Raw genomic sequence first — 57,671 nt, forward strand, 5'->3', positions numbered from 1 at the left:
AACGATCATCTCTATGCAACCACGAGATGGGTGTTTTGTCACCATGTTTTTCTATCAACTCAATGGCAGTCCTGGATAATGGTGCTAGCGGATCATCATGAATCTCACTATCTGTCACATAAGGAATATACTCGTCCAGTAAACCAGTCATCAATCGTGCGAGTCGAGTTTTTGCCTGACCACGCAATCCTAACAAGTTGATATTATGCCTGGAGAGAATAGCTCTTTCCAGTTCTGGAATCACTGTGTTTTCATACCCATGAATTCCCGTAAAAGAATCTACTCCAGTTTTAATATTTGCAATTAAATTATCTCTTAGCTCGTCCTTAATAGACTTGGATTTCCATCCTGCTTTAATAAGTTGGCCTAAGGTGTTTGTTTGTTTTATGTTCATATTTCAAAGTTACATATATGTAAAATACAAGATGAGTAGATAGCAGGATTTTTGTGAGTTAAAATATCACAATTTTTGTTAATTTATTTGTTTATGTTTATGATTATATTAAAATTTAAACGAACCTTAAATCTAATACTTATGAAAAATCTTTTATTTTTACTTGGAATAATCCTTCTATCCTCAGCCACAGCTGTTCAATTTGAAGGTTGTGAATGTGGAGATCACGAAACTGGAATTACGACTTATAATGTTGGAGAAGGTGAAGGCTGTTGCTCTGGCGAGGCTGGAGTTGTTGGTTTTATTACTTCTTATGAGTATTCAGAAGGAGTTTGGCGAGTAAGTGGGCAATCTAAAATCACTGGCTCCGCAGCACAATCTGCTTGCTGTCCAGATGCTTAAAATTAACATTAAATCTTAAAATCTTAAAATCTTAAATTATGAAAAAAATTATATTTGTAGTTATATGCGCGTCCTTGGTCCTATCATGTCAAAATGATAATTTTAAAGATCAAAATCAAGGGTCTAATGAAATATCAAATTTAGAAAAATCAAAAAATCTTAAAGGTCAAGTACCAAGAGAACATGAAATCTGGGATCATTTACTTTATCCTGAAAACACTGATTTAGATAAATTAACAGAATTATATACGTCTAGAATTAGCTTTGAAAAAACAGACTACTCTGATAATCTCAAGCAAATGACAATTCATGCCATTTACGAAAATGGATTAATTGAATCAAAGGATAAAAAATTAAATGATTATTTTATCAAAGAGCAACTTAAATTAACAAGTAATTTCCTTTCCATACCTCAGTTTTATCAATCTTTAAAATTAGTAGAGGATAATTACACTGAGGAGGAATTAACCAAGTTTGCGCTTACTTTTGATAAAATTAACTCAAATGCAATTGAAAAAACAAATTGGAGAGATACTAAAAGAAAGGAAGAGCTAACTAAATCTTTAATTCTACAAAGACTTACTTATTACAGACATGGATTCTGGAAAAAATGATATTCAAATGACTAGTCCTAAATAATCGATACATATTATTTAGGACTAGTAAAACTGCCTTTTATAAATCACTTCAACCGTTTCTTCCTATTAGCCTCATAATCTGTAAAAATCATTTCACCTAGACCTTGCAGTCCGGTAAAAAAGGCTTTTCCTTGATTAGCTTCGGTGAATTCGTCTACAAATCGTTGTAGATATGGATCGTTGGCTATCATAAATGTGGTTATAGGAATATGTAATCTACGTGCTTGTGCCGCCATGGTATAACATTTCTCAACGATGTACTCATCGAGTCCATTACTGTTTTTATAATATCGACCATCTTTTAATCGCAAGCAACTAGGTTTCCCATCTGTGATCATAAAGATTTGCTTATTGGTATTACGCTTGCGACGCAGTATATCCATGGCAAGTTGTAAACCAGCGACCGTATTAGTATGATAAGGTCCTACTTTGAGGTAAGGCAAATCGGCAATTTTTATAGGCCAGGCATCGTTACCGAAAACGATAATATCTAAAGTGTCTTTAGGATAACGAGTCGTTATTAACTCTGCCAGTGCCATCGCTACTTTTTTAGCAGGTGTTATACGATCTTCTCCATACAAAATCATGGAGTGTGAGATGTCAATCATCAACACGGTAGACATTTGCGCTTTAAACTGCGTGTCTTCTACTACCAGATCATCTTCAGTCAGGTTAAAGTTTCCCATACCATGATTGATATGCGCATTGCGCAAACTCTCTGTCATAGAAATTCGGTCCAATCCATCACCAAAACGATAAGCTCTATAATCTCCACTGTGTTCATCACCTTGGCCAAGTTTACCTGTTTTATGGTTCCCGCTATTTCCTTTACGCATGTTGCCAAAGATTTGTTCTAGGGCATGCTTACGTAATAGCTGTTCTGTCTTTGCAGTAATCGTAAAACCAGCTGGGTTTTCATCATCACCACTTCCATCACCGCCTGCATTGGGATCTATTTCTTGCTTTATAAAACCGCGTTCTAGTAAATCATTGATAAAATCTTCAATCGTATAGTCTGGTGTGGTAAGTTGATATTCTTTATCAAGTTCACGAAGCCAATCGATGGCCTCATCAAAATCACCTGAAGTGTGTGTAATGAGTTCTTTAAAAATCCCAAATAGTTTATCAAATGGATCAACATCTTTAGGGTTAAAAAGTTCAAATTTATAACCTGCTCTTTCTTGCATCATAGGTTAAAGATAGTCGTGAAAAATGGCATTTCCTTCCTTAAGGATTCAATTTAACATGGGTTTAAAGTTTAGAAAAGGGTAAAAAAATCTGTTTTAGGTGTAAACTGACCACTTTTACCGATAAGTTAATCAGAAAATGCTTTCGCGAAAGCGTAAACCATACTACTTTTGCTGCCTTGAAAAACAGAGAACTATGAGACAACATCCATGGCATGATGTAAGTTATGGCGAAGATGCGCCAGAAAAAGTAATGGGAATTATTGAAATCCCTAAGAATACAAGAGCAAAATATGAATTAGATAAAGATTCTGGTATGTTGATACTGGATAGAGTTATCTATTCTTCTATGTATTATCCAACCAACTATGGTTTCATCCCACAAACCTATTGTGATGATGAAGATCCACTAGATATTCTAGTACTTTCTCAAATAGAGATTGTACCTATGTGTCTGGTAGAGGCTAAAGTAATAGGTGTCATGCAAATGTTAGATGGTGGCGAGATGGACGATAAAATTATCGCTGTTGCTGCAAACGATATGTCTGTTGCTCACTTTAATGATGTACGTGAATTACCAGAATTCTGGAAAAAAGAAATGCGTAATTTCTTCCAAGATTATAAAAAATTAGAAAATAAAACTGTAGAGGTTGAAGAGTTTCAAGGTCGTGATAAGGCGATGGAAATCGTTAAACAATCTATTGAAGATTATAAAAAGAAGTTTCCTAACAATCAATAGGCCTTCTACTTACCTACTTTAAGTAGTGATGTAAAAAAAATCCAGCTCTTAGAGCTGGATTTTTTTTGAAAATATTTTACCGCAGTATTCATCAGCTCAAAGTTGAAGATGCTATTCCATAAACTATTTACCACTACCTTTAAACTGCTGTTCTTTACTAGCAAATAATACGTTAAAAGTCGTTAAGCTACCATATATCCTTGTAATGTACTGTTGTAAATCAACTTTAGCCTGATCATCTAGATCTGAGCTATTGATCTTTTGTTCCATAACACGTAGTCTATCTCGCAGCATGACAATTTTATGCCAGAAAGTGTTAATAGGTATTTCTTTTACAGACAGGTTAGAATCTGCTGGTTTGAGCACCATAGTACCATTCTTATACTTATCTGCAAGAGGAACGATTTGCGTCACGTCAGAGAATCGTTCTAATATCTCTCTTAAGCTTTTCTCTACGTCATAAAAACTTACCGTATCCACGTCATCCTCACAGGCCTCAATAACCTCAAATTCTTCATCAAGATCTAATGTTTCTAATCCATCTTTTTGAAAAGTAACCCAATAATGTTTTGCAGTAACATTAGTTACTACACCAAAACCATATGATGCATGATTAATTCTTGAGCCTATTCCTAGTATTTTCATTTGTTATATTGTTATGTCGATTATCTTTGACCCGAAATTGCACAAAAACATTCAGCTTTGAAAAAAATCGGGAAAATTTTATTGAAAATCGTTCTAGGGATACTTGGGTTACTTTTAGTCGTTTTTATCGTTTTGAAATTAGTTTTTAATGAAGATGTGCCGCAAGGACAAAAAGGTACTGTTGCAGATGAGTTGGGATATGCTATACTTGAGTCTATAAACCATAAAGAATTTACAGAGGTAAAAGAAATTCATTGGACTTTCAGAGGTGTAAATAAGTATGTATGGAAAGTACAACAAAATGCAGTTGATGTTTACTGGGATGATTATAAAGTTGCATATGCCACTCCATATCCACAAATAAGTTTTGCGTGGAAAGGTGATCAAAAATTAAGCGGTAAAGAGCTTGAAGATGCCATTGCGTATGCTGCAACGAACTTTAATAATGATAGCTTTTGGGTGGTAGCGCCACATAAAATATTTGATATAGGGACAGAACGCGAGCTCATTGAAGAAGATGGTAAAAGAAAACTACTCGTCCGTTATAAATCTGGTGGAACAACTCCTGGAGACGTTTATTTATGGGAAGTTGATGAAAACAACATCCCTATTGCTTTTAAAATGTGGGTGAGTATTATTCCTTTAGATGGTATCGAGGCAAAATGGAACGACTGGAAAATGACTGATGGTGGATTTCCTTTACCAACTACACGTAGTCTATATGGTATAGAAATACCTGTTACTGATGTAAAAGTGATAAGGTAATCACTCATCACTTTCTTCAAGAATAAAAATATCTTCAACGGGTACTTTAAAAAGTCTTGACATTTTAAGAGCAAGTACGGTTGATGGAACATATCTGTTTTTTTCAATAGAACTTATGGTTTGTCTAGACACACCTATGGCTTGAGCTAATTCTGTTTGATTCATATGATGAATCGCACGTTGTACGTGAACCGTATTCTTCATTACAACTGCTTTTTAAAAATCTGAAAATACATAAGATAATAAAACAGATATGACGAAATGATAAAGAAAAAACTCTGATCATATTCCCAATCCTGTGGCAATTCATCTTTGATACTGTTAACGGTAACGACTACTATCCTCATCATCAATAGCGTAAATGTACCTAGTACAAATGCAAAAGCAAACGCTCGATACCTTAAACCTTTAATACGTTCATCTTCATTTTTATCTTTGGCTAGCGTTATTATAAAAAGACCAACTAATATAAAATGCATACATAACTCCTTAAAAAATAGCGCATGATCAACTGCCTGTAAGGCTATTATTGTCATGGCGATTATAGAAAGGATACACACTCCTATACCTATCCATAAAAAAGAAGCTGGTAATAACGGAAATGCACCGCCTTTTTTTTCTAACTCGCAAAATCTTTTTAAAATAGAACCCTTCATAATGTAAAGTTATTTTATTATTATGACAAATATACTTTACATTATGGAAAGAATACCATATTTCTCAAATTTTATTTTTTAATTATTCAATGGCCTCATATTCTATATAATCTTGTGATTCTATTAAATCTGACTCATTATATACCTGCCACAATTGATAATAGTCTACAGATAATCTATTGTAATATAGATTACTGATTAAAATAACTTTAGCGACAATCAAGTAAGTATGCCACAAAGCTCCATGATAATCATCGTTAAAGTGTAGAAACACCGTTACTAGTATCCCTAAAGCAATGGACCAACGTAAACAAACAGACGTATATAGACCAGTTAAAATAAGTACACCTATAAATAGTTCAACAAATGGTAAGAATGGAGTAATCATTGACAACAAATTTTGAAAATTTAATGTACTAGAATAGTTGATACTATCCATATAATAACTATCAAAATCAAATAGGTTGGAACCAGCATGATAGATTAAATAAGCACCTAATAGAACTCTTAAAAATAAATAAGCAATAGAATATTGATCGTTTTTTGTTTGGTATAAATGTTTCATATAACCTTATTGAGAATTTAACATATAGTATAGACGATTTTTTAATTCTCACGGTTTTAAAAATTCATTTATTAGATATATTTCAAATTTTTCTGTTCAACTCACTAATATATTTATCTAAGAGACGTTCAACAACAGGTTTATCGGATTAAAATCTCTTAAAGATTGCAAACAATGACACAGAACTTTAAGTAGACTTTAAACTCTAATTTGAAGCGCTTTAAGTAACTTCGCAAGATTGCAAAAAACTATGGCGAGACCTCAAGAATTTATTGAAGTAAAAGGTGCAAGAGCACATAATCTTAAGAATATCGATATTGACATACCACGTGAGCAGTTAGTTGTGATCACTGGTCTATCTGGTTCAGGAAAATCATCGCTAGCGTTTGATACTATATATGCTGAAGGTCAGCGCCGTTATATAGAAACATTCAGTGCTTATGCACGCCAGTTTTTAGGTGGATTAGAACGTCCAGATGTAGATAAAATAGATGGCCTTTCTCCAGTAATCGCTATCGAACAAAAAACAACTAGTAAAAGTCCACGCAGTACGGTAGGTACTATTACAGAGATTTATGACTTTTTAAGACTGCTTTTTGCAAGAGCCAGTGATGCTTATTCTTACAACACAGGTAAGAAGATGGTAAGCTATAGCGACGAGCAAATAAGGGACCTTATTATTGATGAATATAAAGGAGACCGCATCAACATTCTTGCGCCAGTCGTTAACTCAAGAAAAGGACATTATCGCGAGCTGTTTGAATCTATTGCAAAACAAGGTTTTGTAAAAGTACGTGTAGATGGTGTCATTCTAGACATTCAAAAAGGAATGAAACTAGACCGCTATAAAACACACGATATTGAAATAGTTATAGATCGTATTGTACCTGGCGATAGTGAAGAAGATATTAAAAGATTAGATGCTTCCATAAATACAGCAATGTATCACGGGAACGATATTCTTATGCTGGTTAAAGCTGGCGATAAAGAAGGACGTTATTTCTCTAGAACATTAATGTGTCCAGAAACAGGCATCTCTTATCCAGAACCTGAGCCAAACAACTTTTCATTCAACTCTCCTAAAGGTGCCTGCCCAAAATGTAATGGTATTGGGAAATTATATCAGGTAAACCCTAATAAAATATTGCCCGACCATAGCATATCTATTGCTAAAGGTGGACTCGCGCCCTATCCTACTATGAAAAAGGATTGGATTTTTAAGCAGCTAGATTTAATTGCTCAAAAGTTCAATTTTAAACTTACTGATCCTGTAAATCAATTGCCAGAAGAGGCTATCCAGATGATTCTCTACGGTGGTAATGAGTCTTTAGAAGTAAATTCTAAAGACCTAGGTGTAAAGCGCAAGTATAAAATAGATTTTGAAGGTATAGCAAACTTCATTGATCAAACCTATAGTAATAACGACAGCACATCTTTACAGCGCTGGGCAAAAGAGTTTATGGATCACATAGACTGTCCATCTTGTGAAGGAGCACGACTGCGCAAAGAATCGCTTTACTTTAAAGTTAATGAAATGAACATCGCGCAGTTAGCAAATATGGACATTGCAGAGCTGGTAGAATGGTTTGATGGTTTGGGAACCACGCTTTCGCGAAAGCAAGAACAAATAGCCACAGAGCTCTTAAAAGAAATACGTGTTAGATTACAGTTTCTGCTAGATGTTGGACTAGACTATTTATCTTTAAATCGTAGTGCAAAATCACTTTCTGGTGGTGAGGCACAACGTATAAGACTTGCCACTCAAATAGGTTCTCAACTAGTAGGTGTTTTATATATACTAGATGAACCTAGTATAGGACTACATCAACGAGATAATGAGAAATTGATTAATTCTCTAGAGTCTTTAAGAGACACCGGTAACAGCGTGGTGGTGGTAGAACATGATAAAGATATGATTGAGCGTGCAGACTATGTCATAGACATAGGACCACGCGCAGGAAAATATGGTGGCGAGATCATCTCAAAAGGAACACCTGCCGAAATCTTGAAACACGATACACTTACCGCTCAATATATGAATGGTAAACTAGAAATTGAAGTCCCTAAAGCAAGACGCAAAGGTAACGGTGAGAAAATATCGCTTAAAGGTTGTACCGGTAATAACCTTAAGAATGTATCGATAGATTTACCACTAGGAAAAATGATTGTAGTAACTGGTGTATCAGGTAGCGGTAAATCCACATTAATTAATGAGACGCTCTACCCTATTATGAATGCTCATTTTTTTAATGGAGTAAAAATACCTAAACCTTATAAAAGCATTAAAAATCTTGATGCAGTAGATAAAGTAATTGACATTAACCAAAGTCCTATAGGGAGAACACCACGTTCTAATCCTGCCACCTATACTAAAACCTTTGATGAAATAAGAAGCCTATTTGCAAAAACTCCAGAAGCATTAATACGAGGTTATAAGCCAGGTCGTTTCAGCTTTAACGTGGTAGGCGGACGTTGCGAAACCTGTAAAGGTGGTGGACTACGTGTGATAGAGATGAATTTTTTACCTGATGTTTATGTCACTTGTGAGACCTGTCAGGGAAAAAGATTTAATAGAGAAACACTTGAGATACGATATAAAGGAAAATCAATAAGTGATGTTCTTAATATGACTATTAATGAAGCAACAGATTTCTTTGAACCTATTCCTAAAATATATCGCAAGCTTAAGACCATTAAAGATGTCGGACTAGGTTATATTACTTTAGGACAACAGTCTACTACTCTATCTGGTGGAGAAGCGCAACGTATTAAACTTGCTAGTGAATTATCAAAAAGAGATACCGGTAATACTTTTTATATACTAGATGAACCTACTACAGGATTGCATTTTGAAGATATTAGAGTATTATTGCTGGTTCTTAATAAATTAGTCGATAAAGGAAATACCGTTCTAATTATTGAGCACAACATGGATGTAATTAAAATTGCAGATCATATTATAGATGTAGGTCCAGAAGGTGGACGTGGTGGTGGAGAAATTCTCGCTACCGGAACACCAGAAAAGGTCGCAAAACATAAAACAAGTCACACTGCACGATTCTTGAAGAAAGAATTAGGCATGTGATGCACTTTCAATAAAACAATTTTTGCTATTAATCATTAATAGCAATAAAATAAAAAACAACGTTAAGGTGGTAAAGCGCCAGTTTAATTAAGAAATTAAAAATATTATGAGAAAAGAAGCTAGAGAAAAAGGATGGAATGAAAAGAAGACTAACGACAGTTGGGCTACTTTTAAAATATTATCTGAATTTGTAATGGGATTTGAGCGCATGAGTCGTATCGGTCCATGTGTATCTATTTTTGGTAGTGCGAGATTAAAACCAGATAATAAATACTATCAACTAGCCACAGAAATTGCTGGTAAAATTGTAGATAATGGCTATGGTGTTATCACCGGTGGTGGACCTGGTATTATGGAAGCAGGTAATAAAGGTGCGCATCTTAATGGTGGTACATCTGTAGGTTTAAATATAGCATTGCCTTTTGAACAGCATGATAACCCATATATCGATCACGATAAGAGTCTAGATTTTGACTACTTTTTTGCAAGAAAAGTAATGTTTGTAAAATATTCTCAAGGTTTTGTAGTAATGCCAGGAGGATTCGGTACGTTAGATGAGTTGTTTGAAGCAATAACCTTAATTCAAACTAATAAGATTGGTAAGTTTCCTATCATTTTAGTAGGAACTGAATTCTGGAGTGGATTACTAGATTGGATTAAAGGTACACTAGATAAGAAGTTCTTTACTATTAGTCCTGAAGACATCGACTTACTACATGTTGTGGACACATCTGATGAGGCAGTTGCCATTATCAATGAATTCTACCAGAAGTATGATTTAAGTCCTAACTTCTAAAACTTAAAACTAATCTCGTATTTTATTCGTTAATATTCTGTACACTGCTAACCTACCAAAGCAAATACCATAACGATTTGAGAAAACTTACGTTTATTTTGCTTTTGATGTTGTCTTGTATTTCACAAGCACAGCACTCACACCATATGATCGCTACCTTAGAATCAGAGTCTGATGTTTTACATATCAAAGACTCTATGATTGTAAAAAACGACAGCGATGTGAGTTGGGATAAAATAGTGATGCTGGATTGGGCACACGCTTTTAGTTCAAAAGATACTCCACTAGCCAATCGATTTGCTGAGGACTTTAAAAATAAATTTCAATTTGCCCCAGAAGATGATCGTGGTAAAACGGTCTTTAAATCTTCCACAGCAAATTTAGATTTTACAATAAAAAGACTACCTCATCAAGTAGACATCATCGAGCTACATCTTACAGAACCTTTATTACCAGGAGCCTCAAAAACGATAGCTTGGGAATATGATATTGTGATACCAGAAGATGACTTTACAGGCTATGGTAAAAGTAGTACAGGCAATTATGCTTTGCGTTATTGGTATATCACGCCAGCAGTATTTGATCAAGGTGAATGGCAATATTTCTCGCATAAAGGAATTAACGACTACTATCCAGCTTTAGCAAATTACTCAATATCCATACACCTGCCTACTTCTCATCAAGTAGTGACTAATGCACCTATTATAACTTCTGGATTAACAGATTACAAAAACAGCTACTTATTAAAAGGCAACTACCTATCCCATGTAGAGCTTTATCTTGAACAAAATCTTCAACGTTATAAAAACTTTGGTGTTCCTGATTTAAATGTTACCACAGATATTGAAGACGGCGATGTACCACCAGAGCTAAAAGCCCTATTTATAGATCGTATTTCTGGATTTTTAAATGAAAATTTAGGAGCATATGCATATTCTAACATGCTTATAACAGATCGATATTATAGAGAAGATCCTGTTTATGGTTTGAGTTCCTTACCTGATTTTATCAATCCATTTCCAGCAGGTTTTACCTATGAAATAAAAATGATCAAAGCCATGACTAGAAGATGGCTAGAAAGCGGTGCCAGATTACATCCCAGAAATGAAAACTGGTTGCAAGACGGTATGATGGTTTATCTATTGCATAAATATAACGAGACCTATTATCCAGATCTCAAAATAGCTGGTAAGCTTAGTGATATTTGGGGAATTAGAGGATTTAATATCACACAATTAGATTTTAATGACCAATACGCATTTCTATATTTAAATAGTGCGAGATTAAATCTAGATCAAAGTATAACTACACCATCTGATTCTTTAGTAAAATATAATCAACAATTAGGCATCATTAATAAGGCTGCTATAGGCTTAAGATATTTACAAGATTATTCTGGCAACAACTCTGTAGACCAGACGATTAAAGAGTTTTATCAAAATAATAAGTTGAAATTATCTCACGTCAGTGATTTTAAAACTATTCTAGAAAGTAAAAATTCTAAAAGCATCGACTGGTTTTTTGAAGATTATATTGCTAAGTATACTCGTATGGACTGGAAAATCAAACGTGTAAAAAATGTAGGCGATTCAGTAAAAGTATATCTTAAAAATAAATCAGATAGAGACCTTCCTATAGCTCTCTACAGTCTCGATAAAGATAGTATCATTGAAAAATTATGGATTGATCATGTTGTAGAAGATACTGTAATTACGCTTTCGCGAAAGCGTGCTAACAGAATTTCTCTCAATTATGAAAAACTCATCCCAGAGTTTACCATGCATGATAACTATAAAACTTTAAAAGGATTTGCTCAAAATAGACCTATTGAATTCAGACTCTTTAAAGACATTGAAGATCCAGAAAGAGCACAAGTATTTTTAATGCCTGACTTAGGGTTTAACGTATATGATGGCGTTACTGTAGGAGCACGATTTTCAAATGGGACATTATTACCTAAACCATTTAGATATACAATAAAACCTATTTATGGTCTGAACTCTAACAAAGTAATTGGATCTATCGGTTTATCTTATACACATAATTTAGAAAAACATGATGAGAGCATTTATTTTGTGCGCTATGGCGTGTCTGCAAATCGTTTTTCTTATGCAGATGATTTACTGTACCGTCGTGCGAGTGCCTGGCTTAATTTAGGTTTCAGACCAAAAGATTTGCGTAGCAATAAAAGATCATTTCTTACCTTCAGGAACGTATTAGTAGATAGAGATAGAGATCCTGCAAATCCAGTAAATGAGCCCGATTATAATGTTTTCTCCATCAACTATAATAATCAAGATCGTAACTTCAAGAGGTATTTTAGCTATAACGCAGGCGTTGAAGTCTCTAGCAGATTTAGTAAGGCGACTTTTAGAACACAGTGGAGAAAACTGTTTAAAGACAATAGACAATTAAACATCAGATTTTTTACCGGTGCATTTTTACATAACGAGACTCAAAATGATGGGAACTTTTTCTCATTTGCACTAGATAGACCTACAGATTATCTCTTTGATTATAATTATTATGGTCGCTCAGATGAAAGTGGTTTCTTCTCACAACAACTTATCATTGCCGAAGGTGGTTTTAAATCACAACTAGAAACACCATACGCAAACCAATTTATAAGCACGGTTAATACATCATACAGTATCTGGAAATATGTATTTGCATATGCAGATGTAGGTGTTGTCAAAAACAGAAATACACCACTTGCTGGCGTTTATGATTCTGGATTAAGGTTAAATTTATTACAAGATTATTTTGAAGTCTACTTACCTATTTATAGTAGTAATGGCTGGGAAGTAGGTCAAGGCGATTATGACCAGCGAGTAAGATTTATACTTACACTCGATTTGAATACTCTTACTGGTTTGTTTACTCGCAGATGGTATTAGAAAGACTATTGCATCTACACCACGTAATCATTACCTTTGCAAGACTATAAAAAAGGCTATGCAAACAGAAAATATCCAAGAACAAAAACTAGTAAAATCAGACTTCAAACAAGAAGTAATTAAAGATTACAAGATTGCGGTAACTAGCCGTGAATGTAGCCTTTTAGGACGTCGTGAAGTTCTTACCGGTAAAGCAAAATTTGGAATTTTTGGTGACGGAAAAGAAATTCCTCAATTAGCATGGGCACGTGCTTTTGAAAATGGTGATTTCCGTAGTGGATATTATCGTGATCAAACTTTTATGATGGCAATAGGCGAATTAACTATAGAACAGTTTTTTGCCGGTCTTTATGCAAATACAGATATTAAAGAAGAACCTATGAGCGCTGGTCGTCAAATGGGTGGACACTTTGCGACACATAGCTTAAATGAAGATGGAAGTTGGAAAAGGTTGATCGATCAGAAAAATTCTAGTGCTGACATCTCACCGACTGCAGGACAAATGCCTAGACTACTAGGTCTTGCTCAAGCATCTAAGGTTTACAGACATAATGACTTAATTCCTGAAGATAACGGCTTTTCAAATAAAGGTAATGAAGTAGCTTGGGGAACGATAGGTAACGCTAGTACAAGTGAAGGTCACTTCTGGGAAAGCTTTAATGCCGCAGGTGTGTTACAAGTACCTATGGTTATAAGTGTATGGGATGATGATTATGGTATCTCGGTACACGCAAGACACCAGACAACAAAAGAAAGTATTTCTAAAATACAAGCTGGTTTCCAGCGTGATCATGAAGATGCTGGTTTTGAAATCATGACTGTTAAAGGTTGGGATTATGTAGAACTGGTAGAAACCTATGAAAAGGCAAGTAAAATTGCTCGCGAAGAGCATGTACCAGTACTAATACATGTTCAAGAATTAACTCAGCCACAAGGGCATAGTACCAGTGGTTCTCACGAACGTTATAAGAACGAAGAACGTCTTGAATGGGAACGTGCTTATGATTGTAATGTACAATTCCGTAAATGGTTAATAGATAATGAATTTGCGACTGATGATGAGTTATCAGAAATCGAAAAGGATATTAAAAAGCAAGTACGCGATGGAAAGAAAGCAGCTTGGTCAGCTTTTATTAACCCTATCGTACAAGAGCGTGATGCCGTACTACCATTATTAGAAAATGTAGCGAGCCAGTCTGCAGATGGTGTTTTTATCAAACCGATGATAGAAAACCTTAAATCTACCAAAGAACCTATCCGCAAAGAAATTCTTGAAACAGTTCGTAAAACATTACGTTATACCTTAAAAGAAAATAACGATGCAATCACTGCTCTCAACCAATGGTTAAATAGTTATAGTAAAGAAATTCAATACAAGTATAGCAGCCACTTATTCAGTGAATCTGCTCAAGCAGCTACTAAGATAGAAGCCGTAGCACCGCAATATAATGAGACTTCAGAGGAAGTAGACGCTCGTTTAATAATGAGAGATAACTTTGATGCTATTTTTGCATCTCGACCTGATACCTTGATTTTTGGTGAAGATGCTGGAGAGATAGGAGATGTAAACCAAGGTCTGGAAGGTATGCAGGAAAAGTATGGTGAGTTGCGTGTATCTGACACAGGTATACGTGAGGCGACCATTCTAGGACAAGGAATAGGTCTTGCGATGCGTGGATTGCGTCCTATTGCAGAGATTCAATACCTAGACTACCTACTCTACTGTTTACAAATAATGAGTGATGATCTCGCTACCGTTCAATATAGAACAGCTGGAAGACAAAAAGCTCCACTTATTATAAGAACACGTGGTCACCGGCTAGAAGGTATATGGCACAGTGGTTCACCTATGGGAGGAATCATTAATTCGGTAAGAGGTATTCACGTTTTAGTACCTCGTAATATGACTCAAGCAGCTGGTTTCTATAACACGATGTTAGAAAGCGATGAACCTGCACTTATTGTAGAATGTTTAAACGGCTATAGACTTAAAGAAAAACTACCGGTTAACTTAGGAGAATTTAAAACACCTATAGGAAAAATTGAAGTTCTTAAAGAAGGTAAAGATATTACCGTTGTATCTTACGGTTCTACCTTAAGACTTATAGAAGAAGCAGCAGTAGAATTAGAAAGAGCTGGAATTGATATAGAAATTATTGACGTACAATCCTTACTACCTTTTGACCTAGATCAAGAAATTAGAGACAGTGTAAGAAAAACAAATCGCTTGTTAGTTGTTGATGAAGATGTACCTGGCGGCGCTAGTGCCTTTATTTTACAACAAATTGTTGATGATCAAAATGCATGGAGATACCTAGACAGTAAACCACAAGCTCTTGCAGCAAAAGCGCATAGACCAGCTTACAGTACAGACGGTGATTACTTTTCCAAACCTAGTGCAGATGACATTTTTGATAAAGTCTATGCGATTATGAACGAAGCAAATCCTTTAAAATATCCTAAAAATTATTAATGGATAACAAAACTTCTTCTACTGTTTGGAAACGTAAAATTCATGAAATAATTTATGAAGCAGACACTCCTGCAGGTAAGTGGTTTGACGTCATTTTACTAGTTCTTATTGTTATAAGCCTAATATTGGTAATGCTAGAAAGCATTCCAGGATTAGGTGAGAAATATGCTTTTGAATTTATTACTGCAGAGTGGATAGTTACTATATTTTTCACTATCGAGTATATATTAAGAGTTATTTCAATAAATAAACCGACTAAGTATATTTTTAGTTTTTACGGAATTATCGATTTCTTATCTACCATTCCGCTATACCTTACTTTTTTCTTTGGCGGTTTCAGCGCTTTACTCGCAGTAAGATCTTTGAGACTATTAAGAGTTTTTAGAATTTTAAAAGTTACTAGATATATAGGTGAAGCAGACAAATTAAGTAAAGCTATAAAAGCCAGTGGTCCTAAAATCGCAGTATTTTTATTTGCAGTAATGGTTGTATCCATCATTTTTGGGACTTTAATGTATCTCGTTGAAGGTCCAGAGCATGGTTTTGATAGCATTCCTAAATCTATTTATTGGTGTATTGTGACCTTGACAACAGTAGGATTTGGTGACATTGCACCAGAAACACCTTTAGGTCAATTTTTAGCAACTTTAATTATGATTATGGGTTACGGTATTATTGCCGTACCTACCGGTATTGTTAGTGCTGAGTATGCACAAGATTTAAGAAAGAAAAGTGACAACAAAGGAATTGAAGACTCTAATTATAGACATGTAAACACACAAGTATGTCAAAATTGTCTTGCCAAAAAACATCAAGATACCGCTCAATTCTGTCACAAATGTGGCTATCCATTACATGATTAATAAATCCCTTATTGTTATAGTAGGTCCTACTGCTGTGGGAAAGACTGCTTTGAGTATCGCTTTCGCGAAAGCGTACCAAACTGAAATAATATCGTGCGACTCTAGACAATTTTTCAAAGAAATGACGATCGGGACCGCAGTACCATCAATCACAGAACTTACCGAAGCACCACATCATTTTATTCAAAATTTGAGTATACATGATTCTTACTCTGTAGGTGATTTTGAAAGAGATGCGGTAAAATTACTAGATAACTTATTTAAAACGCATGACACAGTAATTATGGTAGGCGGCAGTGCTTTATATGAAAAAGCTGTTACACATGGTCTGGATCAATTACCAGAAGTTCCATCATACATAAATGATTCTATAGAAAAATTATTCATAGAAGAAGGGATAGAATCTCTACAAGAAGAATTGAAAATCAAAGATCCTGAGTATTATCAACTAGTAGATTTACAAAACCCGAGAAGACTAATGAGAGCTTTAGCGATTTGTAGGGCTACAGGAGAAACCTTTACACAATATAGATCTGGTGATAAGCAACAGAGAGATTTTAATATTATAAAAGTCGGACTTGAAGCGCCTAGAGAAGAATTATACGATCGCATCAATGCTAGAGTAGACATAATGCTAGAGCAAGGCCTATTAAACGAAGCAAAAAACCTATTACCATTTCAACACCTTACTTCTTTGAAAACTGTAGGGTATCAAGAATTGATGGGCGTATTTGAAAACAAATATGATCTAAAAGAAGGTATTAGATTAATAAAAAGAAACTCACGTAGGTTTGCAAAAAGGCAATTGACTTGGTATCGTAAAGATAACGACGTGATGTGGTTTCACTACAAAACTCGCCACACAGATATTGTGCAGCGAGTTAGTGAAAAACTTATGGAGTCTAATGTTTAAAAATCTACTTGGTCTTTTACTAATAAACGGAATCCTTCACCGTGAATATTCACGATTTCTACATTTTCGTCAGACTTAAGATACTTACGTAATTTTGCAATATATACGTCCATACTACGAGAGGTGAAGTAGTTATCATCTCTCCATATCTTAGTAAGCGCTAATTCACGTGGCATTAGATCATTAAGGTGTAACGCTAGTAGACGTAATAACTCATTCTCTTTAGGCGATAACTTAATAGGCTCTTTATCATTAAGAGTTAAGAATCTAAGTTTAGAATTAAGATGGAAATTACCAATCTGGAATTCAAACTCTTTAGAATCTGCCAGACTATCAGCACCTTTACGCTGTATGATCGCTTTAATCTTCATTAGCAATACCTCACTATCAAAAGGCTTATTTAAGTAGTCATCTGCTCCTACTTTATATCCTCTTAATACATCTTCTTTCATTGCTTTTGCAGTTAAGAAAATAATAGGCACTTCTTCGTTTTTTTCTCTGATCTCTTTGGCTAATGTAAAACCATCTTTATATGGCATCATTACATCTAGAATACAAAGATCATAGTTATCTTTTTTAAATTTCTCAAAACCTTCCATCCCGTTCTTTGCGTGTACCACGTCAAAGTCGTTCATCATAAGGTAATCTTTTAATACTGTCCCGAAGTTGGGATCGTCCTCTACAAGAAGAATCTTTTTGTTTACAGTTTCCATAAGTTTAAGTTATTAAAGGTAAATTAATTATAAATGTGCTTCCCTGGCCTTTTTCACTCTCGACATAAATATCACCATGGTGATCATCCACTATACGTTGAGCATATGCTAAACCTAGTCCGTGTCCTTTTACATTGTGAATATTACCAGTATGTTCTCTAAAGAATTTTTGGAATACTTTGCGTTGAGCATTCTTACTCATCCCTATTCCTTGATCTCTTATTTTAATTACTATTTTATCTCTGACATTTTCAGTATAGACATCTATGACTGGTGCCTCAGACTCATCAGTATATTTGATAGCATTTTCTAATACATTTACAAATACATTACTTAGATGACTTTCATTTGCTAATACTGTTGTGCGCAATGCGCCAAAGTGACGATGTAGTGATCCACCTCGTTGTTCTAGAATTAATGCAATATGTGATATACTATCTTCTAACACATCATTAAGATCTAAATTTTCTTTTTGAATATCTAAATCATTTTTTTCTAATTTAGAAATACGTAATACATTTTCAACTTGTGAATGCATTCTTTTATTTTCTTCTCTAATCATTCTTAGGTAATTAGCTACTTTCTCAGGATCTGAGCTAATTTTAGGATGTTTTAAAGAATCCAATGCTAGATTAATAGTCGCAATAGGAGTTTTAAACTCGTGCGTCATATTATTTATAAAGTCAGTCTTAATTTGCGAAATCTGACGTTGCTGAAACAATTGCGATATAGCACTAGAATAAGCAATTACAATGATAAGTGTAAAAACTAATGAAAGGCCTGCCATGCCTAATACTGATGACAAGATAAATTTTTGCCTGCCTGGAAGATTAATTAATAATTTGTAAGATTGATTATTTGCACTATCAGAATTAAAAATGGGTATTCCCCATGTAAAATAATTCTCGATATCAAAGTTTGCTGACTGAATTCTAGTCGGGAAATTATCTTGATGTATCGCAAACTCAAAACTAGAATTTATTTGACGCTCTTTTAATTCCTTACTTAGCAATTCTTCAACCTGTCTGTTAGTAACCCGTTGCGTTATAGGTAAACTAGCAGACTGATCTGCTATTGACTCCATAAACATCTTTTTACTTAACATATCCCATTGATTTATTTTCTCATAGGATTCTTCAGAATTTACAGGAGCACCATCTAGTGACGAATTACGTTTAATAGTTTTAACACGACGATTCAACAGTTTAGTAAACATTACACTATCCATCTCAATATCTAAAATAGGCGCATTAAGCTTGTAGCTCTCTCCTTGTATGCTATTAGAATATGTAATAGCTTCATCTACATTTGCATCCCTAATACGCATTAACAAAGAACTCATGTTCATTGAATTAGGCGCTATGTCTAAACTATCAATCGCGCGATTAACAGCTCTATAATAATATTCAACCTCTTGATCTTCAATCTCTTTAGCTACGTTTACTAATGATTGTCTAATCGCAAAGGAGAATTGCTCATTTCTCCCATTAATACTATCCACAATCCAGTAAATCTGGACCGCAATAATACCTGCAAGTGAAAGGCTCATAAGAGCAATTAATGTATAAAGTAGTTTTTGTTGCACGCACAAATTTAACACTATCGTAAAGTGTTAAAAAGCGTTTAACCAAATGTTAACATCTATAATAAAAATAAGAATATTTAATTTTTTAACATAAAACGATGAATTAAACCTGATTTAAGAGTTAATAAATCGATATTATCGTTAATTATTACAAAATCTGCCAACTCCAATTTTTCTTTTTGTGTCCATTGATTCTTCATTCTAGAGAGAACATCTTCTTCAGTCACGGCATCTCTATGCATAACCCTTTCAATGCGTTTCTGCAAGGAAGCTGTCACTAAAATAGTAGCATCACACCTCTTATCACCATTTGTTTCAAAAAGAATAGCTGCTTCATATAAAACATAAGCGGCACTATGATGTCTCTCACAAAATTTATCAAAATCGATGCGTACTGCAGGATGTAGTATTTTGTTAAGACCTTCTAACAGGTTTTTATCTTTAAATACTTTACTAGCTATAAAAGGTCTATTAGCCTCTATTTTTCCATTGTCATCAATATATGCCTGTTGACCTAATAAGATCTTCACTTGATCTATAACACTACGATTATTAGAAAGAATATATTTGGACCTTTCATCGGCTATATAAATAGGCACATTTAATTTTTCAAACTCCTTAGCTACGGTAGTTTTTCCACTACCTATACCGCCTGTAAGACCTATCACTTTCATCGCATTACTAAAATTTGGATTTGTTGTGGGGAGAACCTAACAGAATTAACCCGATCACTTAGTACCTCTACATCAGTGGTTACTAAATTATAATCTTCGGTAAGACTATTATAATCTATAACCACATTAAAGTCAGATTCCTTAATCAACTCATAATCTTGTAACCTACAATTAAAAATAACTTCTACTTCGGATGGTATGATTTTAGTTGCAATATCATTTTTATTATTAATAATATTAACCGGAATAGTAAATGAACCTTCAGTCATAACAGCACTTTTAATCATATAATCTACATGTGTAGGTTCGACCTTTATATCTGGATATTGTTCATTAATATTGATGCGCTTTTTAAATACCGTATCTTGAACAGTAATGTCTGCATAATTAATTTCTAAAGTATTTATACTTTTAATCATAGCATCATTCCCTGTTATTAAAACGGAGTCTGGTGTAAAGTAAGGACTGACGATTGGTAAATAATTATGTTCATACGTTACTTTAATTTTAGATTTTAAACCCACTTTTTTTGCAATAAACTCGTTGACCTCTATAGTCATAAGCTCTTCAGAAATGTAACCTACTTTAAAATCATAAGCTAGTTGATTTTTTAAACTTCCCATAACCAGTTTAGGATCAAAAAATAGTTCTCATCCTTAAATACATATTTCTTAAAATCCAGTTCAACTTGAGGCGCTATATAACTAGCTTTAAGCAAATTAAAACCATTACCTGTAAGTTCAACGTCTAGCTGATATGATAATCCGTCTTTGAGCTCCACATGACTAGGTATATTAGTCCATATAACATCTACTGCGACATGCTGTGTATAAACTTCTTTATACTTAAAAAAAAACCACAACAACCCAGCTATTAAAACAAACGTAGAAAAAGTCAACCATTTTCTGTATTCTAAACTCATAGGATTTTATTTAAAAAACAATTGTGGAAATTGATTTTTTTCTTCTTTTTTCAAAATATTTAGATAGAAATATGATTTAAAAAAACCATATCCATAACCCGTAAATTGTATAAAAACAGCATATATAGAAAGCAAGCCTATTTTAACACCGTTTTTTATGCTACTGTCTATAAAGATCAGTAGAAAGTACAGCATCACTGCATAAAGCAACCATACATAACCGGCTAAAAACGTTAACATAGAAAATAATAAACCTATTATAAATAAACTAGGTAACCAGTAGATCACCTTGGCAGAATCTGGATACCATTTATTTAATATAACTCTTACCATCCCAAATTTATGCACCTGCTTGTAAAATAATTTCCATGATATACGTCTCTCATGATATACATAAGCGTCTTTAATTAACCTCGTACGATAACCTGATTTCCATAGCCGGATACTCAAATCTGGATCTTCTCCAGGATGAATTTTACCAAACCCTTCAGTAGACAGAAAAGCCTCTTTACTCAACCCCATATTAAAGCTACGAGGTTGGAATTTATCTAGCTGTTCACTACCACCTCTAATTCCTCCAGTTGTAAAAAATGAGGTCATACTATAATTAATAGCTTTTTGTAATGATGTAAAACTTTCATGAGCGGCATCTGGACCTCCATAACAATCTACATAATCAGATTGCAAAGCGCTCTCAGCTGCTTGTAAGTAACCTTTGGGAAGTATACAATCACTATCTAATATAATAAAATAATTACCCTTTGCTTTACACATACCATAATTACGAGATTCTCCTGGACCTGAATTGGATTTAAAAAAATAGGAAATGTTGACGCTTTCGCGAAAGCGAGAACAAACAGCCTCACAAGTTAATGTAGATCCATCTTCTACAATAACAACTTCAAAATCTTTGTTATAATCTAACCGAGAAATACTAATTAGCAATTTCTCAACCTCTTCAGGACGATTATAAACTGGTACAATAAAGGAAAAATTGAGTTCTATCACGTGGTAAAAATAGGGAATAAAAAAAGGCTGTTCAATTAAGAACAGCCTTTCTAATAAAGTTATATAAAATTTACTCTTTCACTACTCTAATCGTAGAAGTACGACTATCAGTAGTTACTTGTACTAGATAAATTCCAGCACTAAGAGTTGACATATCTATTTGAGCGTTAGTTACACCAGGCTCAACATTTAATACTTGTTGACCTAACATATTCATCACTGTTGCACTGTCAATGTTTTGAAGTCCATTAATATTCAATACATCTTTTACTGGATTAGGATAGAATGTAAATCCTAATTCTTCAACGCTTGACGCACTTGCCGTAGCATCAATTGTAAAGTTATCTACAAAGAACTCTGAATCACCAGCACTAGCTGCAACACCATTAGAACCCCAGAATGCTAACTGAACGATTCCAGTATAAGCACTTAGATCAACCACTACGTTTTGTCCAGTATTAGAAACTGTAGTTGTAGAATCCCATGTCTGTAAAGTAGTCCATGTCATACCACCATCATCAGTGATTACTAATTGAACTTGTTGATCAGCAGTAAAGACTCCTGGAATAGTATCACTAAAGTCAGTATGAGCTATATCAAAAATAGCTTCAAAATTACCAGCAGTTCCTAAATCAAACTCTGGAGTCACTAACCAATCATTGATAGCTGCTGTTGTCCATATATTAATCTTAGCTGCCTGACCATTAGAACTTGCTGCATCATTAGCAAAGTCGTCTGTTGCCCATGCACCATCAAGACCATTAGGTCCTACAGCAACAGCGGTATCATCTCCTTCTGACCAGCAAACTCCTGGATAAGCAGTAAAGTCATTCCCTGGCGCACCAGTAGCTGTACCATATGGAGCTACAAATGGAGCACAACTGGTTTGATAAGTGAATGGACCTACCCAATCACTAAAGTTACCCATACCACAATCTGCTCTCACATAAACTTCAAAACTAGTTGAGGAAGCTAAACCTGATAATGATTCTGCTGTATTCATGGTAGATGTACCAGCTCCTGTAGGAATTCCTGTACCTGCGATTTGATTTACATATTCCCATACCGTTTCTCCACCGCCTGCAGTCCATGTAACATCTGCTGTACTAGAGGTTACATTTGAAACCGCAAGATTAGATGGAGGAAGACATCCTGTAAAAGAATCTACAACAACATCATCTATCGACATATCACTTTCAAACCCATTACCTCGCTCACCTCTAAATCTCACTTGAATGGTTGCCCCAGTAAATGCTCCTAGACCTACATTAGTAGTAATCCATGGGTCAGCCTGAACTGGTTGTTGTTGACCTACAAATGATGCAACGTCATTTACCCATCCATTCCCATCGTTAACGTCCACATGTAAAGTACCCATGTTAACACCATGCATATGATAGCTGAATGTTAATGCAGGATTTGTCAATGCAGACATATCTATTAAAGGAGATAATAATTCTGTTTCTGCACCTAACGCGCCAGAACTTGCTTCTGTAAAGAAAAAATTAGTTCCTGTCGCAGCTGCAAGTGGACCTGTTCCTGTTGATCCAGTGCCTGCTCCACTAACATCCCAAGTATAACCGGTGGTTTGTGGTGTACTCCAACAGTTCTCTTCAACAAATGAAGTTGATACAGTGAATGTTTCAAAACCTTCTGTATAAGGTGCCACAAATGCAGCACAAGCAGTTTCAAAAGAGAATGGCCCTACCATATTACTGAAAGCGCCAGCTCCACAATCTGAGGTTACATAAAATTCATAACAAGTTTGAGAACTTAATCCCGCAATTGATAATGGATTCATAGTTGTACCTGTCACTTGAACTGCAGCCGGATCCATAGTTCCTGGAGTAAATCCACAAGGTCCATATTCTATATTCCAGATGGTAGACATTCCATTTTCTGTCCATCCTAAATCTGCTGTGGAATCTGTAATATTAGTAGCTGTCAAAATGCTAGGATTTGGACAAGCTGGAAGCTCATCAACCTTAAAGTCATCTAAACTGATGTCACCTTCAAAACTACCATTACTAGTTGCTATAAATCTAAATTGAACAGTCGCGCCGGCATATGCAGATAAATCACTTATTTGAGATAACCATGCATCAGCTTGAGCTGTTTGTATTTGACCAGGTCCTAAGGTTACGACATTAGCCCAACCAGTTCCGTCATTTATTTCTAGATCTAAAGAACCTATCTGTCCACCGAACATGTGATAGAAAAACTCAACAGATGGTGTGGTTAATGAAGTTAAATCAATCAATGGACTAACTAGCGTAGCTACATCTCCAGTTCCTGCTCCCGAGGCCTCAGTATAAAAATAATTCACACCACTATTTGCTGCCAATGGACCTGTTCCAGTTGAAGGCGTACTACCAGCTCCATCAACATTCCAATCAAAACCAGCAGTTGCCGATGCTGACCAACACTCATCTTCAACAAAAGTTGTACTAGCTACAAATGTTTCAAAATCCTCGAAATATGGTGCTGTAAATGCAGCACATGCTGTAGTAAATGTAAAAGGACCTATATAAATGCTCGTGTCACCAGGTCCACAAACTGCTCTTACGTAATATTCATAATCTGTATTAGGTAATAGTCCAGAAACTAATGTGTCAGGTGTAGGTGTTATTCCTAATACAGTAACTTCAGCAGTCATAGTATCTGGTGTAAATCCAGGTAATCCTACTTCAACATCCCATTCAGTCTCTGTACCACCAGCTGTCCATGCTAAATCTGCTGTAGTGTCAGTTACCGTAGGAGCAGTTAAAGCAGATGGAGCGGCACACGTAGGAGGAGCGGCACATGTCACAGTCGCTGACCAACCTGGTCGTTGAACAGATCCATCAGATTCAAAAACAAATGTCAAACAACCTGAAGTAGACGTGGCTAGCAACAATTGACCTACTAAATCACCAGTACCACTATTGTTTGTAGGGTCCCAGCACCATTCAGTTCCTCCAGAAGGAGTATTAATAGTAGGGAACGTATTATCTGGTCCATCATAAATTGTTAGACCATCAAAACAACCAGTACCACTATCTTCCATATCATTAAATGTGAAATTCACATAAACCACATCACCAGCATTATCTGGACAAATGTTGTAAGTAATGTTTTCACTATTCTGGTAGTCACCAGATGCTCCACCAGAATCTACAAATGCATCACCAGCACAGTAATCAGGAGATGTCGATGCATTGGTACATACTTGTTGAGAAATATCTCCAGGTCCACATACTGCAGACACACATAATTCATAATCTGTTCCACTGCTTAAACCAGAAATAATAGTCGTAGGAGTAGTTGGATTAGGCGTTACAGCAGTAAATGCAGTAGTACCTACTTCTCTATACTCAACAACCCATTCAGTTTCTGTACCACCAGCTGTCCAGTTTAATTCAACACTACTAGAATTTACTACTCCAGTAGAAAGCATTAAAACATTAGGACAAGTCGGTATGTTATCAACTCTAAAGTCATCAATTGAAATATCACCAGCAAAAGTACCATTAGCTTCAGCTCTAAGTCTTACTTGAATAATATTACTAGTAAGTGCAACAGGAGCTAAATCAATAATTGCATCCAGCCAATCATCAGCTTGAGCTAACTGTTGTTGCCCTACAATCATATCAACATCATTTATCCAACCTGCTCCATCGTTCACATCAACATGCAATGTACCTATTTGAGCACCAAACATATGATATTTAAACTGGACAGAAGGAGCTGTTAAAGGCGTAATATCTATTAACGGAGAAACTAGTCTAGCTTCATCACCAGCGGTACCACTGGAAGCTTCAGTATAGAAATAATTACTACCACTAAAAGCACCTAAAGGACCAGTTCCTGAAGAAGGTGTTGAACCATTGTTATCAACATTCCAATCGTAGGCAGAATCAGAATCTGCTGCCCAACAATTTTCTTCTACAAACGTAGTCGAAGCGGTAAATGCCTCAAATGTATCCAAATAAGGTGCTGTAAATGCAGCACATTCTGTAGTAAAAGTTCCAGGACCAGAAACAGCACTTAGAGTACCCATTCCACAATCTGCAGTAATATAATAATCATAGCATGTAAAAGACGACAATCCAGAAACAGTGAATGGATTAGTAGTTGCAGCTACAGTTGTAGAAGTCCCATCACCAGGAACAAATCCACAAGGACCATACTCTATACTCCATGCAGTTGCAGATCCATTTTCATTCCATAATATTTCGGCTGTTATGTCAGTAACAACACCTGTAGCTAAAGCTGATGGCTGCGGGCAAGCTGGGATCTCGTCAAAAACAATATCATCAATCGCTATGTCTGAAGTTCCTGTAAATGCAGTTTCAGTTCTTTCGGCTCTAAATCTAACCTGAACAGTACCTGTACTATTGTATGGTAACAAGTCTACTACTTGCACGTCCCAAGCAGATGCTCCGCTAGTTTGTTGTTGCCCAGTAAGTGTCAAAACATCATTTACAAATCCAGAACCATCATTAACATCGACATGTAAAATTCCAGTCGCAGCACCAAACATATGAGAAGCAAACTGCATTGACGGTGCTGTTAAACCTGAGATATCAACTATAGGTGCTAGTAAAATTGCTTCATTTCCCGCTACTCCACCATTTCCTTCTACATAAAAATAGTTACTACCACTATTAGCACCATCAGGTCCCGTATTAGTTGTAGGCGTACTACCTGCTCCATCTATATTCCAATTCCATTCTGTAAAGGAAGTTGAGTTCCAAGAACCTTCCCAACAATTTGCAGCAACAAAGTCTACACCTGCAGTAAAGCTTTCAAAATCCTCAGTATATGATGCTACAATTGGAGAACATTTTGTGGTAAATGTAAAAGGTCCTACCCAAGCACTAAATCCATCTGTACCACAATTTGATCGTACATAGAAATCATAAGTAGTTTCTGCTGTTAATCCAGACGCTGTTTCAGGATTTGAAGCGGTAAGATTTTCATATACTGCACCAGCTGAACCTTGCGCTACACCTGTAGGCTGCACCTCTACTTCCCAAGAAGTCGCCAAACCGTTTTCAGACCAAGAAAGTACCGCACTTGTATCTAAAATTCCATTAGTGGTTAACAAATTAGGATCTGGACAAGGTGGTAATTCACCAACATACACATCATCTAAAGAAATGTCACCTTCAAATGTTCCAGCAGATACTGCTCTAAATCTAATTTGAACGGTTTGACCAGAATATGCACTTAAATTAACAATTTGAAGTAACCAAGAATCTCCTTGAGCTGTTTGCTGAGCACCAGAAATAGTGTTAACAGCAGTCCAACCTGAACCAGTTAAATCATCCACCTCGAGAATTAAATCTCCTATTTGACCACCAAACATGTGATAATAAAACTGAACTGATGGATTAGTTAACCCAGAAAGGTCAAATTGAGGACCATTAAGAATAGCCTCACTAGTACCTGCTGATCCAGAACTTGCTTCAGTATAGAAATAATTAACGCCAGAAAAAGCTGCTAAAGGCCCAGTATTAGATGAAGGTGTAGAACCTGCACCATCAACATTCCAATCATAAGCATCAACCGAAGTAGCTGACCAACATAATTCTTCTACAAACGCAGTAGTGGCTCCAAATGATTCAAAATCTTGAAGATATGGTGCCGCAGACGTTGGTGCAAATGGTAAACACAAAGTGGTTGCGTTCAATAATGTTGCAGAACTATAATCTGGAGCAACTGGATCACATACCGCTCTTACATAAATATCGTAAGCAGTAGCATCAGATAAACCAGATAAAGTTGTGGAAGGATTAGTCATCACGTTCACAACTGTTCCTTGAGCTGGGTTAGAAAAAGGAGCCGATATGGTACCTACTGCAGCATATTCAACTTCCCATTCTGTTTCAGTAGAACCAGCCGCCCAGTCAATATCCATACTATTGAATGAAATGTTAGTTGCCTGAATTGCGGTAACTACTGGACAAGAAATAGCCGTTTGTGCAGTGTAAGGTCCAGCCCAAACGCTTAAATCTCCCATTCCGCAATCAATTCTAACAAAAAAGTCATAAGAAGTATCAGATGCTAAACCTGTAACATCTGCAAATGGTGCCGTAAATTGTTGTACAACCGTTCCTCCACTACCTTGTGTATATGGAGATGGACCATATTCTACTTCAAAAGTAGGGCTAGGATTTCCATTAGCATCCCAAACAAAAGAAACGCTATTTGCGGTCTGCGTTACAGGAGCAAAATTTGACGGGCTTGGACATGATTCTGTCGTAGTAAACTGAATTGGTCCTTGACAGGCACTTTGGTCACCAGGTCCACAAACAGCTATAACGTACACATCATAAGTAGTAACAGAACTAAGTCCTGAAATAACAAATGGATTTGAAGTAGCGGTAACTTGTGTACCACCAGAACCACAAGAGTATGGAGCAATACCATATTCTATTATCCATTCCATTTCAGATCCTCCAGCGGTCCACCCTATCTCGGCAGAATCTGCAACCACATTATTTGAGGTAATATTAGATACAGCAGGACATGTTGGACATGACACCGTACTATTGAAGAAATTACCAGTTGCCGGAGAAAAACCAGAATTAACAACTACTATTCCTTCAGAATCAAATAATGTAAATTCATTATCTCCTGGTGTGACAGCATCGGCCACATAGTCTAATGATAAGGTATCTCCATCATTTACAGTAATAGTGACTGTATTAATATTACCCGGCGGATTAGGTACGGTGTACACTTGTGGTGTACCACCATTGATGGTCACAGATATCTGCGCACCATTGTTCCAACCATCTCCAAAATTATCCAACATTTCTAATGAATAATCACACTGAGCGACCATCATTGAAACAGTGAATAATGCTAAAAAAGTAGCGTAAAAATGTTTCATAATAAGATTTTAGTTTTAAATAATAAGTAGATGAATGTAAGCATTAAGATTAAATTAACAGTCTTACGTATGCTGATTATCGTTCAAATTCCTAAAAAAAGGTTAAAAAATTAAGATGAAATGCAGTAAAAATATCAATTTAAGTAGAATCCTACTTTTAAAATTGTTAAAACTCAGAGTTAAGTGTAAATATGACAAAATTCACTTTGAATAATTAGACTTTATTTTTATTGGATATATATAATTCTATTAAAATATATTATGTGTTTAGAGTACGCTTTCGCGAAAGCGTATTGCAATAAACAAATGAGAACATAAATGTATCGGTAAATCAAAAAAAGGCTGTTCAATTAAGAACAGCCTTTCTAAAAAAGTTATATAAAATTTACTCTTTCACTACTCGAATCGTAGAAGTACGACTGTCAGTAGTTACTTGAACTAGATAAACTCCAGCACTTAGAGTAGTCATATCAATTTGAGCATTAGTTACACCAGGTGATACATTCATAACCTGTTGTCCTAACATATTCATAACAGATGCACTATCAATATTTTGCAATCCATTAATATTCAATACATCTTTAACAGGATTTGGATAGAAAGTAAATCCTAACTCCTCGATAGACACATTACTTTGTGTTGCATCTATAGTGAAGTTATCTACGAAGAACTCTGAGTCAGTACCGGCTCCAGTAACACCATTAGTACCCCAGAATGCTAATTGCACTATTCCCGTATAACTACTAAGGCTTACGGTTTCTAATTGACCTGTGTTTGAAATAGCAGGTGATGTAGCATCCCAAGTTTGAATAGCTGTCCAAGTTAAACCTGCATCATCAGTAATTAACAATTGTATTTGTTGATCACCAGTAAAGGCAGTTGCACCAGTTGCGGCAAATGTAGTATGAGCTATATCAAAAATTGCTTCAAAATTACCAGATGTTCCCAAATCAAATTCAGGTGTTACTAACCAGTCATTGATTGCAGCAGTATTCCAAATATTAATCTTAGCTGCCTGACCATTAGAACTTGTCGCATCGTTAGCAAAGTCATCAGATGCCCAAGCACCATCTACACCATTAGGACCAACTGTTGTAGCTGTATCATCACCTTCTGACCAGCAAACTCCTGGATATGCAGTAAAGTCATTTCCTGGAGCACCAGTAGCTGTACCGTAAGGCGCTACTATAGGAGCACAATCAGTTGCAAAGTTAATAGGACCAACCCATGAACTAAAGTTACCCATTCCACAATCAGCTCTTACATAAACTTCAAAGCTTGAAGAAGAAGCTAAACCTGAAACAGATTCCATAGTATTCATAGTTGAAGTACCAGCTCCAGTTGGAGCTCCAGAACCACTAGGCAATACTGCATATTCCCATACCGTTTCAGAACCACCAGCAGACCAAGAAATATCAACAGAAGTTGCAGTGATGTTAGCCGCTGCAACATTTGTTGGAGTTAAACAACCATTAAAGTCATCAACCACAACATCATCTATAGAAATATCACCTCCGAAAGAAGCTCCACGAGTACCTCTAAATCTAATTTGAACAGTTGCTCCAGTATAAGCTCCAAGTCCTACAATAGCAGTTTGCCATGCATCAGCTTGATTTGCTTGTTGTTGACCGACAAGAGTAAATACGTCCGGTGTCCATCCTGTACCATCATTTACATCAATATGTAAAGTATCAAAATCTGGTCCCCACATATGATAAGCAAATGAAAGTGCTGGATTTGTCAATGCAGACATATCTATTAATGGAGATAAAAGCTCTGCCTCATCACCTGCTGATCCAGAAGATGCTTCAGTGAAGAAATAATTAGATCCTGTAGCAGCTGAAGTTGGTCCCGTATTAGTTGAACCAGTACCATTAGTACTCACATCCCAAGTATAACCAGTAGTTTGTGGTGTATTCCAACAATTTTCTTCTGTGAAGGCAGTGGTTACCGTAAACATCTCAAAACCTTCTGTATATGGAGCTATTACAGCAGAACATTCTGTTGTAAATGATGCTGGACCGGCTGTTCCGCTTAAGGTACCCATACCGCAATCTGCAGTCACATAGAATTCATAACAAGTTTCTGAAGTAAGACCAGAAATGTTAAACCCAGCATTAGTAGTCGCTACAACTGTAGTACCTGTGCCAGGTGTAAATCCACAAGGTCCATACTCAACGTTCCAAGAAGTTGCCATACCATTTTCATTCCATGATAGATCTGCGGTAACATCAGTTACATTAGTAGATGATAAAATGGAAGGTTGAGCACACGCTGGTAACTCATCAAACACAACATTATCTAATGAAATATCACCTAATGTATTAGTTCCTACCTTTTCCGCTCTGAATCTAACTTGAATAGTAGTACCTGTAAAAGATGATAAATCTATAACGCTTAATTCCCATGGAGAACTGCCAGCTGTTTGTTGTTGACCTTGGATAAGAACAACATCATTTACAAAACCAGAACCATCATTAATATCTACATGTAAATCACCAATACCCACACCGAACATATGATAATTGAACTGTACTGAAGGATTAGTTAAAGTGGACACATCTACTAATGGAGATAATAATACTGCCTCATTACCAGCTGTTCCACCATTACCTTCAACATAGAAGTAATTGGAACCATTAAAAGCTGCATCTGGACCTGTATTTGTTGAAGGAGTACTTCCTGCATTATCAACATTCCAATCATATTCAGTAAAACTCGTTGAATTAAAACTACCTTTCCAACAGTTTTCTTCTGTGTAATCTAAACTAGCTGAGAAAAGTTCAAAATCTTCAATATATGGCGCTGTAAGTGGCGCACATTCAGTTTTAAACGTGAATGGACCAAACCAACCACTAGCTCCATCTACCCCACAATCAGACTGTACATAAAAATCATAGAATGTATCTGCCATTAAACCAGTAGCGGTTTCAGGATTAGTCGCCATTGTATTTGCATAAACTGCTGGTGTAGTACCTTGAGCAACTCCTTGTGGTTGAACTTCTACAGACCAAACGGTAGCATTACCATTCTCTGACCAATTTAATTCTGCAGTTGTGTCAGTGATATTAAGTACAGATAACATACTTGGATCTGGACAAGCAGGAAGCTCATCTACTAATAGATCATCAATACTTATATCTCCCTCAAATGTACCATTAGAAGTAGCTACGAATTTAATAACAACAGTCTGTCCTGCATAAGCAGATAAATTCGTAATCTGTAATAACCATGGATCAGCTTGAGCCGTCTGTTGTGCTCCTGGTCCGATTGAGCCAACACTAACAAATCCTCCACCTAATTGATCATCTACTTGAATATCTAAAGTACCAATTTGATTACCGAACATATGGTACCAGAATTGAACAGAAGGAGCTGTTAATGGAGAAAGATCTATAGTAGGCATTATTAATTCTGCTGTCTGTCCTGCTGCACCACTACTTGCTTCTGTAAACATGAAGTTAGTACCGCTTTGTGCTGATAAAGGACCTGTTCCCGTTGAACCTGTTGTACCAGTTCCAGACACATCCCAACTAAAAGTTCCAGATGCGTTAGTTGTAAAACAAGCATCTTCAACAAAAGCAGTAGTTGGAGTAAAACCTTCAAAGTTTTGGAAATAAGGAGCAGCTACCACATCACATAATGTTTGGAAACTTACAGGTCCAACCCATACTGAAGTATCAGTTGCCCCACAAATAGCTCTAACATAAAAGTCATATTGTGTACTACCTTGAAGTCCTGTAACTGTATATGGTTTCGTTATTCCAGTTGCTGTTCCACCTAGTGGTGCAGCTGGTGGCATACCTTGTGTATAACCTACTGGTCCCCATTCTACATCATAAGTTGTAGCAGTACCATTTTCAGTCCAGTCAATAGTAGCATCTGTAATTGTTATAGATGTAGTATCTACCGTTAAAGCAGAAGGTGCAGGACAAGTTGGTATTTCATCAATTCTAAAATCATCAATTGAAATATCACCTGCAAAAGTACCATTAGACTCAGCTCTTAATCGTACTGACAACTCTGTTCCTGTTAAACCAGTTATAGCACTAATATCAACGATTCTCTGAATCCAATCATCAGCTTGCGCTGTTTGTTGTGCACCAACAATCATATCTACATCATTAATCCATCCTGTACCATCATTAACATCAACATGAAGAGTACCTATTTGTGCACCGAACATGTGATAATAGAATTGAATAGAAGGCGTAGTTAATGTTGAATAATCTATAATAGGAGAAACTAAACGAGCCTCAGCACCGGTAGATGAAGCCTCTGTATAGAAATAATTGGTACCACTAAAGGCCATCAAAGGACCTGTACCAGTACTTGGCGTTGAACCGTTATTATCTACATTCCAATCATAAGTACCGTCTGCATCAGCTGACCAACAATTCTCTTCTAAGAAATTTGTTGTAGCAGTGAACGTCTCAAAGTTCTCAGAGTAAGGTGCTGTAAAAACAGCACAAGCAGTTTGGAAAGAAATTGGCCCAGACCAAACAGAGAATCCTGCAGCACCCATACAATCAGTTCTAACATAAACATCATAATTAGTGAAAGCTGTTAAACCTGTCCAGTTATAAGGATTAGCTGTTGCAGTTTGTTGAATCCCAGTTGTAGTAGCATCTGGAGCAGGATCGCCTGCCGGTTGTACTAAAACCTCATAACTAGTTGCAGCCGTAGCATTAGTATCTGCAAAATCTACATCAACCGTTGTATCTGTAATATTCAAAGCAGCTAACATACTAGGTGGTGAACAAAAAGCACCACAAGTCTCTACTCTCAATAGATCAATCGCAATATCTGCGGTAAATCCATTTGTCGCACTTTCTTTACCAGTTATTTGCAGGTAAATAATTTGACCTACATATGCATCTAAATTAACACCTACTGGTGCCCAAGGATCATTACCTGCTGTTTGTAGCTGTCCTATTGCAGTAAATTCATTAGTCCAAGGACCTGTTGGTGATGTACTAACATTTACTGTAAATTCATCAATTTCTGCACCGTAGGCAAAGTAATAGAAACTTAACTCAGCTCCATCCGTTGCAAAGCTTAAATCTATAGCTGGAGAAACAATAGCTGCAGGTGTTGTTACCGTACCAGATGTTTCTAAATATGCAAATCCACCACCACTAAATGGTGCATCAGGACCTGTATTTACTGAACCTGGTGATATAGCTCTATTAAAATTCCATAAAGCAGCTGTTGTCGTACCAACTCCTATATCGCCGGTCCATCCTGCATCATTATTTTCAAATTCTTCTTGAAAAACAAATACATTATCCATTCCAGGACAACTAACTCCTTGTGGAGGCAAGAAGGCTGTCGTAAAGGTTTTAGGACCTCTTTGAGCGCTTAATGTACTCATTCCACAATCTGCAGTTATATAAAAGTCATAAGTAGAATTAGGGTCTAAACCAGTTATCGTGTAAGGGTTTGTAGTCACTGAAACCTCAAATACATCAGGATCAGTTGCCGATGTTCCCGGAACAAAACCTACAGGACCATATTCTACAATCCATGTAGTTTCAGAACCTTGAGACTGCCAAGTAATCTCAGCATCCATTGCGTTAAGCACTCCAGTATCCAATAATGCAACTGGCGCACAAGCCGGAGCCTCTTCAACTGAAAAGTCATCGATTGCCATATCTCCAGAAGTTACACCTGTTCTTGTCGAAACAAATCTTACTTGTATATCACCAGTATAACCTGCTAAATTAATAATAGCTTGCTCAAAAGCATCACTTCCAGCTGTTTGAACAGGTCCTGAACTAGTAAACAATCCTACTTGCCACGCTGTACCATCATAAACATCTACACTTAAGTCACCCATATTAGCGCCAAATAAGTGATAATAAAATTGAACTGAAGGCTCTGTAAGACCATCTACATTAATAATAGGAGAAAACAAGGTTGCCGTATCACCTACATTACCCAATGTTTCAATATACATATAATTTGTACCTGAATTTGCTGCATCTGGACCTGTACCTCCAGACGGTGTAGTTCCATTTGTTGTCACATTCCAGTCATATTCACTAAAATTGTTTGAACCATTAAAAGTTGCAGACCAACAATTTTCACGTTCAAAGTCTAAATTAGCCGTAAAAGTCTCAAAATCTTCAGTATAAGGCAGAGCAGTTGTTGCAGCCAGCGGCAGACATTGAGTCGCTATTGAAATATTTTGCCATGAACTATAGTCAGGCTGTGTCGGATCACATACCGCTCTTACATAAATATCATATGCTGTATCATCAGTTAATGATGTTAATTGATGCATTGGATTGGTAGTAACATTCACCGTAGTACCTTGACCAGTTCCAGGCGTTGTTATAGTACCTGCCAATGCCCATTCGAGCTCCCATTCAGTTTCCATTTGACCAGGATTCCAAGATATATCAGCTAGATCTGAACCAACAAAGTCTGCTTGTAAATCACTAATCGGGAAACATGAGATTAAAGTTTGTGCTGTATAAGGACCTACCCATAAACTATAGTCACCCATTCCACAATCGATTCTAATATAGAAGTCATATGACGTATCTGATGCAAGTCCTGTCACATCAGCAAACGGAGCTGAAAACTGCTGTACAGTTGTACCACCAGTACCTTGAGTATATGGAGAAGGACCATATTCTACCTCAAACGTAGGATTTGGGTTTCCATTTGCATCCCACACAAAAGATATACTATTTGAAGTTTGTGTTACCGGTGCAAAATTAGAAGGACTTGGACAGGATTCAGTTGTTGTTAACTGAACTGGGCCTTGACAAGCACTTTGATCCATTGCTCCACAAACTGCTATTACATAAACATCATAAGTAGTTACAGAACTTAAACCTGTAATGGTGAATGGATTTGAACTTGCCGTTACTTGCGTCCCACCTGATCCACAAGTATAAGGCGCCACGCCATATTCAATTATCCATTGAGTTTCTGTCCCTCCATTAATCCAACTTATCTCAGCAGAATCTGCTACGACATTATTAGAAGTAATGTTGGTAACTGCAGGACAAGAAGGACAAGAAGCAGTCCCATTGAAGAAATTACCTGTCGCAGGTGAAAAACCTGAAGTCGCGACTACAATACCTTCAGAATCAAAGAGTGTAAACTCATTATCACCAGGCGTCACTGAATCAGCAACGTAGTCTAATGATAAAGTATCACCGTCATTTACAGCAAAGGTTACTGTGTTAATGTTTCCAGGAGGATTAGGAACAGTATACACTTGTGGTGTACCACCATTAATTGTAACAGATATCTGAGATCCATTACCCCAACCATCACCAAAGTTATCCAACATTTCTAATGAATAGTTGCACTGAGCAACCATCATCGAAACAGTAAATAAAGCTAATAGAGTAGCATAAAAATGTTTCATAGTAAATTTTTAGGTTATTTAACGCTCAAAATAACACTTAATAATATCATAAAATAACACAAAAGCTTTTAATCGATAAACTGATAAATATCTAGACAAAAAAAGAGCTGCCTTTCGGCAGCTCTTTAACATAAATGAATTAAAAAAATTACTTTTTAACAACTCTCACTGTTGTAGTGTTAGAACCTGATTTAACTTCAAATAAATATAAACCAGTTGCTAAATCTGATATATCAATTATAGCACTCTCATGGTTGATAATAATTGTCTTTAATTGTTGTCCTAATAAGTTTGTAATTGTAACACTTTCTATTGAAATCGATCCATCGATATTTACTAAACCTGTTGAAGGGTTAGGGAATAATTTGAGATCTGCTTTCGCGAAAGCGTCTCCATTACTAGCCGTAGCATCAATTATAAAATTATCAACAAAGAAATCATTATCCTCTGCATCCGGAGCAGTACCGTTAGTACCCCAGAAAGCCATTCTAACTACACCTGAATATGCTGACAAATCAACTTGAATGTTTTGACCAGCAGGCGAGATCACTGAATTGTTATCCCAAACTTGAAGCGCTGTCCAAGTAATCCCACCATTATCAGATATTAAGAATTGAACTTGATCATCTGATCCTAGATTAGTTTGTATTCCATTATCATCACCAAATTCAGTCAACGCGATATCAAATAAAGCACTCATATTATGACCAGTTGATCCTAGATCAAAATCAGGAGTCACTAACCAATCATTGATAGGTGCTGTATTCCAGATATTAATTCTGGCAGCAGCTCCATTAGATCCTGTAGTCAGGTTTGCAAAATCATCAGTTTGCCAGTCACCATTATTACCGTTAGGTCCAGTAGCAACATCAGTACCATCACCTTCTTCCCAACATGATCCTGGGAATGTTGTAAAGTCATTACCTGCAGCTCCTGTTAAAGAACCATAAGGTGTTGGGAACACATCACAAGGTGTCGTGAAGTTGAGTGGCCCAACCCATTCGCTTAGATTACCCATTCCACAATCAGCTCTTACATAAATCTCATATGGAGTCACAGCAGTTAGTCCAGATTCAACAGCACTAGTTGCCGTTACTGCTGTACCTACAGCAGAAGGAATTCCTGTACCAGCTGCTTGAACAACATATTCCCAAGCAGTTTCAGTACCACCGGCATTCCATCCAAAATCAACACCTGTTGCAGTAACAGAATTAACCGTAAGAGAATTAGGTGCTAGACAGCCTGTAAATTCTTCAATAATAAAGTTATCAATGGCTATATCTGATTCAAAACCAGCACCACGCTCACCTCTAAATCTTATTTGTACAGTACCACCACCGTAAGGAGTTAACCCTAATGTTGAAGTTAAATATGCATCACCTTCAGCAAGCTGCTGTTGTCCATTAATAACCAATACGTCATTAACATAACCTGTTCCATCATTAACATCTACATGTAAATTCCCCATATTAACACCAAACATGTGGTAGGAGAATGTCAATGCTGGATTAGTCAAACTAGATATATCTACAATAGGAGAGTATAATTCTGCTATTTCGCCAGGAACACCACTCGACGTTTCAACATACATATAATTTCCTGTATTGATTGCAGGTGCAGGACCTGTTCCTCCAGATGCTGTTAAAGTAGATGGCGCAGCAACCCAGCCTAAAGCAGCTGTATTTGTTGCAGACCAGCAATTTTCAATATTGAAGAAATCTGCTGTACCAGGGAATCCACTTGTTGTTGTTGTAAACATTTCAAAATCCTCTGTATAAGGAGCGATTAAAGGATTACATACCGTTGTGAACGATCTCACATCAGAAGCAACACTAGCAGCACCTGAACAATCAAATGTTATATAAACGTCATAACAAGTATTATCTGTTAAACCTGTAATTGTATATGGATTTCCAGTTGCAACAACTGTAGTACCTGTACCTGGTGTAAATCCACAAACTCCATACTCTACATTTACTGCAGTTGCAAGTGGTTCTGCCGTCCAAGAGACCGTAGCTGAATCATTAGTAAATGAATCAATTGCGACCATTAAAGGATCTGGACATGCTGGTTGATCTTCAACTATAACGTCATCAATAAACATTCTCCATCCATCAGTGGTAGAAGGCGGAATTCTAAATGCGATGTAAACCGGTCCTGTATATGCAGATAAGTCAATAATTTCTTCTATATAGGTTACATTACTGAATAATGTTACTGGTAGTAAGGTATTGGTAAAATCTGCTGCATTTGAACCTGTGGTAGAAAGCAATACCTCCATATTGTTAGGCTCACCAGCACTTTGTACTCGATATTGATATTTCAAACGCTGCGCACCAGTTAAATTTAATTGTGGAGAGATTAAATAATCATCATCTGCACCACCATTAAAATCTGTTGTTATTGCTGCTACTTGATCACCTTCAAATGGATTAGTGCTATAATCAATATTCCATTGATCACCATCTCCATTTGCATCTAGCACTGTCCAACACTGCTCTGTTGTACTTGCTGTATTAAAACCTTCTTGAAAAGGAACATTAAATGCGACACAAGCTGTACAGAAAGTTCCTGTTGCCGACCATGGACTAAATCCTCCAGTTCCACAATCAGATCGTACATAATAATCATAACATTGATTAGGCATTAAACCAGTTAATGTATACGGATTAGTTCCAACTGCTGACACCACTGTCCCTGTTCCTTGACCAGGAACAAAGCCTACTGGACCGTACTCGATTTCCCAAACCGTAGAAGCTCCTTGTTCTGTCCAAGAAATGTCTGCTGTAGTAGTGGTAATACTTGTTGCATCTAGCATAAGAGGCTCGTCACAATCAGGAATGTTTTCAAATCTGACATTATCAATATACATTCTCCATCCATCTGTTGTTCCTGGTGGAATTCTCCATGCGATATACACATCACCAGTGTAAGCTGACAAATCAATAGTTTCTGTCATATAAGTAACGTTAGCAAAATTAGTCACCGGTAATATTTGAGTTGTGAAATCTGCAATCGCATTTGTTCCTGTTGAAATTAAAACCTCCATATCATTAGGCTCACCAGTACTTTCTACTCGATAGTCATAACGTACTCTTTCATTTCCTGTTAAGGTAATTGCCGGTGAAATTAAATAATCATCATCTGCTCCACCGTTAAAATCAGTATTAATAGCAGCTACTTCGTCACCTTCACTTGGGTTTGACCCATAATTCATATCCCAAGCATCTCCATCACCATTTGCATCTACTACAGTCCAGCAATCTTGAGTTGAACTTGTAGAATTAAATCCTTCTGAGAACGGCACTGCAAAAGCAAGACAAGTTGTACGGCCTGCTAACGGACCGACTTGAGCACTTACATTAGTAGCACTACAGTTTCCTGTTATATAGAAATCAAATTCAGTGTTGTCTGTAAGACCAGTAACTGCATATGGGTTAGTTGTAACGGTTACAATTGTACCTGTACCTGGAGTAAATCCTACTGGACCGTACTCTATGTCCCATTCCGTTTCAGTTGATCCTGCGGTCCATGATAAGTTTATAGAATCACTAGTAGTTGAGTCAACAGTAAACGCGCTAGGAACTGGACAAGCTGGTGGTGCAGCACATGTTACCGCCGCTTCCCAACCAGATTCTTGAACAGAACCATCAGAAGTAAATACAAAAGTGATACATCCTGAAGGTAACGTCCCTATTAACATAACTTGAGTAAGATCTCCTGTACCCGCAAATCCTGAAGTAACTGAAGGATCCCAACACCAGACATCACCTACTCCATTAGGAGGACTGATTACTGGGAAAGTATCATCTGGACCAGCATAAACAGTTAGCCCATCATAACAATCATTTGAAAATCCTCTCTCTTCAGTATCAAAAGCTGTGAAATCTACATAAACGACATCTCCAGCATTGTCTGGACATATTGTATAAGTAGTGTTCTCGCTAGGATTATATCCAGCAGTGGTGCCACCAGCATCAGTAAAAGTATCTCCAGCACAATAATCTTTGGTCGTTGAACCAGAAATTAATACCGGTATAGATTCATCACCAGGTCCACATATAGCGGTAATATAAATATCATAATCTGTGTCACTAGTTAAAGCTGAAATAGAAGCATTAGCCGTTGTTGGATTAGGCGTCACTAAAGTTCCAGAACCAATTACAAATCCTGGAGCACCATATTCAACTCGCCATTCAGTTTCTGCACCACCAGCAGTCCAAGAAATATCTATTGATGTAGCTGTTGATAAATTAATCATTTGATCAAATACAACTGGACAAGTAGGTGGAGCTGCACAAGTAACGGCTGCTTCAAAACCTGCTCGTTGTCCACCACCATCTGATTCAAAAACAAATGTCAAACAACCAGATGGTAATTTACCTATTAATAATTCTTGAACTAAATCTCCCGTACCTGAACCTGCATCCCAACACCATTCAGTTCCTCCACCTGGTGGATTAATTGTAGGTGATGTTGTGTCTGGCCCATCATATACTGTTAAACTATCCCAACAGCCTGCAAAAGAAGTTTCTAATTCAAATGCTGTAAAATCTACATAAACCACATCACCAGCATTATCTGGACACACAGTGTAAGTAAAGTTCTCACTTGCGCCATAATCACCTGCTACTCCACCAGAGTCTACTAGTAAATCACCTGCACAATAATCTGCAGGAGTTAAAACGCTTGCGCAAACTGGAGTAGATAAGTCCATAGGACCACAAACTGCTGTTACACAAACATCATAATTCACACCAGACGATAGCCCTGTAAGTGTAAACGGATTATTAGACATTGACAAAACTGTAGTACCTGTTCCCGCAACAAATCCTGCTGGACCATATTCTATACTCCATTCTGTCTCTGCACCACCTGCAGTCCACGCAACATCAACCGATGTTTGACTTACATTAGAAAATGTAATTCCTGAAATATTTGGACATGACTGAGATGTAGTCGCAGTATACGGACCAGCCCAAAGGCTAAAATCACCCATACCACAATCAATACGCACATAAAAATCATAAGTTGTATTTGCAGCTAGACCAGTTACATCTGCAAATGGCGCTGTGAATTGCTGCACTGTTGTACCTGAACCTTGAGTAAAACCAGTAGGTCCGTATTCAATATCTGCAATAGTATTAGGATTTCCATTTGCATCCCAAATAAACGAAACACTCGTGGCTGTTTGAGTTACAGGAGAAAAATTAGAAGGTGTAGGACAAGATTCTGTAGTTGTAAAACTTGCTGGTCCTTGAGAATTACTTAAGTCTGTCGCAGAACATTTTGCTCTTACATAAACGTCGTAATCAGTTATAGCACTTAAACCTGAAACAGTTGCTGGATTTGTAGTAGCTGTACTAGTTACTCCACTTCCTACAGTAAATCCAGGTGGACCTACTTCAATTTCCCATTCAACTTCAGTTCCTACTTGTGTCCAACCAATTTCAGCACCATCAGCAACAACATTGTTAACAGTTATATTAGTTACCGCAGGACAAGTAGGACATGAGGCTGTTCCATTAAAATAATTACCTGTCGCAGGAGAAAACCCAGAATCAATTACAATTATACCTTCTGAGTCAAAAAGAGTAAATTCATTATCACCAGGTGTAACCGCATCTGCGATATAATCCAAAACTAACGTATCACCATCATTTACTGTTAGAGATACCGTATTTTGATTTCCTGGTGGATTAGGGACTGTATACACTGCTGGTGTACCATTAATGGTCACCGTCATTTGTGCACCATTTCCCCATCCGTCACCGAATGCGTCTCTCATTTCTAGAGAGTAATTACATTGTGCTGATGCTAATGCAAAAGCAAAAAACAACGTAATTGAGAGTAGTTTTTTTAACATGAGTTAGTAGTTTGTTTTAATATTGTCGAATATAATATTTTACATTCAATTAACACTGTTAAATTTTGAAAGTTGTAGAAAAGTATATCTACATATTAATTTATGCAATTACGCTTTCGCGAAAGCGTAATAAAAAAAGCCTCTGCAAAAACAGAGGCTTTTTTTTTAATGACCAAGATAGTTACCTAAAACTTCTCAATAACTTCCTGGCTTACTCCTGTATTAGAAAACCCACCATCATGGAATAAGTTTTGCATTGTGACCTTTTTAGTATAATCTGAAAATAAAGTTATAGAATACTCTGCACATTCTTGAGCAGTAGCATTACCTAAAGGACTCATTTTTTCGGCATAGCTTATAAAACCATCAAAACCTTTAACACCTTGACCAGCAGTGGTAGGTGTAGGAGATTGTGATATTGTATTTACACGTACCTTTTTATCTTTTCCAAAGAAGTACCCAAAACTTCTAGCTATGGACTCTAGATAGGCTTTATTGTCTGCCATATCATTATAGTCAGGAAAAGTTCTTTGCGCCGCCATATAAGTTAACGCTAGAATACTACCCCATTCACTCATTGCGTCTTGCTTGTACAATGTTTGCATTACCTTATGAAAAGAAACGGCACTTACATCCCAGCCTTTTTGAGTCCAGTCATAATTTTGATCTGTATAAGCTTTTCCCTTTCTAACGTTTACAGACATTCCTATAGAGTGTAAAACAAAGTCCAATTTACCACCTAGTATTTCTACTGATTGAGACACTAGATTTTCAAGATCTTCAAGACTAGTAGCGTCAGCTGGTATGATTTGACTACCTGTTTTCTCTGCTAACTCATTAATAGTCCCCATGCGCATGGCGATAGGAGCATTAGTAAGTACAAAGGTTGCACCTTCGGCATGAGCAAGCTCAGCTGTTTTCCAGGCAATAGAATTCTCATCTAGTGCGCCAAATATAATTCCTCTTTTTCCTTTTAGTAAGTTGTATGACATATCTTAAATATAAGTGACAAATATAAAATTCTTATTGAAGTAATACACGTGCATTTTCTCTTGCGGCATCAGATATTTTACCACCGCTTAACATTTGCGCGATTTCTTCTACTCTTTCTTCTTTAGTTAGTCTGTAAATGTTTGAAATTGTTTGCTCATTTTTAACTGCTTTTCTAACTACTAAATGATCGTTACCTGCACTTGCTATTTGCGGCAAGTGAGTAATGGTAATAACTTGTAAACTTACACTCATTTGCTGCATGATAATCGCCATCTTCTCTGCAATAGCACCACTTACCCCTGTATCAATCTCGTCAAAAATGATTGTTGGTAAATTCTTATAATTAGATAACAAAGATTTAATAGCCAGCATCAATCTAGACAACTCACCACCTGAGGCTGCTTTATTTAATGGTAACAATGTAGTTCCTTTATTTGCGGTAAACCTGAATTCGACTTCATCCATACCGTAATGATTAAAACTATTTGTTTTTTCAATATTAACTTTAAATAACGCATCAGGCATTCCTAGTTGCTTGATGGTAACAAGCACCTCTTTCTCTAATAAGGCAGCTTGTTGAACACGTTGTTGATGAATCTTATCTCCTAACTGTACTAAAGATTGATGAGCAACTTCTAACTGAGCTTTTGTTTGTTTAATTTTTTTTGAGATACTTTGTGTAGTAAAAACCTTATCTGCTAACTCATCCCTTAAAGCAATAAGCCCAGAAACATCTTCTTGATGGTGCTTTTTCAACAATTGTTCAACTAGATTAAGACGTTGATTAATGATCTCTAATCTAGCTGGATCTGCTTCAACGGCATCTGCTTTACGGGACATTTCTTCACTTAAATCCTCTAACTCTAACAATGTGGTGTTAAGACGTTGATTAGCGTTTTCAAAACTAGGATCGTATTTTGAGATTTGAGAAAATCTAGTTTTCAGTAACCTCAATTGATCAAGTAAACCATTATCATCCTGCTCCATTAAGGATTGAAACTCTTGTAAGACTAGTTGTATCTCTTCAACATTACTTAATTGTTCATTTTCTTGTTCTAATGCTGTTATATCAACATTATCTAGTTGAGCACTTTCTAATTCTTCTAATAAGAAATTATTATAATCTGATTCTTTAGATAGATTTTGTTCCTCTTCTATCCATTTATTAAGCTGGCTTTTCAATGAACTGTATTGACTCCATTCTGTTTGAAACGACTTTAATAATAAAGAAGCTGACTCTTTATCATTTTCGGTAAGCTTGTTAACAAACGATTGCAAGACATCAATTTGAAAATCATCTGAAGCTAGTTGTAAAGTTTGATGTTGAGAATGAATATCAATAAGACGATTACCTACCTCACTCATCGTAGAAAGAGTAACTGGCGTATCATTAATAAATGCACGACTTTTACCAGACGGTAATATCTCACGCCTTAAAAAGCAAATGGGCTCTACATCTAGATCATGAGACTCCAATAATTCATTTAATGACAAATGAGCCATATCTATCTGAGCCTCTACAACACATTTACGTGTCGTATCTCTCACAGCACTTAAATCTGCTCTCTTACCTTGAACTAGACCTAGAGCTCCTAATAATATAGATTTACCAGCACCGGTCTCACCTGTAATCATGGTAAGCTCGTTGTTCAAGTCCAAATCGAGGCTATCGATCAGAGCAAAATTCTCAATATGTATATGTTTAAGCAATTGATTTTAAGACATTAAGCAGTACATTAACCATACTACGTTACAATGTTTAAATCTAGATAATTTTAAACGTCTTACCAAAGCTCTAGACTTTAATGTTACGCCATTTTGAAGACTGATTAGGCGCTAATTGTTGAAGTGCGTTTTTAAGATCCCTTACATCAACAGCCGGACCTCCTGAAAATATGCTTACTATCTCATCTGCCTTTGCATCAAAAAACAGTCGTTGTATTAAACTATTAGGTCTGCGACTGTTCAGCGCTTTCAATTTTAAAATTTCGGCACTGATGAGCAATTTAGCCTTCTTTTGATCATCAGCAAAAGTATCCATACCTTTACTGTGGTAGCCATAAAGCACTTCACGATACTCTTTAAATGTTTGAGAAAGCATATCGTCATTAAGTTGAAAACGTGTCCCTTGCCCATCTGTAGCTTTCCACCCTACTGAATTACTTTGTTGTGCAAGACTCACAATGCGCTGCGCTTCTACATGATACTGTTGACCACCATTGAGTGAAAAAGTATCACCATCGATACCTAACATGGTATAAATGTAAAATGAAATTAATGATGTTAAATTATTCTCATATTGATTTGCGTTATAGAAAAACGGAGCAAACTCTAGATACTCAAATTCAATATTTGAATCTTTAAAATTAAATATAGGAGATGAATAAGATGAATTGTATACAGGTCTAGAAAGAGAAATCTGCATGTTACCTTTAAATCGATCATTATCATAATCAGTAATCACAAAAACAATTGAACAATTAATCTTTTCTTCGTCTCTATAATCTTGCTGGGTCCACTTAGTATTATTGATAAACTCTTGCATAGAGGTTTCTAGAGTTCTAAAAATGGTTTGATCTGGTTGCGCTACATTTTGTGCATTTACTTGCACCACTGCATTAAACTCTTGTGCTTGAGCAGCGCTCACACATAGCAAAATAAATAACGGTATTACCTTAAAGAACTCTTTTAATAATTTCATCAACAATATCTTTAGCCACTTCAGTTTTAGGTTTTGTATCAAAATCAATGGTGTTTTGATCCCTATCAATAAGTGTTATTTTATTTGTGTCTTTACCAAATCCCGCACCTTTATCACGTGTAGAATTTAATACTAGCAGATCGGTGTTTTTCTTTTTAGCTTTCGCGAAAGCGTGTTCTAACTCATTTTCAGTTTCTAAAGCAAATCCAACTAAAAACGGTCGCTTATTCATAGAGCCTACACTCGCCAAAATATCTGGATTCTTTACTAGCTCTATCGATAACGTATCCGTTTTCTTTTTTATTTTCTGACTAGCAGGATTAATAGGTCTATAATCAGCAACAGCAGCACTAAAGATAGCATAATCTACTCTTTCAATATGACTATGAACGCAATCATACATTTGTTGAGCAGTTTTCACATCTACCCTTTGAATTAAATGATGATCTGTCACGACATGACTAGGTCCCATAATTAATATAACCTGCGCACCTTTAGAGGCCATCTCCATAGCCAGAGCTGCTCCCATTTTACCGCTACTATGATTTCCTATAAATCTTACAGGATCAATAGCTTCATAAGTAGGCCCAGCCGTTATCAAGCATATTTTTCCCTTAAAAGGCAGTTGTGATTCGATGTCTTTTTCAATAAAAGAAATAATATCTTCAGGTTCAGCCATACGTCCTTCACCTATCAAACCACTAGCTAATTCACCTGTCCCGGCAGGTACCATTTTATTACCATAACTGGCTAGTTGTTTAAAATTTTGCAGAGTAGAAGGATGTTTAAACATATCCAGATCCATAGCTGGCGCAAAATAAACTGGACACTTTGCACTACAATAAACAGCCAATAAGAAATTATCAATATTTCCCGACACCATTTTACTTATGGTATTTGCCGTTGCCGGTGCAATAATCATATAATCTGCCCATAAACCTAGATCAACATGATTGTTCCAGGTATCATTTTCATCATCATCATTTGTAAAAGATGATAAGACAGGATTTTTTGATAAGGTAGAAAGTGTTAATGGAGTAACAAACTCTTTAGAAGAAGGAGTCATTACTACCTTAACAGTGGCGCCTGCTTTAATAAGCAGGCGCACAAGGTAAGTTGTTTTATAAGCAGCAATACCACCAGTAATACCTAGCAATATATTTTTACCACTTAAAACTGACATCATAAAAGTACTATTCTGATTTAGAGGTATCTCTAAAATAAATCTTACCGTCTAACCATTCTTGAACAGCTATCTGGTGAGGCTTAGGTAAACGCTCATAGAATTTAGACACTTCAATTTGCTCTTTATTCTCAAAAACTTCTTCAAGAGAGTCATTGTAAGTAGCAAATTCCTCAAGCTTTTCAATAAGCTCTTCCTTTACATCGGTATTAATTTGTTCAGCACGCTTTGCTATGATTGAAATAGCCTCGTACATATTACCAGTAGGATTAGTTAATTGATCCCTGTTATAAGTAATAGTACTTGCTGGCGCTTTTATGTTTTTAGTATCCATAACTGAAATTAGATGTTATTCTTTATTTTGTAATCGTTGATGTTTTCCATAATCTCATCTGCATCCTCGCGATACTCACTAGCCGGAAAACGAGAGACAAAGGTATTATAATATTTTGTAGCAAGCTCTAATCTTTCTGGAATCAGCTCTTCTCTACTCTTCATAGCATACAAATACTGTGAATCTATAAGGTAAAACTGCGCGTCATCCATAAATTCTGATCCTGGATGCTGAATGATAAAATTCTCAAAACTCTTTATTGCTGGAATGAACCTACTGCGATGATGGTAATTTTTTGCAATTTCATATGCCTTACGGTCTAGTTTAAACCTCAACTCAGACACTAATTTATTTGCTTCTTCTGCATATTCACCATCTGGATATAAATTGATGTAGTCCTGTAACTTTGCTAAAGCTCTATCTGTATTCACCTGACTTTTAGAATAAACTGCAGACATGTGATAGTGACTTTTTGCTCCCATAAAAGCAGCATATTCTCTATTATCACTTGTAGGATGTGATTGCACAAAACGCTCATATTGATAAGCACTGTTAGGATAATCCCTAGTTTCATATAAAGCTTGTGCGTATTTAATAGACAATGCTTCTGCCTTATCTGTACCTCTATACTGCGGTATGATTTGATCAAAAAGATTAACAGCTTTGCTATACTTCTCTCTTTTAAGAAGTGTATCAATCATAGCTAGCTTTACCTCGTTATCAGTAGATTTTAACGCTGTCTGATAAGGTCCACAGCTTACCGCCATAATCGCTATAAGAAGTAAAACAATATAGTTTTTCATACTCAGTTTTAAATGGTTTGCAAAAGTACAATTTTTATACATATTTTCTTTGTTGTCTATGCAACTAACGTATATAATTGAAATGTCGTATAATACTCTAGGTTATTAATAAAGGCTTAAGCCACATACTGATTCATAAAAGCCTCTATCCTAGACTTTAAATCATTATTTACAGGCACTAATGGCAACCTTAGATTCTCTTTAATTAATCCTAGATGTGCCATCAAGGCTTTAATTCCGCCAGGATTACCTTGTTCAAAAATTAAATCTATACTTGACGCTATTTTATAATGTAACTCATAAGCTTCTTCTACATCACCATTCAATCCATAACGCACCATGTCACTAAAGCCTTGTGGTAATCCTTGACCTATCACAGAAATAACACCAGCTCCACCGGCTAATACCATAGGTAACGTAATCATATCATCACCTGATATTACTAAGAAATCTTTAGGAGTATATTGTATTAATTTCATTGCCTGTACGATATCGCCAGCTGCTTCTTTAATTCCTACTATATTTTCAAAATCATGAGCAAGACGTACCACTGTTTCAACCGCCATGTTAGAAGCAGTTCTCCCAGGCACATTATACAAAATAATAGGCTTATCTGTTGCAGTTGCTACAGCCTTAAAATGCTGGTAAATCCCTTCTTGTGTTGGCTTATTATAAGCAGGAGAAACAGATAAAATGGCAACATAATCACTTAAATCTGTGTTATTAATTTCATCCACAACAGCTGCAGTATTACTACCACCTATTCCTAGTACCATAGGCAATCTTCCTGCATTTGCTTTGGTAATAGTAGATTTTACTGCATTTTTCTCATCAGTGGTTAAAGTCGCACTTTCCCCTGTAGTACCCAGCACTACTAGATAATCTATACCGTTATCAATTTGAAAGTTCACCACTTGTTCTAATGCGCTGTGATCTACTTCACCAGTCGCTGTAAAAGGTGTAATAAGCGCTACACCAGTTCCTATTAAATCTTGCATTTTATTGAGTTAATATTTTTAAATATTTCTTTAATTCTGCTATCAAGCCTTTATAATCATTAATCTCTACACCTATAGATAAATCAAATAGTGACTCTTTATCACCACCATAAGCTACCTTTAAACTAGACGGTAAGGCTAGGCTTACATACTCTAGCAAATCATTTTCTTTATTAAAATGATTAATTTGAAGATCAAAAGATTTACTCAGCAATTTCTTTGTTTCTGAATCAGTAATACCTCCAGACCATTTGATCAACTTACGATCTATAAGATGCGCCTCGTCAATGGTCGATTTTTTCTTATCGCTTACAAAAGCAATAAAAGTAACATTGTCCTTTTTAATATTTAATTCATTTGCCCAGTTATAAAACGGACTCATGTCATTATGATATTGACCATCAAATATTACTACAAGAGATTCTGGCCATTTTATCGATGGTCTCTCTAGCTCTTTTTGTAATCTTTGCAGTTCTTTGCGCAACCAGCGGCGCTTAATTCCGTTAAAAATCATGTACTTTTACTAACTGTACAAATGTAGCACAATAGGACATGAAAACATCTATATATAAGCGTCTGGGAAAGGCTTTTTTATATCTCGCTTTCGCGAAAGCGATATTAATCACAACCTCTTGCAAATCAGATCATTTATACCTCACCAAAGTAACTAGTACACAAACACATATAGACAGCACCTTACAAAGTGTCGCTCAAATTGAGGCTTATATAACACCATTTAAAAAATCACTGGACGCTCAAATGGATGAACAGCTAAGCTTCAATCCAGTCTCAATGAATAAAAATGATTATAAATACAATACACCAATTGGTAATATGCTAGCTACAATTGTACGTGAGCAAGGTGAGCCTATTTATAAATCAAGAACAGGCAAAAACATAGATATAGTTTTACTTAATCATGGTGGTATTAGAGCAGGAATGCCTGCAGGACCTGTAACCATGAGAAGAGCTTATGAAATCATGCCTTTTGACAACGAGATCACTATTGCTGAATTATCTGGTGATCAAATGAATGAACTAATTAATTACCTGATTGATCGCAAAAGAGCGCATCCATTTGATGGAATGAAAATTATTTTAAATGCAGATGATAGTGTAAATGAGATAACCATTCAAAATCAACCGTTAGATAAAGACAGAACCTATATCGTGGCTACTAATGACTATCTCTATAATGGCGGAGATGACATGAGTTTTTTCAAAGGCGCTCCAATGATGAAGATTGATTATAAAATACGTAATGCTGTCATTGATTACTTTAAGAAAGTGGATACCATAAAATTTGAACGAGACAACCGATTTGAGGTTTTAGATTAATAAGCAAGAAAATGGAAAGAAGAAAATTTATACGCAACACAAGTGCTGGAATGGTAGCTGGTGCGGCTTTATGGTCTAACTATGCTCTTGCTAGTGGTATTTTTACAGGACCAGAATTAGAGCCTGGAACTAAGAAAATCACGATCTTACACACTAACGATACGCATTCTCATATAGAACCTATTTCTGGTGGTCGTAATGATGGACGTGGTGGTGTTGCTCGTAGAGCAGCAATTATTAACAAGGTACGTTCAGAAAACCCAAATACACTATTACTAGACTGTGGTGATATCTTTCAAGGCACGCCCTATTTCAATTTCTATGGTGGCGAGCTAGAGATCAAGTTAATGTCTATGATGGGTTATGATGCTGCAACTATAGGAAATCATGATTTTGATAACAGTATTGAAGGTCTTTACAAACAACTACCGCATGCCGATTTTGACTTTGTGATCTCTAATTATGACTTCTCAAACACCATCATGGATGGACATACTAAACCTCATAAAGTTATAGTTAAGGATGGTGTGCGCATCGGGCTATTTGGTGTAGGAATAAAACTAGATGGATTAGTAGATCCAAAAATGTATAAGGAAACTGTTTATAACGACCCTATTGAAGTCGCAAAAGATCAAATTAAAACCTTGCGAGAAACAGAAAAATGTGATCTAGTAATTTGCATGTCGCATTTAGGCTACTCTTATAGAGGTGATCGAGTATCTGACCTATCACTTGCCGCAGCCACATCAGGTATAGACCTTATCATAGGTGGTCATACACACACATTTCTAGACGCACCAGAAATCGTTAAAAATGCCTCAGGAAAAGATGTCATGGTCAATCAGGTAGGTTGCTATGGAATCAACTTGGGCCGTATTGATTTCTACTTTAAAGAAGGTAAAATTGATAAAGGAGTCGACGTGGTTTATGAGATTTAATTCAATCAGTTTATAATATAATATGACCAAATCAATCATTACAAAAGGATTCGTACTTTCAGGAATCATGAACACCTTAGGAATTCTATTTTTCTCAAAAGGCTTTACCAATGACGTTATTCCAGAAACAGATCCGGTAGTGATGTCTTATTTTGGACTTGTTATGATTATGGTTTGGGGTCTTGCTTTTATAGCAGTAGCTAAAGTTTTTGATAAAGTGAAATGGCTTGTTGGTGTATTTGCTCTTGAAAAACTATGCTACGTCATTGCTTATGGATATTGGTTTTCAAATAATAGTGTTCAAGAGGTGTATGATAAAGATGTAATTGCTGGAATTTTTTACTCTATCTATGGTTTAAATGACTTTCTATTCCTGCTGTTTTTTGGGTATGTTTTCATCAAACTCATGAAATCCAAATAAACCCACTGAAACACTCAACTGTAATTTTTACCGATATACCCCAAAAACATTACCGTAACAACATCATTTATTACATTTTAAAAAATATTAACCCCTAATTTTATAGGGTCAAACTATAAATTTTATATAATTTTAAAACACATACCCTATATTTGAAAAATAATTTAAAAATTTTCAAATGGGCAAGAAGGTTAATTTTATTGTTTTAGCTGTTTTAGTACTTATCAGTTTAACGTTTAGCAATCCATATACAGAAAATGGTGATATGAGCGCCATTGACAGTGGCGATACCGCATGGATGTTAATCGCTTCAGCATTTGTATTATTAATGACTCCAGGACTTGCCTTTTTCTATGGCGGTATGGTGAATAAAAAATCAATGATATCTACCATGTTACAAAGTTTTGTAGCACTAGGCGTGGTAAGTATACTATGGGTAATTGTAGGTTTCTCACTTGCCTTTGGAGAAAGCTATTATGGAATCATAGGAAATCCAATGACTTATTTCAATTTTAAAAATGTAGGTCTTGCTCCTAATCCTGATTTTGCTGGAACCGTTCCTTTTTTAGTTTTTGCTTTATTTCAATTAAAATTTGCCATCATCACACCAGCTTTAATAACCGGTAGTTTTGCCGAGCGTGTGCGATTTAGAAGTTATATTCTATTTATGGTCTTGTTTACGCTATTCATTTACACACCACTAGCTCACATGACATGGCATCCAGATGGATTATTACGCAATTTAGGAGTATTAGACTTTGCAGGTGGAACGGTTGTTCATATGAGCGCTGGATTTGCAGCACTTGCAGGAGCAGTTTATTTAGGGAAACGCAAAAAAATCACACACGATCCAGCAAATGTGCCTTATATCATTTTAGGAACTGGATTGCTTTGGTTTGGATGGTTTGGTTTTAATGCTGGTAGTGCACTAGCCGCAAATGCAGATGCCGCCATAGCCTTTGCAAACACAAATATTGCTAGTGCCACCGCAATGATCACATGGATGTTTTACGAACGTTTCTCTAATCGTAAAATGAGCGCTGTAGGCGCATGTATCGGTGCTATTGTCGGACTAGTTGCCATTACACCTGCTGCAGGTTTTGTTACTATTTCACAAAGTATATTTATTGGATTTGCTACAGCTATTACTAGTAATATCGCCATTTCATTATTTTCTAAAACTGGTATTGACGATACACTAGACGTTTTCCCTAGTCATGGAGTTGGCGGAATAGTAGGTATGATTCTAACTGCTGTTTTTGCAAAAGATGTTGGACTTGTACATGGTGAGACGGAAACCTTTATGTGGCATATTATAGCGCTTATAGGAGTTTCTGTATTTACCTTCGGTGGTAGTTTGTTATTCTATAAACTGGTTGATATTTTGATTCCTATAAGAGTAAGAGACGATCAGGAAGAACGCGGACTAGATGTTAGCCAGCACGGTGAAGAAGTGAGTTAATTCAATCGAGTAAAACCTTTTTCTGGAAATGCAATGTCGTACTCTACAGGAGATTCCTCTAAGTACTGAAAGCAACTTTGTTCCTTTTCTGCATCACTATATATTAGTTTAAACTGGTCGTCTAGTTGCAAGTATAGGATGTAAATCTCATCTCCTGCGCCGCACATTCCGCGACCAGCACTACCTGGTTTTGATGGTTCTATAATACTTATCAACAAATGCGTTACATCATCAACTGTTTTGTGACCTAGAATATCAATTTCATAAGCGTATTCATATCCTAATGCGCCTATATCTAAGACTTCTTTATCGTCATAGGTTAGATACACATTTTGATCGCCTAGACTCCACAACATCTGTTGCGGATTACCATTAAATTTGACATCGAGTGTTTTAGTAGAACCTGCCTTTTGCCAAGTAAGGTCTACAAATAGCCCTGTATCAGTTTTAGATTCAAAAACTTCATCATAGCTCAACACTTGACAGACATATTCATCATCAACTTCTGTTTCAAAATCACCATCATATTTGGCATAAATTTTAAAAGATTCTTCTTCAGGGTAGACAGAATAATAGAAAAGTATAGGAATAGACTCTGTGCTATTGTCATATTTATACCAACCTGTAAATTCTTGTTCATACTCACAATAACCTACTCTTTCAACGTACATTGTTATAGGATATTTACCTACATATCCTTTTAATAACATGGTGTTATTAGGGATGATTTTTGAGGAATAGGTTTGCGCTTTCGCGAAAGCGAAATTCAACAACACCACAATTACCAATAGCTTATTCATATTTTAAATCATTGCTAGAAATTCTTGCTCGCTAATCATAGTGATACCTAATTTCTCTGCTTTTTCAAGTTTAGAAGGTCCCATTTTATCACCTCGGATCAGATAGTCAGTCTTACTAGAAATCGAACTCGAGTTTTTACCTCCATTATCCTCTACCAGTTTCTTTAAATCATTTCTAGACATTTCAAAAACACCTGAAATCACAAAGCTTTTACCTGCTAATTTATCAGTCTGACCTTCTAATTGCTCTTCACTCAATGCAAATTGTAGACCAGCATTTTTCAAACGTTCTACTATCGCCATTTGATCATCATTCTGGATAAATTCAACTATAGATTGAGCGATACTTTCTCCTATTTCTGGAACAGCGGTTAATTCTTCCATCTTTTTATCTGCCGCACTGGAAACATCAGCAAATAAGTCAATAGAACTCTTATCAGGCTCTGCTGGCATATTTAATAACGCCTCGACGTTTTTATAATGTTTGGCTAGTTTTTTAGCTACCGTTTCACCTACATATCTAATCCCCAAAGCAAACAACACTCGTTCAAATGGCACTTCCTTACTAGCCTCTATTCCATTGATCATATTCTCGGCACTTTTTTGCGCCATGCGTTCTAGCGGTAAAACCTGCTCTACCGTTAGATCGTACAAATCTGCATAGTTGTGTATCAATCCTGCGTCGACTAATTGACCTACAGTCTCTGCTCCTATCCCATCAATATCCATCGCTTTGCGAGAAATAAAATGTTCGATTCTACCTTTTACTTGTGGTGGACAGGCCATATCATTAGGGCAATAATGCTTTGCATCTCCATCAGTACGCACAAGTTCTGTATCACATTCTGGACAGTGCGAGGCATAAACCGTAGGAGTGGAATTTTCTGGTCGTTTAGTTAAATCTACAGCCACTATTTTAGGAATGATCTCACCACCTTTCTCTACATATACCTCATCACCTACTCTTATATCTAGTTTTTCTATTTGGTCGGCATTATGTAAGCTTGCACGTCGTACGGTTGTTCCAGATATCTCTACTGGCTCCAGATTAGCCACTGGCGTTATAGAACCAGTACGACCTACTTGATACGTAATCTCTTCTAGTCTTGTGGAAACCTGCTCTGCCGCAAACTTATAGGCCATCGCCCATTTTGGCGCTTTGGCAGTAAAACCTAGCTCATCTTGTTGATCTAGAGAATTTACCTTTATCACAACACCATCCGTCTCATATGGTAATTCCTTTCGTGCAATGTCCCAGTGATTGATGAACTCAAACACGTCTTCTATAGAATTGACTAATTTACTCTCTTGAGGTGCTTTAAATCCCCATTTTCGCGCAAGCAATAAAGAATCAAACTGACTTTTTACTGGTAAATTTTCACCAGCAAGTTGATACAACAAACAGTCCAGTGGTCTTTTTGCCACCTCAGCACTATCCTGAAGTTTTAAACTACCACTAGCCGTATTACGCGGATTGCGATATAAATCCAATCCTAGTGCCTCACGTTCTTCATTCATTTTATGGAATCCATCCCAAGGCAACACAATCTCACCACGTATTTCAAACTTCTCAGGAACGTCGTTTCCTTTTAATTGTAATGGTACAGACTTAATTGTGCGCACGTTTGCCGTTACCTCATCACCTTGATTTCCATCTCCACGAGTGACGGCTTGGACAAACTTGCCGTTTGCATAATGTAAACTTATGCTGGCACCATCATATTTAAGCTCACAAGTATACTGAATTTCGCCATCCACTATTTTCTTGATACGCGTTTCCCAATCACGCAAATCCTCAATAGAATAAGAATTATCTAGCGAGTACATGCGGTTGATATGCTTAACGGTATTGAAGTTTTTAGTCACCTCACCACCTACACGCACAGATGGACTGGTCGCGTCATAGAACTCAGGATGAGCGGCCTCTAGCGTTTTTAATTGCTCCAGTTTCTTATCAAACTCAAAGTCTGATATGGTAGGATTATCGTTAACGTAGTAATTATAATTGTGCTCGCGCAATTCATCGCGCAGGGATTGTATTTGTTCTTTTGGACTCATAGAAAATGTGCTATCTTCTGCTCAAATTTTTAAGATTCTAAAATACAATAATGAGCGCTAGATTTCTAATTCTTTGTAGTTTGATATTAACACTGTTTTCATGCAGTGAACCTCAGGTAAAATTAACCAGTCCGTCTATTATACCAGCGCCTCAATCTTTGCAAGTAAATCCTGGACACTTCACTATTAATGAAGAAACTACATTGAGTAATAACGACGATTTTACAGCTTCCTATAACTTCCTATTATCTTTTTTGAAAGACGCTACAGATCGCGATTGGGATACAAAATACAGTGATAACAATGTCATTATACTAGAGTATGACTCTAGCATTATTTCAAAAGAAGGCTACAACATCATCAGTACAGACCGCAACATCACCATTAAATCAAGCACAGACGCTGGTGCATTCTATGCCGTGCAATCTCTGATTCAGTTGATGCCTGCAGATATAAAAAACGCAACAGAAATATACATCCCAGCAGTCACCATAAAAGATGAGCCGCGTTTTAATTACCGTGGTATGCACCTAGATGTTTCTAGACATATGTTTGATGTAGATTTTATCAAAAAATACATCGACGCCATGGCCATGCTCAAGATGAACAACTTTCATTGGCACCTTACAGACGATCAAGGCTGGCGCATTGAGATTAAAAAGTATCCTAAATTGCAAGAAATCGCCGCATATCGTGATTCTACTCTGCTTGGTCATTACAACGACACACCGCATCAATATGACGGTAAGAGATACGGCGGTTATTATACACAGGAAGAAGTACGTGAGGTGATCGCTTTCGCGAAAGCGAGACACATCAACGTCATCCCAGAAATAGAAATGCCTGGTCATGCACAAGCCGCTATTGCTGCCTATCCAGAATTGGGTTGCACAGGAAACAACATAGACGTGGCAATGAAATGGGGCGTTTTTGAAGATATCTATTGTCCTAATGAGGCAACGTTTACATTCCTTGAAAACGTGCTGGACGAAGTGATGGAATTATTTCCATCTAAATATATCCATATAGGTGGCGATGAAGCGCCAAAAACACAATGGAAAACCAGCAATGTCGCACAAAAAGTCATTAAAGAAAACGGATTAAAAGATGAGTATGAGCTACAGTCCTATTTTATCCAGCGCATGGAAAAATACATCAACTCAAAAGGTCGCCAGATCATAGGATGGGACGAGATTTTAGAAGGTGGACTTGCACCTAATGCTACGGTGATGAGCTGGCGTGGTGTAGAAGGCGCTATCGAGGCTGCAAAAGCCGGTCACGATGTAATCATGACACCTACATCGCATTGTTATTTTGATTATTATCAAAGTGAGAATGATGACGAACCGCTCGCCATAGGCGGATTTTTACCACTTGAAAAAGTATACAATTTCAATCCTATACCAGAAGAATTAACTGCAGAAGAAGCACAACTCGTTTTAGGCGTGCAAGGAAATGTATGGACAGAATACATAAAAACCAGCGAGCAAGTAGAATACATGGTATTCCCGCGCATCTTTGCCATGAGCGAGGTTGCCTGGAGTCCATCTGGCGAGAGAGATTACCTAGAATTTGTGAGCCGTGTAGAA

40 protein-coding genes (2 of these 40 cut by a window edge) are annotated in these 57,671 nt (G+C 36.5%); 15 read left to right on the plus strand and 25 right to left on the minus strand.

Annotated features, from left to right (window positions below; translation table 11 throughout):
- Nucleotides 1-394, minus strand: partial view of a magnesium chelatase gene (locus BST92_RS00290; protein WP_105069661.1) — the beginning only. 1,070 nt of this gene lie to the left of the window's left edge; only the first 394 of its 1,464 coding nucleotides appear in the window; it begins with the start codon at nt 392-394; its stop codon lies beyond the left edge, outside the window.
- A 141-nt stretch (nt 395-535) separates the two neighbouring features.
- Between BST92_RS00290 and BST92_RS00295 the strand changes: the two genes are divergently transcribed.
- Together BST92_RS00295 and BST92_RS00300 are read left to right on the plus strand one after the other, a co-directional pair.
- Complete coding sequence (locus tag BST92_RS00295; protein ID WP_146105068.1) at nt 536-796, plus strand: hypothetical protein; 261 nt, start codon at nt 536-538, stop codon at nt 794-796.
- A gap of 38 nt (nt 797-834) precedes the next feature.
- Complete coding sequence (locus tag BST92_RS00300; RefSeq protein ID WP_146105069.1) at nt 835-1,410, plus strand: hypothetical protein; 576 nt, start codon at nt 835-837, stop codon at nt 1,408-1,410.
- Nucleotides 1,411-1,478: 68 nt separating this feature from the next.
- Here BST92_RS00300 and BST92_RS00305 read toward each other — a convergent pair whose 3' ends face one another.
- Entirely contained in the window at nt 1,479-2,624 is a 1,146-nt protein-coding gene (locus tag BST92_RS00305; RefSeq protein WP_105069664.1) for a vWA domain-containing protein, read from the minus strand.
- Nucleotides 2,625-2,817: 193 nt separating this feature from the next.
- Here BST92_RS00305 and BST92_RS00310 point away from each other — a divergent pair, with 193 nt between their 5' ends.
- A complete protein-coding gene (locus tag BST92_RS00310; protein ID WP_105069665.1) occupies nt 2,818-3,360 on the plus strand; it encodes an inorganic diphosphatase in 543 nt (180 codons plus the stop codon).
- Between the two features lie 123 nt (nt 3,361-3,483).
- Here BST92_RS00310 and BST92_RS00315 read toward each other — a convergent pair whose 3' ends face one another.
- Complete coding sequence (locus BST92_RS00315) at nt 3,484-4,005, minus strand: hypothetical protein (protein WP_105069666.1); 522 nt, start codon at nt 4,003-4,005, stop codon at nt 3,484-3,486.
- 57 nt (nt 4,006-4,062) lie between these two features.
- Between BST92_RS00315 and BST92_RS00320 the strand changes: the two genes are divergently transcribed.
- A complete protein-coding gene (locus BST92_RS00320) occupies nt 4,063-4,770 on the plus strand; it encodes a DUF868 domain-containing protein (protein ID WP_105069667.1) in 708 nt (235 codons plus the stop codon).
- Here BST92_RS00320 and BST92_RS00325 read toward each other — a convergent pair whose 3' ends face one another.
- The 3 genes from BST92_RS00325 to BST92_RS00335 form a co-directional block, all read right to left on the minus strand.
- Nucleotides 4,771-4,974 carry a helix-turn-helix transcriptional regulator gene (locus tag BST92_RS00325; protein WP_042289470.1) on the minus strand — a complete coding sequence of 68 codons (204 nt, stop codon included), beginning with the start codon at nt 4,972-4,974 and terminating at the stop codon, nt 4,771-4,773. It abuts the gene before it with no gap.
- Nucleotides 4,974-5,426 (minus strand): hypothetical protein, encoded by a 453-nt coding sequence (locus tag BST92_RS00330; protein WP_105069668.1) that lies wholly within the window; start codon nt 5,424-5,426, stop codon nt 4,974-4,976. The genes BST92_RS00325 and BST92_RS00330 overlap by 1 nt, the downstream gene beginning before the upstream one ends.
- Nucleotides 5,427-5,508: 82 nt before the next feature.
- A complete protein-coding gene (locus BST92_RS00335) occupies nt 5,509-5,991 on the minus strand; it encodes a DoxX family protein (protein ID WP_105069669.1) in 483 nt (160 codons plus the stop codon).
- 250 nt (nt 5,992-6,241) lie between these two features.
- Here BST92_RS00335 and uvrA point away from each other — a divergent pair, with 250 nt between their 5' ends.
- The 6 genes from uvrA to miaA all read left to right on the plus strand — a co-directional run bounded on the left by uvrA (nt 6,242) and on the right by miaA (nt 17,018).
- Nucleotides 6,242-9,076 carry an excinuclease ABC subunit UvrA gene (uvrA, locus tag BST92_RS00340; protein WP_105072153.1) on the plus strand — a complete coding sequence of 945 codons (2,835 nt, stop codon included), beginning with the start codon at nt 6,242-6,244 and terminating at the stop codon, nt 9,074-9,076.
- A gap of 106 nt (nt 9,077-9,182) precedes the next feature.
- Nucleotides 9,183-9,872 carry an LOG family protein gene (locus BST92_RS00345; protein ID WP_042270141.1) on the plus strand — a complete coding sequence of 230 codons (690 nt, stop codon included), beginning with the start codon at nt 9,183-9,185 and terminating at the stop codon, nt 9,870-9,872.
- Between the two features lie 146 nt (nt 9,873-10,018).
- A complete protein-coding gene (locus BST92_RS00350; RefSeq protein WP_245910819.1) occupies nt 10,019-12,769 on the plus strand; it encodes a gluzincin family metallopeptidase in 2,751 nt (916 codons plus the stop codon).
- A gap of 58 nt (nt 12,770-12,827) precedes the next feature.
- Nucleotides 12,828-15,242, plus strand: a complete 2,415-nt coding sequence (locus BST92_RS00355; RefSeq protein WP_105069671.1) for an alpha-ketoacid dehydrogenase subunit alpha/beta — start codon at nt 12,828-12,830, stop codon at nt 15,240-15,242.
- Nucleotides 15,242-16,105 carry an ion transporter gene (locus BST92_RS00360; protein ID WP_105069672.1) on the plus strand — a complete coding sequence of 288 codons (864 nt, stop codon included), beginning with the start codon at nt 15,242-15,244 and terminating at the stop codon, nt 16,103-16,105. Before BST92_RS00355 ends, BST92_RS00360 begins: the two co-directional genes overlap by 1 nt.
- Entirely contained in the window at nt 16,098-17,018 is a 921-nt protein-coding gene (gene miaA, locus BST92_RS00365) for a tRNA (adenosine(37)-N6)-dimethylallyltransferase MiaA (RefSeq protein WP_105069673.1), read from the plus strand. The genes BST92_RS00360 and miaA overlap by 8 nt, the downstream gene beginning before the upstream one ends.
- Here the strand turns inward: miaA and BST92_RS00370 are convergent.
- The 17 genes from BST92_RS00370 to BST92_RS00450 form a co-directional block, all read right to left on the minus strand.
- Entirely contained in the window at nt 17,015-17,731 is a 717-nt protein-coding gene (locus BST92_RS00370) for a response regulator transcription factor (RefSeq protein WP_036584538.1), read from the minus strand. The two genes, miaA and BST92_RS00370, sit on opposite strands and share 4 nt — an antisense overlap.
- Before the next feature lie 4 nt (nt 17,732-17,735).
- Complete coding sequence (locus tag BST92_RS00375; protein ID WP_170061683.1) at nt 17,736-19,280, minus strand: sensor histidine kinase; 1,545 nt, start codon at nt 19,278-19,280, stop codon at nt 17,736-17,738.
- A 113-nt stretch (nt 19,281-19,393) separates the two neighbouring features.
- Nucleotides 19,394-19,990 carry a dephospho-CoA kinase gene (gene coaE, locus BST92_RS00380; RefSeq protein ID WP_105069675.1) on the minus strand — a complete coding sequence of 199 codons (597 nt, stop codon included), beginning with the start codon at nt 19,988-19,990 and terminating at the stop codon, nt 19,394-19,396.
- The gene (locus tag BST92_RS00385) at nt 19,987-20,613 is read right to left on the minus strand and encodes a YbbR-like domain-containing protein (protein ID WP_105069676.1); all 627 of its coding nucleotides are present in this window, start codon (nt 20,611-20,613) and stop codon (nt 19,987-19,989) included. The genes coaE and BST92_RS00385 overlap by 4 nt, the downstream gene beginning before the upstream one ends.
- Nucleotides 20,601-20,912 carry a hypothetical protein gene (locus tag BST92_RS00390; protein WP_105069677.1) on the minus strand — a complete coding sequence of 104 codons (312 nt, stop codon included), beginning with the start codon at nt 20,910-20,912 and terminating at the stop codon, nt 20,601-20,603. Before BST92_RS00390 ends, BST92_RS00385 begins: the two co-directional genes overlap by 13 nt.
- Before the next feature lie 6 nt (nt 20,913-20,918).
- Nucleotides 20,919-21,917, minus strand: a complete 999-nt coding sequence (locus tag BST92_RS00395) for a glycosyltransferase family 2 protein (protein ID WP_170061765.1) — start codon at nt 21,915-21,917, stop codon at nt 20,919-20,921.
- Between the two features lie 73 nt (nt 21,918-21,990).
- Nucleotides 21,991-28,800, minus strand: coding sequence for a fibronectin type III domain-containing protein (locus tag BST92_RS00400; protein WP_105069679.1), 6,810 nt, complete (start codon nt 28,798-28,800; stop codon nt 21,991-21,993).
- 385 nt (nt 28,801-29,185) lie between these two features.
- Nucleotides 29,186-36,187 carry a fibronectin type III domain-containing protein gene (locus BST92_RS00405; protein ID WP_105069680.1) on the minus strand — a complete coding sequence of 2,334 codons (7,002 nt, stop codon included), beginning with the start codon at nt 36,185-36,187 and terminating at the stop codon, nt 29,186-29,188.
- Nucleotides 36,188-36,335: 148 nt separating this feature from the next.
- Nucleotides 36,336-41,975: a T9SS-dependent choice-of-anchor J family protein gene (locus BST92_RS00410; protein WP_245910821.1), complete on the minus strand. Its 5,640-nt coding sequence runs from the start codon at nt 41,973-41,975 to the stop codon at nt 36,336-36,338.
- Between the two features lie 263 nt (nt 41,976-42,238).
- Nucleotides 42,239-43,045, minus strand: coding sequence for an enoyl-ACP reductase FabI (locus BST92_RS00415; RefSeq protein WP_105069682.1), 807 nt, complete (start codon nt 43,043-43,045; stop codon nt 42,239-42,241).
- A gap of 31 nt (nt 43,046-43,076) precedes the next feature.
- Entirely contained in the window at nt 43,077-44,756 is a 1,680-nt protein-coding gene (gene recN / locus BST92_RS00420) for a DNA repair protein RecN (protein WP_105069683.1), read from the minus strand.
- A gap of 85 nt (nt 44,757-44,841) precedes the next feature.
- Nucleotides 44,842-45,747 (minus strand): type IX secretion system protein PorD, encoded by a 906-nt coding sequence (gene porD / locus BST92_RS00425; RefSeq protein ID WP_105069684.1) that lies wholly within the window; start codon nt 45,745-45,747, stop codon nt 44,842-44,844.
- Nucleotides 45,722-46,930: a bifunctional phosphopantothenoylcysteine decarboxylase/phosphopantothenate--cysteine ligase CoaBC gene (gene coaBC, locus BST92_RS00430; protein ID WP_170061766.1), complete on the minus strand. Its 1,209-nt coding sequence runs from the start codon at nt 46,928-46,930 to the stop codon at nt 45,722-45,724. Before coaBC ends, porD begins: the two co-directional genes overlap by 26 nt.
- Before the next feature lie 10 nt (nt 46,931-46,940).
- A complete protein-coding gene (locus BST92_RS00435; protein ID WP_105069686.1) occupies nt 46,941-47,264 on the minus strand; it encodes a DNA-directed RNA polymerase subunit omega in 324 nt (107 codons plus the stop codon).
- An 8-nt stretch (nt 47,265-47,272) separates the two neighbouring features.
- Entirely contained in the window at nt 47,273-48,067 is a 795-nt protein-coding gene (locus BST92_RS00440) for an outer membrane protein assembly factor BamD (protein WP_105069687.1), read from the minus strand.
- A gap of 116 nt (nt 48,068-48,183) precedes the next feature.
- Nucleotides 48,184-49,065: a 4-hydroxy-tetrahydrodipicolinate synthase gene (gene dapA, locus BST92_RS00445; protein ID WP_105069688.1), complete on the minus strand. Its 882-nt coding sequence runs from the start codon at nt 49,063-49,065 to the stop codon at nt 48,184-48,186.
- 1 nt (nt 49,066) lies between these two features.
- A complete protein-coding gene (locus BST92_RS00450; RefSeq protein WP_105069689.1) occupies nt 49,067-49,579 on the minus strand; it encodes a DUF6913 domain-containing protein in 513 nt (170 codons plus the stop codon).
- A gap of 38 nt (nt 49,580-49,617) precedes the next feature.
- Between BST92_RS00450 and BST92_RS00455 the strand changes: the two genes are divergently transcribed.
- The 4 genes from BST92_RS00455 (at nt 49,618) to BST92_RS00470 (ending at nt 53,224) form a co-directional block, all read left to right on the plus strand.
- Nucleotides 49,618-50,403, plus strand: coding sequence for a 5'-nucleotidase C-terminal domain-containing protein (locus tag BST92_RS00455; protein WP_105069690.1), 786 nt, complete (start codon nt 49,618-49,620; stop codon nt 50,401-50,403).
- An 11-nt stretch (nt 50,404-50,414) separates the two neighbouring features.
- Nucleotides 50,415-51,341 carry a bifunctional metallophosphatase/5'-nucleotidase gene (locus tag BST92_RS00460; RefSeq protein WP_105069691.1) on the plus strand — a complete coding sequence of 309 codons (927 nt, stop codon included), beginning with the start codon at nt 50,415-50,417 and terminating at the stop codon, nt 51,339-51,341.
- 22 nt (nt 51,342-51,363) lie between these two features.
- Nucleotides 51,364-51,762 carry a hypothetical protein gene (locus BST92_RS00465; RefSeq protein ID WP_105069692.1) on the plus strand — a complete coding sequence of 133 codons (399 nt, stop codon included), beginning with the start codon at nt 51,364-51,366 and terminating at the stop codon, nt 51,760-51,762.
- A gap of 178 nt (nt 51,763-51,940) precedes the next feature.
- A complete protein-coding gene (locus BST92_RS00470; RefSeq protein WP_105069693.1) occupies nt 51,941-53,224 on the plus strand; it encodes an ammonium transporter in 1,284 nt (427 codons plus the stop codon).
- Here the strand turns inward: BST92_RS00470 and BST92_RS00475 are convergent.
- Both BST92_RS00475 and ligA read right to left on the minus strand, forming a co-directional pair.
- Nucleotides 53,221-54,024 (minus strand): hypothetical protein, encoded by an 804-nt coding sequence (locus tag BST92_RS00475; RefSeq protein ID WP_105069694.1) that lies wholly within the window; start codon nt 54,022-54,024, stop codon nt 53,221-53,223. The two genes, BST92_RS00470 and BST92_RS00475, sit on opposite strands and share 4 nt — an antisense overlap.
- A gap of 3 nt (nt 54,025-54,027) precedes the next feature.
- Nucleotides 54,028-56,082: an NAD-dependent DNA ligase LigA gene (gene ligA / locus BST92_RS00480; protein ID WP_105069695.1), complete on the minus strand. Its 2,055-nt coding sequence runs from the start codon at nt 56,080-56,082 to the stop codon at nt 54,028-54,030.
- A gap of 50 nt (nt 56,083-56,132) precedes the next feature.
- On the opposite strand from ligA, the gene BST92_RS00485 reads away from it, so the two are divergent.
- Nucleotides 56,133-57,671, plus strand: the 5' portion of a protein-coding gene (locus BST92_RS00485) for a beta-N-acetylhexosaminidase (RefSeq protein WP_105069696.1). The gene runs 750 nt beyond the window's last position; only the first 1,539 of its 2,289 coding nucleotides appear in the window; the start codon lies at nt 56,133-56,135; the stop codon falls past the right edge of the window.

The sequence above is a fragment of the Nonlabens arenilitoris genome, assembly GCF_002954765.1.
GTDB classification, from domain to species: domain Bacteria; phylum Bacteroidota; class Bacteroidia; order Flavobacteriales; family Flavobacteriaceae; genus Nonlabens; species Nonlabens arenilitoris.

Excerpts from the sequence above, each read along its gene's own strand:
- BST92_RS00415 (WP_105069682.1), bottom strand. The coding sequence starts at position 43,045 with ATGTCATACAACTTACTAAAAGGAAAAAGAGGAATTATATTTGGCGCA.
- BST92_RS00405 (WP_105069680.1), bottom strand. The coding sequence starts at position 36,187 with ATGAAACATTTTTATGCTACTCTATTAGCTTTATTTACTGTTTCGATG.
- BST92_RS00410 (WP_245910821.1), bottom strand. The coding sequence starts at position 41,975 with ATGAGAGACGCATTCGGTGACGGATGGGGAAATGGTGCACAAATGACG.
- BST92_RS00295 (WP_146105068.1), top strand. The coding sequence starts at position 536 with ATGAAAAATCTTTTATTTTTACTTGGAATAATCCTTCTATCCTCAGCC.
- BST92_RS00345 (WP_042270141.1), top strand. The coding sequence starts at position 9,183 with ATGAGAAAAGAAGCTAGAGAAAAAGGATGGAATGAAAAGAAGACTAAC.
- BST92_RS00400 (WP_105069679.1), bottom strand. The coding sequence starts at position 28,800 with ATGAAACATTTTTACGCTACTTTTTTAGCATTATTCACTGTTTCAATG.
- dapA (WP_105069688.1), bottom strand. The coding sequence starts at position 49,065 with ATGCAAGATTTAATAGGAACTGGTGTAGCGCTTATTACACCTTTTACA.
- BST92_RS00440 (WP_105069687.1), bottom strand. The coding sequence starts at position 48,067 with ATGAAAAACTATATTGTTTTACTTCTTATAGCGATTATGGCGGTAAGC.
- BST92_RS00315 (WP_105069666.1), bottom strand. The coding sequence starts at position 4,005 with ATGAAAATACTAGGAATAGGCTCAAGAATTAATCATGCATCATATGGT.
- BST92_RS00475 (WP_105069694.1), bottom strand. The coding sequence starts at position 54,024 with ATGAATAAGCTATTGGTAATTGTGGTGTTGTTGAATTTCGCTTTCGCG.
- BST92_RS00305 (WP_105069664.1), bottom strand. The coding sequence starts at position 2,624 with ATGATGCAAGAAAGAGCAGGTTATAAATTTGAACTTTTTAACCCTAAA.
- BST92_RS00375 (WP_170061683.1), bottom strand. The coding sequence starts at position 19,280 with ATGAGCCTTTCACTTGCAGGTATTATTGCGGTCCAGATTTACTGGATT.
- coaE (WP_105069675.1), bottom strand. The coding sequence starts at position 19,990 with ATGAAAGTGATAGGTCTTACAGGCGGTATAGGTAGTGGAAAAACTACC.
- ligA (WP_105069695.1), bottom strand. The coding sequence starts at position 56,082 with ATGAGTCCAAAAGAACAAATACAATCCCTGCGCGATGAATTGCGCGAG.
- BST92_RS00310 (WP_105069665.1), top strand. The coding sequence starts at position 2,818 with ATGAGACAACATCCATGGCATGATGTAAGTTATGGCGAAGATGCGCCA.
- BST92_RS00465 (WP_105069692.1), top strand. The coding sequence starts at position 51,364 with ATGACCAAATCAATCATTACAAAAGGATTCGTACTTTCAGGAATCATG.
- BST92_RS00360 (WP_105069672.1), top strand. The coding sequence starts at position 15,242 with ATGGATAACAAAACTTCTTCTACTGTTTGGAAACGTAAAATTCATGAA.
- BST92_RS00435 (WP_105069686.1), bottom strand. The coding sequence starts at position 47,264 with ATGGATACTAAAAACATAAAAGCGCCAGCAAGTACTATTACTTATAAC.
- BST92_RS00330 (WP_105069668.1), bottom strand. The coding sequence starts at position 5,426 with ATGAAGGGTTCTATTTTAAAAAGATTTTGCGAGTTAGAAAAAAAAGGC.
- BST92_RS00355 (WP_105069671.1), top strand. The coding sequence starts at position 12,828 with ATGCAAACAGAAAATATCCAAGAACAAAAACTAGTAAAATCAGACTTC.
- BST92_RS00300 (WP_146105069.1), top strand. The coding sequence starts at position 835 with ATGAAAAAAATTATATTTGTAGTTATATGCGCGTCCTTGGTCCTATCA.
- uvrA (WP_105072153.1), top strand. The coding sequence starts at position 6,242 with ATGGCGAGACCTCAAGAATTTATTGAAGTAAAAGGTGCAAGAGCACAT.
- BST92_RS00335 (WP_105069669.1), bottom strand. The coding sequence starts at position 5,991 with ATGAAACATTTATACCAAACAAAAAACGATCAATATTCTATTGCTTAT.
- coaBC (WP_170061766.1), bottom strand. The coding sequence starts at position 46,930 with ATGTCAGTTTTAAGTGGTAAAAATATATTGCTAGGTATTACTGGTGGT.
- BST92_RS00385 (WP_105069676.1), bottom strand. The coding sequence starts at position 20,613 with ATGGGAAGTTTAAAAAATCAACTAGCTTATGATTTTAAAGTAGGTTAC.
- BST92_RS00390 (WP_105069677.1), bottom strand. The coding sequence starts at position 20,912 with ATGAGTTTAGAATACAGAAAATGGTTGACTTTTTCTACGTTTGTTTTA.
- BST92_RS00460 (WP_105069691.1), top strand. The coding sequence starts at position 50,415 with ATGGAAAGAAGAAAATTTATACGCAACACAAGTGCTGGAATGGTAGCT.
- BST92_RS00350 (WP_245910819.1), top strand. The coding sequence starts at position 10,019 with ATGATCGCTACCTTAGAATCAGAGTCTGATGTTTTACATATCAAAGAC.
- BST92_RS00470 (WP_105069693.1), top strand. The coding sequence starts at position 51,941 with ATGGGCAAGAAGGTTAATTTTATTGTTTTAGCTGTTTTAGTACTTATC.
- BST92_RS00370 (WP_036584538.1), bottom strand. The coding sequence starts at position 17,731 with ATGGAAACTGTAAACAAAAAGATTCTTCTTGTAGAGGACGATCCCAAC.
- BST92_RS00450 (WP_105069689.1), bottom strand. The coding sequence starts at position 49,579 with ATGATTTTTAACGGAATTAAGCGCCGCTGGTTGCGCAAAGAACTGCAA.
- miaA (WP_105069673.1), top strand. The coding sequence starts at position 16,098 with ATGATTAATAAATCCCTTATTGTTATAGTAGGTCCTACTGCTGTGGGA.
- BST92_RS00455 (WP_105069690.1), top strand. The coding sequence starts at position 49,618 with ATGAAAACATCTATATATAAGCGTCTGGGAAAGGCTTTTTTATATCTC.
- porD (WP_105069684.1), bottom strand. The coding sequence starts at position 45,747 with ATGAAATTATTAAAAGAGTTCTTTAAGGTAATACCGTTATTTATTTTG.
- BST92_RS00325 (WP_042289470.1), bottom strand. The coding sequence starts at position 4,974 with ATGAAGAATACGGTTCACGTACAACGTGCGATTCATCATATGAATCAA.